Origin of the sequence: Burkholderia sp. ABCPW 111 (genome assembly GCF_000773065.1) — a bacterium.
GTDB classification, from domain to species: Bacteria; Pseudomonadota; Gammaproteobacteria; order Burkholderiales; family Burkholderiaceae; genus Burkholderia; species Burkholderia savannae.
On sequence record NZ_JPWT01000099.1, the window covers coordinates 56,775 to 114,445 of the forward strand.

The 57,671-nt window shown below is 66.8% G+C and carries 46 protein-coding genes (2 of these 46 cut by a window edge); 22 read left to right on the plus strand and 24 right to left on the minus strand.

Annotated features, from left to right (window positions below; translation table 11 throughout):
- Positions 1-221, minus strand: the 5' portion of a protein-coding gene (locus X946_RS22845) for a MurR/RpiR family transcriptional regulator (RefSeq protein WP_038752470.1). It extends 640 nt beyond the left edge of the window; only the first 221 of its 861 coding nucleotides appear in the window; the start codon lies at positions 219-221; its stop codon lies off the left edge, out of view.
- Between the two features lie 183 nt (positions 222-404).
- On the opposite strand from X946_RS22845, the gene X946_RS35520 reads away from it, so the two are divergent.
- From X946_RS35520 to X946_RS22855, 3 genes are all read left to right on the plus strand, one after another.
- Positions 405-680 (plus strand): hypothetical protein, encoded by a 276-nt coding sequence (locus X946_RS35520; protein WP_152611777.1) that lies wholly within the window; start codon positions 405-407, stop codon positions 678-680.
- A 460-nt stretch (positions 681-1,140) separates the two neighbouring features.
- Entirely contained in the window at positions 1,141-1,803 is a 663-nt protein-coding gene (locus tag X946_RS22850; protein ID WP_038752473.1) for a response regulator, read from the plus strand.
- Positions 1,800-3,182, plus strand: a complete 1,383-nt coding sequence (locus tag X946_RS22855) for a sensor histidine kinase (RefSeq protein ID WP_038752476.1) — start codon at positions 1,800-1,802, stop codon at positions 3,180-3,182. The genes X946_RS22850 and X946_RS22855 overlap by 4 nt, the downstream gene beginning before the upstream one ends.
- Positions 3,183-3,717: 535 nt before the next feature.
- Here the strand turns inward: X946_RS22855 and X946_RS35260 are convergent.
- The 5 genes from X946_RS35260 to X946_RS22870 form a co-directional block, all read right to left on the minus strand.
- Positions 3,718-4,068: a hypothetical protein gene (locus X946_RS35260; RefSeq protein WP_161788690.1), complete on the minus strand. Its 351-nt coding sequence runs from the start codon at positions 4,066-4,068 to the stop codon at positions 3,718-3,720.
- 483 nt (positions 4,069-4,551) lie between these two features.
- Entirely contained in the window at positions 4,552-4,839 is a 288-nt protein-coding gene (locus X946_RS34370) for a hypothetical protein (RefSeq protein ID WP_226377314.1), read from the minus strand.
- A 112-nt stretch (positions 4,840-4,951) separates the two neighbouring features.
- The gene (locus tag X946_RS22860; RefSeq protein WP_038752479.1) at positions 4,952-5,662 is read right to left on the minus strand and encodes a DUF899 family protein; all 711 of its coding nucleotides are present in this window, start codon (positions 5,660-5,662) and stop codon (positions 4,952-4,954) included.
- A 25-nt stretch (positions 5,663-5,687) separates the two neighbouring features.
- Positions 5,688-6,347 (minus strand): glutathione S-transferase family protein, encoded by a 660-nt coding sequence (locus X946_RS22865; RefSeq protein WP_038752481.1) that lies wholly within the window; start codon positions 6,345-6,347, stop codon positions 5,688-5,690.
- A gap of 158 nt (positions 6,348-6,505) precedes the next feature.
- On the minus strand, positions 6,506-6,982 hold the full coding sequence (locus X946_RS22870) for a VOC family protein (protein ID WP_038752483.1): 477 nt from the start codon (positions 6,980-6,982) through the stop codon (positions 6,506-6,508).
- A gap of 99 nt (positions 6,983-7,081) precedes the next feature.
- Between X946_RS22870 and X946_RS34375 the strand changes: the two genes are divergently transcribed.
- A complete protein-coding gene (locus X946_RS34375; protein ID WP_145986913.1) occupies positions 7,082-7,345 on the plus strand; it encodes a hypothetical protein in 264 nt (87 codons plus the stop codon).
- Positions 7,346-7,401: 56 nt separating this feature from the next.
- Here X946_RS34375 and X946_RS22875 read toward each other — a convergent pair whose 3' ends face one another.
- From X946_RS22875 to X946_RS22885, 3 genes are all read right to left on the minus strand, one after another.
- Entirely contained in the window at positions 7,402-7,665 is a 264-nt protein-coding gene (locus X946_RS22875) for a hypothetical protein (RefSeq protein ID WP_038752486.1), read from the minus strand.
- A 96-nt stretch (positions 7,666-7,761) separates the two neighbouring features.
- A complete protein-coding gene (locus tag X946_RS22880; RefSeq protein WP_038752489.1) occupies positions 7,762-10,035 on the minus strand; it encodes an amylo-alpha-1,6-glucosidase in 2,274 nt (757 codons plus the stop codon).
- 600 nt (positions 10,036-10,635) lie between these two features.
- Positions 10,636-12,225, minus strand: coding sequence for a glycoside hydrolase family 10 protein (locus X946_RS22885; protein WP_442854595.1), 1,590 nt, complete (start codon positions 12,223-12,225; stop codon positions 10,636-10,638).
- 267 nt (positions 12,226-12,492) lie between these two features.
- Between X946_RS22885 and X946_RS34380 the strand changes: the two genes are divergently transcribed.
- Positions 12,493-12,786 (plus strand): hypothetical protein, encoded by a 294-nt coding sequence (locus X946_RS34380; RefSeq protein WP_152611780.1) that lies wholly within the window; start codon positions 12,493-12,495, stop codon positions 12,784-12,786.
- A gap of 707 nt (positions 12,787-13,493) precedes the next feature.
- Here the strand turns inward: X946_RS34380 and X946_RS22890 are convergent.
- Entirely contained in the window at positions 13,494-18,017 is a 4,524-nt protein-coding gene (locus tag X946_RS22890; RefSeq protein ID WP_038752492.1) for an autotransporter domain-containing protein, read from the minus strand.
- 292 nt (positions 18,018-18,309) lie between these two features.
- Between X946_RS22890 and X946_RS34385 the strand changes: the two genes are divergently transcribed.
- The 5 genes from X946_RS34385 (at position 18,310) to X946_RS22915 (ending at position 22,103) form a co-directional block, all read left to right on the plus strand.
- A complete protein-coding gene (locus tag X946_RS34385; protein WP_152611781.1) occupies positions 18,310-18,633 on the plus strand; it encodes a hypothetical protein in 324 nt (107 codons plus the stop codon).
- A 148-nt stretch (positions 18,634-18,781) separates the two neighbouring features.
- Positions 18,782-19,348: a hypothetical protein gene (locus tag X946_RS22900; RefSeq protein WP_038752698.1), complete on the plus strand. Its 567-nt coding sequence runs from the start codon at positions 18,782-18,784 to the stop codon at positions 19,346-19,348.
- Positions 19,345-19,791: a hypothetical protein gene (locus X946_RS22905; RefSeq protein WP_038752497.1), complete on the plus strand. Its 447-nt coding sequence runs from the start codon at positions 19,345-19,347 to the stop codon at positions 19,789-19,791. Before X946_RS22900 ends, X946_RS22905 begins: the two co-directional genes overlap by 4 nt.
- Before the next feature lie 304 nt (positions 19,792-20,095).
- Complete coding sequence (locus X946_RS22910; RefSeq protein ID WP_081989967.1) at positions 20,096-21,436, plus strand: cytochrome C; 1,341 nt, start codon at positions 20,096-20,098, stop codon at positions 21,434-21,436.
- A 49-nt stretch (positions 21,437-21,485) separates the two neighbouring features.
- Positions 21,486-22,103, plus strand: coding sequence for a c-type cytochrome (locus X946_RS22915; protein WP_038752500.1), 618 nt, complete (start codon positions 21,486-21,488; stop codon positions 22,101-22,103).
- A gap of 42 nt (positions 22,104-22,145) precedes the next feature.
- Here the strand turns inward: X946_RS22915 and X946_RS22920 are convergent, their stop codons facing one another.
- Entirely contained in the window at positions 22,146-23,210 is a 1,065-nt protein-coding gene (locus X946_RS22920) for a rod shape-determining protein (protein ID WP_038752503.1), read from the minus strand.
- A gap of 295 nt (positions 23,211-23,505) precedes the next feature.
- On the opposite strand from X946_RS22920, the gene X946_RS22925 reads away from it, so the two are divergent.
- Positions 23,506-26,193, plus strand: coding sequence for a patatin-like phospholipase family protein (locus tag X946_RS22925; RefSeq protein ID WP_038752506.1), 2,688 nt, complete (start codon positions 23,506-23,508; stop codon positions 26,191-26,193).
- Positions 26,194-26,625: 432 nt separating this feature from the next.
- Here the strand turns inward: X946_RS22925 and X946_RS22930 are convergent, their stop codons facing one another.
- Complete coding sequence (locus X946_RS22930; RefSeq protein ID WP_038752508.1) at positions 26,626-27,741, minus strand: ATP-binding protein; 1,116 nt, start codon at positions 27,739-27,741, stop codon at positions 26,626-26,628.
- Here X946_RS22930 and X946_RS35265 point away from each other — a divergent pair.
- Positions 27,731-28,054: a hypothetical protein gene (locus X946_RS35265; RefSeq protein ID WP_038752511.1), complete on the plus strand. Its 324-nt coding sequence runs from the start codon at positions 27,731-27,733 to the stop codon at positions 28,052-28,054. The two genes, X946_RS22930 and X946_RS35265, sit on opposite strands and share 11 nt — an antisense overlap.
- Before the next feature lie 67 nt (positions 28,055-28,121).
- On the opposite strand, the gene X946_RS22940 is transcribed toward X946_RS35265, so the two are convergent.
- Positions 28,122-28,832: a response regulator gene (locus tag X946_RS22940; RefSeq protein WP_038752513.1), complete on the minus strand. Its 711-nt coding sequence runs from the start codon at positions 28,830-28,832 to the stop codon at positions 28,122-28,124.
- A 369-nt stretch (positions 28,833-29,201) separates the two neighbouring features.
- Between X946_RS22940 and X946_RS22945 the strand changes: the two genes are divergently transcribed.
- The gene (locus X946_RS22945; RefSeq protein WP_038752516.1) at positions 29,202-30,116 is read left to right on the plus strand and encodes a glutaminase; all 915 of its coding nucleotides are present in this window, start codon (positions 29,202-29,204) and stop codon (positions 30,114-30,116) included.
- 412 nt (positions 30,117-30,528) lie between these two features.
- The gene (locus X946_RS32145; RefSeq protein WP_081989970.1) at positions 30,529-32,949 is read left to right on the plus strand and encodes an SIR2 family protein; all 2,421 of its coding nucleotides are present in this window, start codon (positions 30,529-30,531) and stop codon (positions 32,947-32,949) included.
- Positions 32,950-33,795: 846 nt separating this feature from the next.
- Here the strand turns inward: X946_RS32145 and X946_RS22950 are convergent.
- The 5 genes from X946_RS22950 to sfnG all read right to left on the minus strand — a co-directional run bounded on the left by X946_RS22950 (position 33,796) and on the right by sfnG (position 38,920).
- Positions 33,796-35,601 carry a tetratricopeptide repeat protein gene (locus X946_RS22950; RefSeq protein WP_052145146.1) on the minus strand — a complete coding sequence of 602 codons (1,806 nt, stop codon included), beginning with the start codon at positions 35,599-35,601 and terminating at the stop codon, positions 33,796-33,798.
- 291 nt (positions 35,602-35,892) lie between these two features.
- Positions 35,893-36,180, minus strand: coding sequence for a hypothetical protein (locus tag X946_RS22955; protein ID WP_052145147.1), 288 nt, complete (start codon positions 36,178-36,180; stop codon positions 35,893-35,895).
- 154 nt (positions 36,181-36,334) lie between these two features.
- On the minus strand, positions 36,335-36,685 hold the full coding sequence (locus X946_RS22960; protein ID WP_152611782.1) for a hypothetical protein: 351 nt from the start codon (positions 36,683-36,685) through the stop codon (positions 36,335-36,337).
- Positions 36,686-36,739: 54 nt separating this feature from the next.
- The gene (locus tag X946_RS22965) at positions 36,740-37,462 is read right to left on the minus strand and encodes a ribonuclease T2 (RefSeq protein WP_038752524.1); all 723 of its coding nucleotides are present in this window, start codon (positions 37,460-37,462) and stop codon (positions 36,740-36,742) included.
- 363 nt (positions 37,463-37,825) lie between these two features.
- On the minus strand, positions 37,826-38,920 hold the full coding sequence (gene sfnG / locus X946_RS22970; protein WP_038752527.1) for a dimethylsulfone monooxygenase SfnG: 1,095 nt from the start codon (positions 38,918-38,920) through the stop codon (positions 37,826-37,828).
- Between the two features lie 370 nt (positions 38,921-39,290).
- Here sfnG and X946_RS22975 point away from each other — a divergent pair, with 370 nt between their 5' ends.
- The 6 genes from X946_RS22975 to X946_RS23000 all read left to right on the plus strand — a co-directional run bounded on the left by X946_RS22975 (position 39,291) and on the right by X946_RS23000 (position 47,437).
- Positions 39,291-40,499, plus strand: a complete 1,209-nt coding sequence (locus tag X946_RS22975) for an efflux RND transporter periplasmic adaptor subunit (RefSeq protein ID WP_038752531.1) — start codon at positions 39,291-39,293, stop codon at positions 40,497-40,499.
- A 2-nt stretch (positions 40,500-40,501) separates the two neighbouring features.
- Positions 40,502-42,463, plus strand: coding sequence for a macrolide ABC transporter ATP-binding protein/permease MacB (gene macB, locus X946_RS22980; RefSeq protein ID WP_038752534.1), 1,962 nt, complete (start codon positions 40,502-40,504; stop codon positions 42,461-42,463).
- 9 nt (positions 42,464-42,472) lie between these two features.
- On the plus strand, positions 42,473-43,864 hold the full coding sequence (locus X946_RS22985; protein WP_038752537.1) for an efflux transporter outer membrane subunit: 1,392 nt from the start codon (positions 42,473-42,475) through the stop codon (positions 43,862-43,864).
- Between the two features lie 112 nt (positions 43,865-43,976).
- Positions 43,977-44,591 (plus strand): TetR/AcrR family transcriptional regulator, encoded by a 615-nt coding sequence (locus X946_RS22990; protein ID WP_235364053.1) that lies wholly within the window; start codon positions 43,977-43,979, stop codon positions 44,589-44,591.
- A gap of 43 nt (positions 44,592-44,634) precedes the next feature.
- A complete protein-coding gene (locus X946_RS22995) occupies positions 44,635-45,663 on the plus strand; it encodes an oxygenase MpaB family protein (protein ID WP_081989971.1) in 1,029 nt (342 codons plus the stop codon).
- A gap of 100 nt (positions 45,664-45,763) precedes the next feature.
- Complete coding sequence (locus tag X946_RS23000) at positions 45,764-47,437, plus strand: long-chain fatty acid--CoA ligase (RefSeq protein WP_038752540.1); 1,674 nt, start codon at positions 45,764-45,766, stop codon at positions 47,435-47,437.
- A 121-nt stretch (positions 47,438-47,558) separates the two neighbouring features.
- Here the strand turns inward: X946_RS23000 and X946_RS23005 are convergent, their stop codons facing one another.
- The 6 genes from X946_RS23005 to X946_RS23030 form a co-directional block, all read right to left on the minus strand.
- Positions 47,559-48,701 (minus strand): enoyl-CoA hydratase/isomerase family protein, encoded by a 1,143-nt coding sequence (locus X946_RS23005; protein WP_038752542.1) that lies wholly within the window; start codon positions 48,699-48,701, stop codon positions 47,559-47,561.
- Positions 48,698-49,489, minus strand: coding sequence for an enoyl-CoA hydratase (locus tag X946_RS23010; protein ID WP_038752546.1), 792 nt, complete (start codon positions 49,487-49,489; stop codon positions 48,698-48,700). Before X946_RS23010 ends, X946_RS23005 begins: the two co-directional genes overlap by 4 nt.
- The gene (gene mmsB / locus X946_RS23015) at positions 49,489-50,385 is read right to left on the minus strand and encodes a 3-hydroxyisobutyrate dehydrogenase (RefSeq protein ID WP_038752548.1); all 897 of its coding nucleotides are present in this window, start codon (positions 50,383-50,385) and stop codon (positions 49,489-49,491) included. The genes X946_RS23010 and mmsB overlap by 1 nt, the downstream gene beginning before the upstream one ends.
- 13 nt (positions 50,386-50,398) lie before the next feature.
- On the minus strand, positions 50,399-51,928 hold the full coding sequence (locus X946_RS23020; RefSeq protein WP_038752551.1) for a CoA-acylating methylmalonate-semialdehyde dehydrogenase: 1,530 nt from the start codon (positions 51,926-51,928) through the stop codon (positions 50,399-50,401).
- Positions 51,929-52,006: 78 nt separating this feature from the next.
- Entirely contained in the window at positions 52,007-53,710 is a 1,704-nt protein-coding gene (locus X946_RS23025; RefSeq protein ID WP_038752554.1) for an AMP-binding protein, read from the minus strand.
- Between the two features lie 109 nt (positions 53,711-53,819).
- Entirely contained in the window at positions 53,820-54,953 is a 1,134-nt protein-coding gene (locus X946_RS23030) for an acyl-CoA dehydrogenase family protein (RefSeq protein ID WP_038752556.1), read from the minus strand.
- A 162-nt stretch (positions 54,954-55,115) separates the two neighbouring features.
- On the opposite strand from X946_RS23030, the gene X946_RS23035 reads away from it, so the two are divergent.
- Positions 55,116-56,180 carry an AraC family transcriptional regulator gene (locus X946_RS23035; RefSeq protein WP_038752558.1) on the plus strand — a complete coding sequence of 355 codons (1,065 nt, stop codon included), beginning with the start codon at positions 55,116-55,118 and terminating at the stop codon, positions 56,178-56,180.
- A gap of 77 nt (positions 56,181-56,257) precedes the next feature.
- Positions 56,258-57,671, plus strand: partial view of an NfeD family protein gene (locus tag X946_RS23040; RefSeq protein ID WP_038752561.1) — the 5' portion only. The gene runs 77 nt beyond the window's last position; only the first 1,414 of its 1,491 coding nucleotides appear in the window; the start codon lies at positions 56,258-56,260; the stop codon falls past the right edge of the window.

The following is a 57,671-nucleotide window of genomic DNA, read 5'->3' on the forward strand; positions in this document are numbered from 1 at the left end:
AGATCGCGCAGCTCGTTCCAGCCCGGAAAGCCGAATTGCTGCGCGAGCCGCACGAGCGACGCCGGCTGCACGTTCGCGCGCTGCGCGACCTTGCGCATCGACGACACGGCCACCTCGTCGGGATGATCGAGCAGGAACGCCGCGCCCACCTGGAATTGCGGGCTCAGCTCGGAAAATTGCGCCCGGATCAGGGACGCGAGTTCATCGAAATCGGCGGGCATCGTGGTCGGGGGAAAAGTCGATCGGCCATGGTATCACCCGCATTGCGCGGTCGATGCCTGCGAATGCCGGGCGGCGCGAGATGGGGCCGGGGCCAAGTTCGCCGCGACCTGCCCGGCAGCGCGCCGTGATTCGGATTCGCGCGCGCATTGTCGGGCCGGCCCGCCATGCTTGCAGAAGATGCGATGGATGACGCGCTTTCCGATCTTTCCGATCTTTCCGATCTTTCCGATCTTTCCGATCTTTCCGATCTTTCCGATCCTTCCGATCCTTCCGATCCTTCCGATCCTTCCGATCCTTCCGATCGTCAGATTTTTCGATCTTCGGGCCTTTGGGCCTTTGGGCTTTGGGGCTTTGGGGCTTTGGGGCTTTGGGGCTTTGAGGCTTTGGGGCTTTGGGGCTTTGGGGCCTTCGGACCTTTGGGCCTTCGAGTCATCCGATCTTCTGATCTCCTTCAATAATTCCAATCTCAACGATCCTCGCCGCCCGCTTCGATCCGGCGAAGTTTCACCCGTCGATTCACTTGATCCCGCGATCGTTGCCCCACCTCGATTCACCGCTTCTTCGCCGTTTCGATGTCTCGCCGATCGTCCCATTCGAGGACTTCATTCGAGGACTTCATCAACGTCGTCATCACATTCCCTTGCGACTCCCTCGTTTCAGCGCGCCTTCAAGCCCCGATCCCCAAATCTTCGATCGACGCGCGCCGATCCATCGCTGCGCCGGCGATTCGCGCCGTCGCGCGCCAAATCGCCCATCTACGACCATCTAGGCTCACCCGCGCCCGCCGTCGCCCGCCCCATCGCGTCGCGCTCCGCATTTCCCGACGCTTTAAGCCGCCGCTAAGCATCGAGCGCTTATCATTCCCGCAAGCGGCATGCACGCGCACGCGCGCGCCGCGCTCTGACGGAATCTCGAAACATGCGCGTATTGCTCGTCGAAGACGATCCGCTCATCGGCAGCGGGCTCGAACAAGGACTGAAACAGGAAGGCTTCGCGGTCGACTGGGTGCAGAACGGCGACGCGGCGTCGCTCGCGCTGCGCACGACGCCGTACGGGCTGCTGCTGCTCGACCTCGGCCTGCCGGACAAGGACGGCCTCGCGGTGCTCGCCGCGCTGCGGCGCCGCGACGACGCGCTGCCCGTGATCGTGATCACCGCGCGCGACGCGCTGCCCGACCGGATCGCCGGGCTCGACTGCGGCGCCGACGACTATCTCGTCAAGCCGTTCGCGCTCGAAGAGTTGCTCGCGCGCATCCGCGCGGTGAACCGCCGCCAGACGGGGCGCGCGCAGACGGTGCTCGCGGCGGGCGCGCTGCGGCTCGATCCGGCGCGCCATCAGGTGTGGCGCGGCGACGAGGAAGTCGCGCTGTCGCCGAAGGAATTCGTGCTGCTGCACGAGCTGATGCGCGAGCCGGGCGCGGTGATCTCGCGCGAGCAGTTCGAGGAGCGGCTGTACAGCTGGGGCGAGGAAATCGAGAGCAACGCGGTGCAGGTCCACATCCACAACCTGCGCAAGAAGCTCGGCCACGACACGATCCTCACGGTGCGCGGCGTCGGCTACCGGATCGGAGACGGCGCATGACGGGCGCGCCGCGCGGCTTCGCGCGCCGGCTCACCGCATCGCTGCGCGGCCGGCTGCTGATGTGGCTGCTGCCCGCCGCGTGCGTCGTCGGCGTGCTCGCGAGCACGGGCACCTACTGGGGCGCGCTGCGCGAGCTCGACGATCTGCTCGACGATCAGATGCGCAGCATGTCGAAGCAGATTCAGGTCGACGACAGCGGCAAGCTGTCGATCGAGGGGCGCGACAAGCTCGGCAAGCGCCACCCGGCCGATTACGATTCCGACGACGTGCTGCTGCAAGTATGGCGCGGCGGCCAGCTCCAATTCACGACCGATCCGGCAACGCAGCTGCCGCCGCCCGCTGCGGCCGGCTTCGTGGCGCTCGACGCGGGCGGCCAGCGCTGGCACACGTACGTGCGCGAGAGCGCGGGCACCACGATCCGCGTCGCGCAGCCGCGCCAGGCGCGCTGGGAGGCGATCGCGGGCATCGCCGTGCATCTGCTCTGGCCGGTGCTGTCGCTGCTGCCGCTGCTCGCGGTCGGGCTGTGGCTCGGCATCGGTTACGGGCTGCGGCCGCTCGGCGCGATTGCCGCGGGCCTGAAGCGCCGTCATGCGAATCACCTCGACCAGCTCGACATCACGACCGTGCCGACCGAAGCGCAGCCGCTCGCGTCCGAGATCAACGATCTGCTCGCCCGGCTCGACCGCTCGTTCACGCTGCAGCGGAACTTCATCGCGGACGCCGCGCATGAATTGCGCACGCCGATCATGGGCCTGTCGATCCAGACGCAGCTGCTGCAACGCACGGCGAGCGCCGACGAGCGCGCGCGCATCCTCGCGCAGATCCAGGCCGCCACGACGCGCCTGTCGCATCTCGCCGAGCAGTTGCTCACGCTCGCGCGCCTCGAGCCCGATGCGCAATCGGCGACGTTCGCCGACGTCGATCTCGCCGCGCTGTGCCGCTCGGTCGTCGCCGAGCGCTCGCGCGTCGCGAGCGCGCAGCATGTCGATCTCGGCGCGGTCGGCACGGCGCCCGTGCGCGTGCAAGGCAACGCCGACACGCTGCGCGTGCTGCTCAACAATCTCGTCGACAACGCGATCCGCTATGCGGGCGCGGGCGCGCGCGTCGACGTCGAAGCGCGCGCCGACGCCGGCGGCGCGCCCGCGCTCGAAGTGCGCGACAACGGCCCCGGCATTCCGGTGGCCGATCGTCCGCGCGTGTGGGAGCGCTTCTATCGCGGCGGCGGCGCGCAGCTCGTGTCGGCGTCGGGCAGCGGGCTCGGGCTGTCGATCGTCAAGCGCATCGCCGAGCAGCATCGCGCGGAGGTGTCGCTCGCGAGCGGCGCCGACGGGCGCGGGTTGACGGTGACGGTACGCTTCGGCGCGAAGCCGCGGGCGTGAGCGGCGCGGCACGCGGGCGCGGCGGCCGGCTCGGTTGCGCGTCGACGCCCGGCGGAGGTGGCGTGTTCTTTGCGGTCGGCACGTGCGCTGCTTGGTGGGGCGGCGGATCGGTTTGTCGGTTTGTCGGCAGATCGGCAAACCAGTGAGTGGGTAAACCACTGAATCGGCGAATCACCCAATTCATCACGCGAACCGCACGATCATCGCGCGCCGAACGCCACGTCCTTGTCCACATTTTTTGTTGGCAAGCTTGTGGACATCCTGAGCATCCGGCGATCAAGTCATTGATGCGGCAGCGTTTTCCCAAAGGTGTCACGAATGCGGCACGCTGCGCCTACGCGCGCACGTACGCGGCATGCGGCGTTGCCTGTGCGCGGAGCTGCTCACGTCGGCTTCGCGACATATGAACATCCGTTCACCGAAATCGCCCATAAGAAATGCGCCGTCGTTTTCCACAATTTTTGTTGGCAAGCTTGTGGAGATCCTGGGTGCGCCGCGATCAACTCGTTGATCCATTGGACTTTTGTCGAGCAGCTCAGGCAAGCGGCGGCACGTACGGAATCGCGCTGTCGCCAACGGCCTTTGACGTCTTCGCGCGTGCAACTCGCGCACTGCCTCGCGCCGTCCGGCCATTCGACATGCTCGATGGCCGAGCCGCTTTTCCACAATTTTTGTGGTCAAGCGTGTGGATATCCTGAGCATCCGCCGCCCAAGCAATTGATCCCGCGACATTTTCACGAACAGGGCGACAAAGAAGCAGCGCACGCAAGTTCATCGCATGCGAGCCGCCGGTCGAACCCCCGTTCGCCCATGCCGGCTTGAGCAGCCGGGCCGCCGCATCTCCGGCAGCGCTTCCGCGCGCCTTTTCCACAATTTTTGTGGTCAAGCTTGTGGACATCCTGAGCATCCGATTCTCAAGCCATTGATCCAGCGACACTTTTCTCCGCATGTCAATGAAGCGGCACATGGCGTCGGCATACCCCTTTTCGCGCAGATCGGCGCGGCGTCGCGGCCGGGGTTCGACAATCGCGCCATCGCGTCGGCGAACGCGATCGCATCGCGGCCTTTTCCACATTTTTTGTTGGCAAGCTTGTGAATAGGCTGGGCATCCGACAGTCAACTCATTGATCCGCCGACGTTTTCTCGTACGCACCAAACAAGCGGCACGAGCGCGCCATGTTCGCGCCCGTGCGGACCATCAACATCCGGCATTTCAACGCGCGATATCGAGCGATGCGCTCGGCATTCGGCGAATCTTCGATGCGCGATCTGAAGTCGGGCCTTGTCCACAATTTTTGTTGGCAAGCTTGTGGACATCCTGAGCATCGGGCGCACAACACATTGATCCGACGACACTTTCGCCGAGCAGTCAGAACTGCGGCACGGCGACGGAAATCGGTTCGCCGCATGCGCATGCATGCGCGTCGCGCCGCGCCGACTCGTCACGGCGCAAGCGCCCGCGCGACAAAACAATCCACAATGCATTCTCGACATTAGGGTTTTCCACAGATTTTGTGCGCAAGCTTGTGGATATCTCGGCGAACTCAGCGCCAAACAATTGATATATCGACATTTTTCCGGAATCGTCGTACCGTCGGCACAAACCGTCGCGAAGCGTCGGCGACGCAGCCCGGGAAATGGCAACGAAAGCGCTCACGCGCGCCGGCTCGCGCGAACTTGCGAGCGACCGCTCGCGCACGCGGCGGCCGTCGCGCGCCTTCGCGTCGGCCGCCGCCCTGACCTCGCGCCCGCGATGACGCGCGCGTCGCTCACACCGGATAATCGAGCTTCGGATACCAGTCGACGCCGCGCCCTTCCGGCGTCATGTCGAGGATCGTCCATAGCGGCATCGGATCGGGCGCGCCGCGCGGGTCCTGCCCCGGGTCCACGCTCCAGCCGCCCAGCTCGCCGCTCCAGAAATGGCGGATCGCGCCGTCGCGACGCGTGAACACGTTGATCGCCGGATCTTCGCCGCCGTCTGCGCCGATCGCGTGATAGTCCTGGCTGTACCGGCCGTCGAGATCGCAATACAGCTTGAGATCGCGCCAGCCGCGCTCGCGCTTGAACGCGACGAGCCGCTCGATCGGCGAGCGCGCGACGACCGCGAGCGCGACGCGCTGCTCGACATCGCGCGCCTCGCCGTTCCATGCGCCGAGGAGCGACGTGCACATCGGGCACGGCCGCTGTCGCTGCGGCCCGAACATGTAGCTGTAGACGACGAGCGTCGCCTTGTCGCCGAACAGGCCGGCGAAGCCGCACGGCCCGCGCTCACCTTCGAAGCGATAATCGCCCGTCACCTCGCCGCCCGGCGGCAGCGTGCGCCGCAGCGCGGCGACGCGCTCGACGTGCCGGCGCAACTCGATCTCCTCGACGAGCAGCGCGTCGCGCGCGCGACGGTATGCGTCGCTCTCGTTCGGCCAGCGCGTCGTGTTGCGCTTCACGAGCTCGGCGGCGGGCGTCAGCGTGGAACTCACTGTCATGTCAGTCTCCTGTCGATCGAACGATTCAATCCCGGTCGGGCGCGCCGAGCGGGAACAGGTGCCGATACGGACGCGCCTCGTCGAGCGCGCGCGCGAACGACGGCCGCGCGAGCAGCCGCTTGCGATACGCGATCACGCGCTGCAGCGACGCATCGATCGGATGCGTCCAGTCCGCGTAGAACAGCGACGGCGCGGCCGAACAGTCGGCAAGACTGAACGCGCCGCCCGCCGCCCAGTCGCGGCCCTCGAGCGCGCGTTCGAGCCACGCATACGACGTGCCGAGCATCCGGCGCGCATCGGCGACGCCGCGCGGATCGCGCTCGGCCTGCGGCCGCAGCGCGTCGAACACGATCTTCTGCAGCGGCGTCGACACGTAGCAGTCGAAGAAGCGGTCCATCATGCGCACGTCGAGCGCCGCGCCGGCGTCGGCGGGCAGCAGCCGCGCGTTCGCCGGGCGCCGCAGGCCCAGGTACTCGACGATGATCGTCGACTCGACGACCGTGCGCTCGCCGTCGACGATCATCGGCATGTGCTTGAGCGGCCACCGCGCGGCGAATTCGGCGTTCGCGTCCGGCGTGTCGCCCGCGAGCAGCCGCCACTCGAACGGCAAGTCGTACTCGTACAGCGCGACCAGCACCTTCTGGCAATACAACGAGAACGGATGCCCATAGAACTTCAAGCTCATTGCGTTCCTCCTCGGTCGAGTGGGCGCGCGACGCGCGCACGCCGCCCGTCGAAAAAAACGCGCGGCAGGGCGCACGCCGCCCGCGCCGCGTCATGCGTTCGCCCGGCCGGCGCACGCGCGTCGCGCGCCTCACGAACCTCACGCGCCGGCCACCGCGCTCACCGCGCGGGCGGCACGCATTGCTCCATCCCCTCGCGGATCTGCTCGGGAGTCAAGTCGCGCTTGTGCGTCGCGACCGACCAGCGATGGCCGAACGGGTCCTCGATCTGGCCGTAGCGGTCGCCCCAGAACATGTCGGCCGCGGGCATCGTCAGCTTCGCGCCCGCCTCCACCGCGCGCGCGATCACCGCGTCGACGTCCGGCACGTACAGATGAATGAACACGGGCGAGCCTTTCAGCGCTTTCGGCCCGAGCGCGCCGCAGCTCCCCATCTCGTCGACGAGCATCAGCGTCGAATCGCCGATCCTGACGGCTGCATGCATCAGCCGGCCGGCCTCGCGCGACGGCAGCCGCGTGATTTCGACGGCGTCGAACGCCTTCTTGTAGAACTCGATCGCGGCGGCGGCGCCGTCGCAGATCAGATGAGGGGTGAGCGAATGCATCCCCTCGGGGATCGGTTTGACTGCATCAGGCATGATCGCGGCTCCTTGGCTTCGAATGGTTTCATCGATCGAGCGCGCCGCTTGCGCGGAGGCGCTCTATCGCCACGACGAACGAAGCGGGCGGAATTCGACATGCGCCGCAAAAATTTTTCCCGTAAGGTGAACGGCCGGCCGCAGCCGGCGCGCGCCGGCGTCGACGCGGCATCGCACACGATGCCGGAAAGCGCGTCGATCAATCGCATCCGGCCGGTCGGCCGGGCCGCGCATGCTGCGCACGCAGCGGATAACGCGGAAGCAAACGGGCAGCCGCTTCGCGCGGCCCGCCGCCGCGGGTTATCAACAATTTCTGTCGACAAATATGTGGATATCCTGCGCACGCGCGCGCCAAGCCCTTGAAAGCACGGCGCTTTCCGCGCCGCGGCAATAAGCGGGCACCGGCCGCGCGCGTCGCGTCAGCGCTTCTCGAGGTTCGCCTTCAGCTCGCTCGCCTTGTCGCGCAGCGCCTCGTAGCCGGAGCGCGCATGCTCCGGCAGGTCGGGATCGCCGACGAGCGCGCCGAGCGTCTCGATCAGGCTGAACAGGATGCCTTTCGCCGCGCCGGCCGCGATGCTCTGCGACTGGATCGACTCGTGCAGGTGATCGACGGCCGCCTCGAACTGCTCGAGCTTCGGCTGATCGTCTTGCCGGCGCGCTTCGTCCGGCTTCTCGTTCGTCATGATGATGCCTCCCGTCTATCGGCTCGTTGCGAATCGTGGATCGATGCCGTCATTGTATGGCGAGCGCCGCGCGCCCGACGCGAGCGAGCGCAATCTTCACAGCACCGTGACGACGCGCACGCCGCTCGGCTCCGCCGCCGCGACCACCTGCCCTTCGACGCGCCGGAACGTGAGCGACACGCCGTCGTCGCCGACGCGCAAATCGTCGACGCGCAGCCAGTCGACGCCTTCCGGCAGATCCGGCCGCTCGATGCGCACTTCGCGCCGCGCCGCGTCGACCGAGATGCCGAGGCACGCCTGCAGCATCATGAACGGCGCGCCCGCCGCCCACGCCTGCGGCAGGCACGCGACCGGATACGCGGTCGGCGGCTCGCCGGGCCGGCGCGGAAAACCGCAGAAAAGCTCGGGCAGCCGCATGTCGAAGCTCACTGCGGCCTCGAACAGCGCGCGCAGCAGATCGAGCACCGAGCGCTTGTCGCCGTAGCGCGCGAGGCCGCGCGCGACGAACGCGTTGTCGTGCGGCCAGATCGAGCCGTTGTGGTACGCCATCGGGTTGAAGCGCGGCTGCCCCGCCGCGAGCGTGCGCACGCCCCAGCCGGTTCTGAAGAGCGTCGAGCCGAGCACGCGCGCGACCGATTCGCCGCGGCTCTGCTCGGGCAGGCCGAACGCGAGCAGATGCGCGGCGTTCGACGCGAGCACGCGGCACAGCTCGCCGTGGCCGTCGACCGCGATCCCGTAGAAGCCCGCCTCCGGCATCCAGAACAGCGTCTCGACCTGCTCGCGCAGCGCCTTCGCGCGTTGCGCGTAGCGCACGGTGTCGGCCGCATGGCCGCGCCGGCGCGAGAACGCCGACATCGCGTCGAACGCCGCGCACGCGTACGCCTGCACTTCGACGAGCGCGATCGGCCCGGCCGGAAAACGGCCGTCCGCATGGAACACCGAATCCTGGCTGTCCTTCCAGCCCTGGTTCGCGAGGCCGCGCGCGGACGTGCGCTGATAGTCAAGCAAGCCGCGCGGGTTGCGGTCGCAGACGCTCATCACCCATTGCGCGGCGCGCTCGAGCGCCGGCCACAGCTCGTCGATCAGCGATTCGTCGTCGGTGTGCTCGAGATACGCGCCCGCGAGCACGACGAACAGCGGCGTGGTGTCGACGCCGCCGTAGTAGAGCGCGAACGGCACTTCGCCCGTGGCCGCCATCTCGCTCTTGCGGAACTCGTGCATGATCTTGCCCGGCTCCGCGTCGCGGAACGCCGCCGTCTCGCGCGCCTGATGCTCGGCGAGAAACCGCAGCACGCCGCGCGCGAGCGACGGCTGCAGCCACAGCATCTGCAGCGACGTGATCACCGCGTCGCGGCCGAACGGCGTCGAGAACCACGGGATGCCCGCATACGGATACGGGCCGGATTCGAGCGATGTCGTCAGCAAGCCGAGGTCAGCGAGCGAGCGGTCGAGCCACGCGTTGAAGAGCGGATTGCTCGTGTGCACGCGCGCCATCGTGCGGCGCCGCTCGCGCATCGCGCGGTGCACGGCGGCAAGCGCCTTGCGCAGCGCGCCGCGCCCCGCCGCGATGCACGGCTGCTGCGCGAACGCGTCGCCGCTCGCGTGCGCGGCGCCGACGCGCGCCTCGACCGTCAGATACAGCGACACGCACGCCTGCGCGGCGATCGTCAGCGTGTAGTCGGCGCGATCGACCGAGAGCGTGTCGGGCGTCGGATCGAAGCCGATCCGCACGCTGCGCTCGACCGCGTCGAGCCCGTCGTAGCGCAGCCTGACCGCGCCCGCCTCGACGCACGGCGGCGCGATCGCGCCGCGCCGATCGCGCCGCGTTCCGCGCACTTCGAACATGTCCTTGAAGTCCGCGCCGAACGACACCGACAGCGGCACCTCGGCGTCGCTCGTGCCGTAGTTCGTCAGCGTGAGCGCCTCGTACAGCACGTTGTCGGCGAGCACGCGCATCCGCTCGATGTGGATCACGCCCTCGGGCGTCTCGCGGCCGCCGAGCGGCGGCAGCGGACGGTTCGTCAGGTGCGCGGTGAACGACGCGTTGTCCGCGCTCGTCGCGCCCGACAGCAGCGACGGCGCGCGGCCGCCGAACGTGAGCCGCCATTGCGACAGCATGCGCATGTCGTCGACGAACAGGCCGTCGTCGCTGCCGCCGATGTCGCCGAGCGCGTCGCTCACGACGAACGCGTCGCCCGCCTTCAGCACGAACTGGCTGCCGCGCACGGCCTTCTGCGTGTCCGGCTCGGGCGCGATGAACGCGGGGGCGGACGGCGCCGGCCGCGCGGGTGCCGGTGCGGCGGGCGCGGACGAGGATGCGGACGCGGCCTGCGGCGCGCGCGGGGAAGAGGAATCGGCTTGCCTCGGCATCGGAACTCCTGGGGGGGGACGCGGCACGCCGGGTGCGCCGCGTTTTCCGCACAGGATAGGACAGAACGCGCCGGACGCGCAGCGTTGTCAGGGTCGGTTCACCCGCATGACGACTCACATGCGCCATCGAAGGGCCAGGCTCGAGGTTCGCGACGAAGCGGCGGCTCGACGCATTCGCGGCGCGCGCGCCCCGGCGACCGGGGCTTGCGTCGGCCGATCCCGCGAAAATTCGATTCACACGGCATGACAAGCGCGCGCAGCCCGAGCGAATGCTGCGCAATCAGACTGTCGAAAAGCGCCTCGTTTTGACGACCGGAGCGCTGCCGAAAAGAGCCTCGCATGCAACTGGCTGCCGGGTTGCGGTTGAATTGCCCCAGTCGCCCCTCAGGCGAGCGGGGCAGCCGGCGTGTTGCCGCGCACGGTCGCGCCTGAGCGACTCATTGCCGCGCTCCCGGCAAAGCACGTTCCCTGATTTTGAAATTCATCCGCGGTGCTGGCCGCCGGATTTCGCACGAATCGGACGACTACCCGACTTGTCGGCCCACGAATGATCCGTATGCCAGCAACTTGACGGCGCCCTGACGAGCGCTGCCGTCAGCGTCAAAGCGCGGGGATCGGTTTCGTGGCGACTGGCGCGCTCTCGTTCCAGACACGGTCCAGCGCCGTGACCGAGTACATGTATTCGTGATCGACGCTTGCCTTCGCGTCGAGATAATCGGTTCCTCTGACGGTTGCGACCAGATGCCGTGCGTCGATGTCCCGGCACGCATCGCACCGAGGCCGTTCGTGGCGATAGATCGCATACGACACCGTGTCGGCCGAGCCGGCTTGCCATCTCAACCGCACGCCGTCCGGAGTCCGCTCAACGCGCAGGCCATTCACCGCGAGCGGCGGCGTCGCTTTGAGCCACGGCATGGTCGGCACGAGCGCGGGACGCGAATACCACTTGCGAACGAGTTGCGACATCGAGCCGAGGCGATCCGCGCGGACGTCTTTCGCGGAGAAATAGATATCGCCTTTCACTTCGGGAAGCTTGCAATTGAACGCAAGATGATTGTCGAGCTCGCCGGGATCGGACCATCCGGGAGATTGCTCCGATATGCCGACCTTGTAAGCCGCCTGGCCGATATAGAGATGCGCGCGGGACATCCGGGCCTGCTCCACCCACCACGGCACGACCTTGTCGTAGTCCGCGACCGGAAAGCCTTGCGCCCAATAGACTTGCGGCGCGATGTAATCGACCCAGTTCTCGCGGAGCCAGCGGCGCGTATCGGCGTATAGATCGTCGTACGTTTGCGCGCCGGCCGATGTTTGCGAGCCCTGCGGATCGGTGAGCGCGTTGCGCCACACCGCGAACGGCGAGATGCCGAACTTGACCCACGGTTTCGCCGCCTTGATGCGTTGCGCGAGCGTTTCGACGAACACGTCCACATTATGACGGCGCCAGTCGGCAAGCGTCGCGAACCCTCCGCCGTATTGTCCGTATGTCGCGGCATCGTCGAACGTCTGACCCGCGATCGGATACGGATAAAAGAAGTCGTCGAGATGGACACCGTCAACGTCGTAGCGGTCGACCGCGTCCATGATGGCGCTGACGATGTGCTCGCGGGCGGCGGGCATACCGGGATCGAAATAGAATTGCCCACCGTAACGCACGAGCCAGTCAGGATGCAGACGCGCCGGATGCATCGGCGCAAGCGCGTCGAGACGGGTGTTTCTCGTCGCCCGATAAGGATTGAACCATGCGTGCAGTTCGAGATTGCGCCGATGCGCCTCGGCGACCGCGAACGCGAGCGGGTCGTAGCCGGGATCTACGCCCTGCGTGCCGGTGAGGAATTCAGACCACGGCGCGAAAGGTGACGGCCAGAACGCGTCCGATACCGGCCGCACCTGCAGGATCACCGCGTTGAAATTCAGCCGGACAGCGTCGTCGAGCCACTTTCGCAGTTCGTCTTGCTGTTCGACGAACGTGAGCCCCTCCCGGGAAGGCCAGTCAATGTTCGCCACCGACGCGATCCAGAACGCGCGAAATTGCCGCTTCGGCGTCACGTCGTCCGACGCACACGCGACGTTCGGTGCCGCCTCGGAGGTCATGTCCGCCCTCCCCCCTGTGCATGCGCCCGCGAGAAACGTCAGTGCGGCGGCAAGGACGACGCGCCACACGTGCGTCGGCGTCATTTCGTTGTTCATCAGACGGCTCCTTCGATTCGTTCGTGAAGACTCCCACGCCCGTGCGCGGCGGAAGAGATTCAGGGGGCACAAGTCGTGACTGGTCAGTGACCCGATTGCCCGCACGATAGTGCACAACCCCAGTGATCGTCGGCCGCGAGATCAGTGATCGATACTTCTCACCAAGATCCGGTTCCTCCGACATTTTCAAGCCGGAATCCGCAGGCGCGCCCCCGGCCGCCAGTCAGAAAAGGGCGATCACATGCTGTCCGGCTCGCTCGACACCGCATGCCTCGCGACAAATCCTTGCATCAACGCAACGGAAATGGTCGCGCCCCGGATGAAAAAGATAATCTTTCGCGCTCCTGCTACTCGTTGCAAACCAAGATACCCCTCGGGTTCCGTTTCAAACCCAAATTGCCGAGCCGGGAAGACATGGCTCTTGTCTCCCGGATCGCTTTGCACATTGAAGGAGAAATCAATGCGTGGTTGTTACCCTTGCTGAGCGCAAAGCTTCCGGAGGGGGAAGTGATGGCCCACGGCGAGAATAATGAAAATACAGCATCGAAAACAAACACATGAAGCATAATAGCGGAAACGGTTTTAAAATCCAGTTAAATCATCACAGCCTATAAAAATCAAATTACCCGCCAATTGCAAAACTCGGATTCGCAATCTGAAAATCGAATCCATGCAGCCTTATTCGCTTGCTCGCCCCATGAAACTTCTAGGCTGAATCGACATTCACTGCAGCCATGGCATGACGGAAGCCAACTGAATGGTTGCCAGGAAGTTGACCGGCTTGCGGACGTAGCGTGCCGCAACGCGCCTCCATTGCCTGACGCGCGCAAATCAGCGGGCAAAGCCGCGCTCGATGCGATTGCGTAGCCGGTAGCGGGCTTTGTCGTATGCCCGCGGTCGCCGGCAACTTCGCGGCGGATTCACCGCTTTACTGCACCGCTTTACTGCCCCGGCGTTCGATCAGTTCGGCCCGCTCGCGGCTGTCGTATCCGTTGTCGGCCGATATGCGCCGAGGCTTGAATGTGGAGCGGCGTGGGTCTAACCGTCCCGTTCGCCTGTCTGGACTGGGCAAAAACGAAAGCGGCGCATCGGCACCTGTCCAATGAGCGTGAGAGCGGGCGGGATATTCCGGGTGGACGTTTTCCGGCAAGCGCCGCCCGCGCATTTCGTCGAACGCCCCATCGCCGGGATATCGTCGAAACGCGAACGGCCGGGCAGCGCGGCGCGCTGCCGTTCGCCCTTCCCGCGCGGCGCGCGTCACGCGCGCATCAGAACCGCCATAGCGCGTTGCCGAGCACCGCGTTGTCGCGCACGCCGCTGCCGTACTGCCCGCTGTACGACACGCCGAGCGTCAGGTTCTTCGTGACGCTCGCGTCGATGCCGAGCTCGAGCACCGCGCTGTCGCGCGCGATCGGCACGCCCGCGACCTGGAACGACGAGCCGCCGGCCGCGAACGCGAGCGTCGACGTCGGCCGCGCGCTGCCGAACGCGTGCCGCCAGCCGGCCATCGCGCGCGCGCTCAGCGTGCCCTTCGCGAGCACGCCGAGCTCCGTCGCCGCGCGCACGCCGAGCGTCGAGAACGCGACGTTGCTCGTGTCCGCGTCGCCCTTCAGCGCGGCCGCGCCGCCGCTCTCCTGATAGCCGTCGGTATGCAGGCTCACGTACGCGAGCCCCGCGAACGGCTCGAGCGCGAAGCGTCCCACCGGAATCGCATAGCCCACCTCGCCGAACACTTGGCCCGAATTCGCGTCGTAGCCGGCCGAATCGTGATCGCGGAAGGCGGCGAACGCGGGCGAGCGGTCCGTGTCGATCCGGTACCACGTGTACACCGCGCCGCCGCGCACGCCCCACGCGCCGTACTGTGCGCCGCCGTAGAGCGCGACGTAGTAGCTGTTCAGCGAGGCCGACGAATTCAGGTCGTTGTCGAGCGAGCTGTGCGTGAGGCCCGCCGCGGCGCCCGCGCGCCAGCGGTCGTTCAGTGCGACGTCCGCGCCGGCGATGAAGCCCGTCATGCTGCGGTTGAGCGTCGACGCATTGCCGTCGCTCGCGAGCCGGCTGCGGCCGCCGAACGCCTGCCCCCAGACCACCGGCCGATACGGCGTGCCGCCGACGCAGCTTTCGCGCGAGCCGAGCCGCCGCTCGGGCGGCGTCGCGTCCTGGCGCGGCGCGCCGCCGCCCGCGTCGTCGCACAGCGCGGCCCCGCCCGACGACAGCGCCGCGAGCGGCCCCGAGCCCGGCGCGAGCCCCTGGCGCACACGGTCCGTCACCGCGTCGCGCACGTAGCGGCTGTCGGTCAACAACATGCTCTTCATGCTCGCCTGCAGTTCGCCGTCGAGCTGCGAAAACGCGCTGCGCGCGGTCGGCGCATCGGTGACGAGCACGGTGTCGAACAGCGGATTGCCCGCGCCGAGCGTGCCGAGCGCGCCCGCGGCGGCCGTCTGGTTCTGCGTCGCCGCAACCGACGTGAACGGCGTCGCGTTCGGCGCGAGCCGCAGGAACACGTGGTTCGCGTCGTAGGCGAGCGTCGGCGTGACGAACGCGTACGTCGCGTTCACGCCGGCGAACTGGCCTTGCACGCCCGCGCCAGCGCTCAGGATCGTGTAGGTCGTGTTCGCCTGATAGTTCGCCTGGCTCGCGAGCACCTGCACGGTGCCGCCGTTCAGCGTCGCCGAGCCCGTCGCCGCGAGGCTGCCGCTTTGCTGCGGATTCGCGGCGACCTGCAGCGTCGAGCCCGCCTGGAACGTCACGTTGCCCGCCACGTTGAGCACCTGCCCCGGCTGCGGCAGCGACGCGGTGCCGCCGCTCGCGACGACGAGCCCGCCGAGCGTGCCCGTGCCCGTCACCGTCGCGCCGTTGCGCACACTCACCGTCGAATTCGCGAGCGAGCCGTCGACGGCGAGCGTGCCCGCCGCGACCGTCGTCGGCCCGGCGAGCGTGCTCGCGCCCGTCAGCGTCAGCACGCCGCTGCCCGCCTGCGTGAGCGAGCCCGACCCGGAAATCGCGCCACCGTACGTGACGTTGGCCGCTTCGTCGAAGACGAGCGCGCCGTTGTCGGCGACGTTGCCCGCGAGGCTGCCCGTCGTTCCGCCGTTGCCGATCTGCAGCGTGCCGCCGCTCGCGATCGTCGTGCCGCCCGTGAACGTGTTCGCGCCCGTCAGCGTGAGCGGCGCGCCGCCCGACACCGCGAGCGAGCCGCCGCCCGTCAGCGCGCCGCCGAAGCTGCCGCCGCCCGTCACGGCGAGGCTGCCGGCGCCGGTGTCGATCGTGCCGCCCGCCGCGCCGTTCAGCGTCGGCAGCGTCACGTTCGAGCCGCCGAGCGACACGCTGCCGCCGTTCACCGTGAGGCCGCCCGTGCCGAGCGCGCCGCCGTTGCCGACGACGACCGTGCCCGCGTCGACCGTCGTGCCGCCCGCGTACGTGTTCGCGCCGACGAGCGTGAGCGTCGACGAGCCGTTCATCACGAGGCCGCCCGCCCCCGACACGGGGCCCGACAGCATCAGGCTCCGCGTGCCGCCGATCGTCGCGGTCGAGTTGAGCGCGACCGCGTTCGACAGGTTCACGGCGGCCGTCGCGGCGATCGTCGTCGGCGCGGCGACCGTCACCGCCCCCGTGCCGAGCGCGCCGCTGCCGCCAAGCGCGACCGTGCCGCCCGCGAGCGTCGTGCCGCCCGAATACGTGTTGCTGCCGGTCAGCGCCTGCGTGCCGGTGCCGGCGAGCGTCAGGCCGCCGGTGCCGCCGATCGTCCCGCCGAACGTCGCGTTGCCGCTGCCCGCGAGCGTCAGCGAGTTGCCGCCGAGCGTGACCGTGGTGCCCGCCGCGCCCGACAGGCCGCCGATCGTCTGGCTCCCGCTTGCGCCGCTGAGGTCGAAGCCCGCGCCCGCGTTCGCGAGATTCACCGCGCCGCTCGGCGACAGGCTGCCGCCCGCGCCGAGCGCGAGCGTGCCGGCGTTGACCGTCGTGCCGCCCGTGTACGTGTTCGCGCCCGTCAGCGTCTGCGTGCCCGCGCCGTTCTTCACGATTCCGCCCGTGCCCGTGATGCTGCCGCCGAACGTCTGGTTCGTCGCGGTGCCGAACGCAAGCGTGTTGCCGTCGAGCGCGATCGTGCCGCCCGCGCCCGACAACGCGCCGATCGTCTGATTCGCACCCGATCCGCTGATGTCGAACGTCGCGCCCGCGCCGCCGAGCGTCACCGCGCCCGCCGCCGCGAGGCTGCCGCCCGCGCCCAAGGCGAGCGTGCCCGCGTTGATCGTCGTGCCGCCCGTGTACGTGTTCGCGCCCGTCAGCGTCTGCGTGCCCGTGCCGGCGAGCGTCAGGCCGCCGGTGCCGCCGATCGTCCCGCCGAACGTCGTGCCGCCGCTGCCCGCGAGCGTCAGCCCGTTGCCGCCGAGCGCGACCGTCGTCCCGGCGACACCGGACAGGCCGCCGATCGTCTGGCTGCCCGTCGCGCCGCTAATGTCGAAGCCCGCACCCGCGCCGGCAAGATTCACCGCGCCCGTCGCCGCGAGGCTGCCGCCCGCGCCCAAGGCAAGCGTGCCCGCATTGATCGTCGTGCCGCCCGTGTACGTGTTCGCGCCCGTGAGCGTCAGCGTGCCGCCGCCGTTCTTCGTCAACGCGCCGCCGCCCGAGATCGCGCCCGACAGCGTGAGCCCCGTCGCGCCCTGCACCGTCAGGCCGCCCGCGCCGAGCGTCACGTTGTTGCTCACGTCGAGCCCCGCGGCGCCCGCCTGCAGCGCGCCGCCGTTGCCGGTGATCGTGCCCGTGCCGAGCGACGCGTTGTTGCCGATGATCGCGACGCCGCCCGACAGCGTCGCGTCCTGCGCGCTCGACGCGCCGTTGATCGTCCACGCGCCGCTCGTCACGTCGAGATGATTGAAGTTGATGTAGTTGTTGACGGCGATCGTGCCGCTCGCGGGGCCGCCCGCGGCCTGCTGCAACAAGAGCGTGTTGTTGCCGCCCGCGCCGCCGTCGACGATGCCCGTCGCCGCGAAGCCGAGCGTGAGCGAGCCGACGCCGATGTTCAGCGCCACCCCGGTGCCGCCCGCCGCGCTGACCGTCGAGCCCGTCATCGCGGTGAACGTGTTCGTGCTGTTCGAGCCCATCGACACGCTGCCGTCGATCGTCCCCGAGTTGACGAACGTGTTGCCCTGCCCGGCGGCGCCGTTCGGCTGGAACGCGACGCGGCCGGTGATCGTGCCGCTGTTGTTGAAATTGACCTGGCCGCCGCCGTACGCGGCGACCACGGGCGAATCCGGGCCGAGCAGCGTCGCGCCGACGAGCGGCGTCGAGCCGATCGTCCCGGTGTTCGTGATGTTCGACACGCCGCCCGTGCCGTTCTGGACCGCGAGCGCCATGCCGGTCAGCCCGCTGATCGACACGCCTGTCGTGCCGTTCATCGTGCCGTTGTTCGTGACGTTGGTCGTGCTCGGCGACGCGTTGCCGACGACGGTGCCGCTCGACAGGACGCCGAGCCCCGAGCCGAGCACGGTCGGATCGATCGTGCCGTTGTTGGTCAGCGAAACGCCGCTGCCCGTGAGCGACAGCGCGGTGCCGCCGATGCCGAGCAGCACGCCCAGGCTCGCGCCGCTGTCGACCGTCACGTTGAGATTGTTGCCGCTGTTCGAATAGCTCGGCGCGAGCAGATTGGCCGCCCCCGAGCAGGTGACGGTGGTGCCCGCCGGGGTGCAGGCCGCGTGCGCCTGAACGATGCCGGCGCCGACGAGCGCGACGAACACGCCCATCGACGGCACGAGCTTGGCAAGCTCGCTGTTTTTTCTTGAACGCGTGCAGTTCATGTTGCCCCCTTCCTTGCCATCGAAAATAGACGTCGAAGGAAACTGCCTGGCGCGGCGGGAATTGCGTCGACGATTCGGCGAATCGTCGGGACAAAACAGTCTTCCGGCCGCGCGGCGACGGCCGTCTGTTTCGAAGGAAACGCAGGAATCGGAAAAACCGCGAAAGCGCGAACGCCGATCTGATCGACTAAGCGAACGGCATGACGCCCCCCCTTTATGGCGGCGACATCTCGAGTTGGTCTAGTTAATGCGGATGACGACTTGTCGGAAGGCTATATCAAAGCACGCCGATATGCAAAAAATCGGAACGGTCGGCGCCGATGTCTTTGCCTCGGCTTCAATGCGGCTTTCCCGCCGCATCCGCGATGCGCTTCGCAATGGACTTCAAAGAACGAGAATCGTTTCGGCCGAGATCTCGCGATTGCCGCAAGCGAAACGTATGCAACAGGTAAATGCCGCGCGTGGTCGACGCGCCGAGCGCAACGCCTTCGCGAACGCGCGATGCGCTTCGGTCCCGAACGGCAACATGCATTCGCCCCACCTTTATCTTTTCCGCCGATTCATCCTATCATTTCATTCGACCATTTTTTTTCAGATGACTCCGCCTGACAAATAGCCGACTCGCAATCTTTGAATCGTTTTCGAATTCATTTCGCATCTCGAATAAATACTCGCCACGTCATTTCGATTGATCTGTCTCAACGCAGCAAGCCCGCCATCCAACACGATGAAAGGCGAAACCCGCCACATGAACGGAGGCCATGATGGAAATTTCATTGAGAGACCTGCTGACGGTGCTGCACGGAATGGGATTCGGCGCGTTGTTCATGCTTGCGTTTTCCGGTGCGATCGCCGAGCTCTATCGCACGTCGTCGCCGGGCGCGCCCGCCGTGCCCGCGCCGCGTGAACATCGGCTGTTGATGATCTATCTGTCCGCGATGGTGATCCTCGCGTGGGCAACCGTGTTCTCCGGCGCATACATCGTCTATCCGTGGTATCGCGCGGTGCCGCCCGCCGGCCTGACCGATCTCGCGAACTACCCGCAGCGCCTGTTGATGTCGAGCCGCGACACGTCGGGCTGGCACAGCCTCGGGATGGAATGGAAGGAGCACGTCGCGTGGCTCGCGCCGATCGCGATGACGATGGTCGCCTACGTGTTCGGCAAGTACGGCGCGGCGCTCGGCAAGCAACGCCAGATTCGCAACGCGGTGCTGGCGTTCACCGTCGTCGCGTTCGTCGCGACGGGCGTCGCGGGTGCGTTCGGCGCATTCCTGAACAAGTACGCGCCGGTCCGCGGCGGCGCCGCCATCCACCTCATGACGGGAGAATGAAAATGCATGCCTCTCATCCGCACACCGCCGCGCAACATGCCGCCGATACGGCGCATAATCAGTCATCCGTAGCAAGCGAGCCGACAAACGCTTCGCCGCGAACAAGCGCGCCCGCCGCCGCCGAAGTGCTGCCGAACGGCCCGGCCGCCGCCGCCATTCTCGCGGCCGGCATCGGCTGCTTCGCCGTCGGGCTCTTTGCGCTCGCCGGCGACGCGTTCCGCTCAGTTGCGCATTTCTTCACGTTCTACACGCCCACCGGGCCGCTTTCGGGCGTGACGACGAGTGCGATCGTCGTCTGGCTGCTGTCATGGGCGGCGCTGTCGCGCCGATGGAACGCGGCGTCGGTCGCGCTCGGCCGCGTCACGACCGTCGCCTTCGTGCTGCTCGCGCTCGGCATCCTGCTGACATTCCCGCCCTTCATGGATCTGCTGCAAGGCAAGTAGCCGCTCGCGCGCCGAACGGAGCATCGCGTTCCGTTCGGCACGCGCGACGCCCCCTCTTCGTTGCTGATCCAAGTCAATTTTCGCAATTGTGGCGATCATAGACTCGAATCATCGACATCGGTCGCGACGAAAGATGGATCGTTAGCGGTGCGACACGTTTGATGAAGTCAGAACGATATTGAAATAAACGAGAAGGACCGCAGCGGATATCAGTGGAAACACCGGCTTCAATGCGTTGGAAAAAGGCGGTTTCTCAACGGAAACCGGATACACGAGCCCTGACGACAAACAAGAAGGGGGCGGTATGTTCAATCGCATCCGTCGCGGCCTTACCGCCATGCTTGCATGCGTGTTCGGGGTGCTGTGCCTGTCGAATGACGCCGCCGCGGTTCCGGCGTTCGCGAGACAAACGGGGCTCGCCTGCGTCGCGTGCCACGTGAGCTTCCCGGAACTCACGCCGTTCGGGCGCTTCTTCAAGCTGACGGGCTACACGCTGTCGAACCGGTTCACGATTCCGCTCGCGGGCATGGTGCAGCTGTCGCAAACCAATACCCGCTCGATCGACAACCGCAACTACGACTTCGTGCGCAATCAGGACGTCGTGCTGCAGCAGGCGAGCCTGTTCTACGGCGGGCGCATCGCCGGCCCGGTCGGCGCGTTCGCGCAATGGACGTACGACGGCATCGCGCACCACAGCGGCATCGACAACACCGACATCCGCGCGGCCGGGCACTTCACGCGCGACGACGTCGACTTCATCTACGGCGTCACGGTCAACAACAATCCGACCGTCTCCGACGTCTGGAACAGCACGCCGGCATTCGGCTATCCGTACGCGTCGAGCAGCGTGTCGCTCACGCCGACGGCGAGCACGCTGATCGACGGCGGCCTCGCGCAGCAGGTCGCGGGCTTCGCCGCGTACGCATTCTGGCAGCGCAGCATCTACGCGGAAGTCGGCCTCTATCGGACTGCCGACCAGATGTTCTCGGTGTTCCGCACGGGGCAGGACATCAGCACGCCGGGCGGCGTGACGCGGCTGCGGGGCGGTAACCCGTACTGGCGCGTCGCGTACAACCGCGAATGGGGCCCGCACTCGCTGATGCTCGGCACGTTCGGCCTGATTGCCGACGTGTATCCGGACAACACGCTGCCCGCGACGCCGACCGACCGCTTCACCGACATCGCGCTCGATGCGCAGTATCAATACCTGACGCTGTCGCACGCGTTCACGACGCAGTTCACGTTCATCCACGAGAAGCAGAACTGGAGCGCGAGCTTCCCGAGCGGCGGAATCGGCGCGGGGCCGACGCCCGCCAACCCGACCGACCGTCTCAACACGTTCAAGGCGAAGGCTTCGTACTACTACCAGCGCAAGTACGGCGCGACGCTCGCGTACTTCTCGACAACGGGCACGACCGATCCCGGGCTGTACTCGCCGACGCCCGTGACGGGCAGCGCGAACGGCAGCCCGGACTCGCGAGGCGTCATCGCGGAGCTCGACTATCTGCCGTTCCCGCAAGTGAAGCTGTCGTTGCAGTACACATGGTTCCTCAAGTTCAACGGAGCGCGCTTCAACTACGACGGCAACGGCCGAAACGCGAGCGACAACAACACGCTGTACCTGCTCGCGTGGTTCGTGTTCTGACGCCGCCCGAACCTTGCTTCGCCAACCCGCCTGCTCCGCGAGAACGATCATGAAAAAGCTGCTTGCATCACCGATGTGGATCGCCGCGCTCGCCGCCGCGCTCGGCGGCTGGCCCGCCGTCCGCGCGCACGCGCAGGACGGCGCGCGGCTCGCCGCGCAGCTCTGCGCCGCTTGCCATGGCGCGCATGGCCGCAGCGAATCGCCGATGTTCCCGCGGCTCAATGCGCAAACGAACGAGTATCTGAGCGCGCAGCTCAAGGGCTTTCGCGAGCACGCGCGTGGCGAGACCGACGCGCGCGCGTACATGTGGGCCATCGCGTCGCAGCTCGACGACGCGACGATCGCGTCGATCGCCGACTACTACTCGCATCAGGAGCCGACGCACGGCGAGCCCGGCGATCCGGCGCTCGTCGCGAAGGGGCAGGACATCTTCGAGCACGGCGTGCCCGAAAAGGGCACGCCGGCGTGCGCGTCGTGCCACGGACAGAACGGGCAAGGCGTCGGAACGTTCCCCCGGCTCGCGGGACAGCACGAGGCCTACCTGCTGCGGCAAATCGAGGTCTTCAAGAACGGCACGCGCGCGAATGCGCCCGTGATGAGCGCGGTCGCGCATACGCTCGACACCGATCAGGCGAAGGCCGTCGCGGCGTGGTTGCAGTCGCGTTAGCGAAACGCGGCCCGAGGACGGGCACGCGGCGACACGCGCGCGTCAGCGGCTGAAGCCGATGTCGCCCGCGTCGTCGTCGCCGGCCTCGAACCCGCCGCGCCCCATCGCCTCGCCGGCGCCGCGCACCGCGCAGGTCAGCGGTTCGTCGGCCACGCGCGCGGCGAGCCCCGTCTCGTCGTGGAGCCGCTTGCCGAGATTCGCGAGCAGCGCGCCGCCGCCCGTCAGCACGATCCCGCGATCCGCGATGTCCGTGATGAGCTCCGGCGGCGCGTTCTCGAGCGCGCTCTTCACCGCGCTCACCACCTGGTTCAGCGGCGCGGCGAGCGCATCGGCGATGTCGTGGTTGCTGAGCTGGATCGTGCGCGGCAGGCCGTCGGCGACGCTGCGCCCAACCGCATGGATCGATTCGCGCGGCACCCGGTAGCTCGCGGTGCCGATCGCCTTCTTCACGTGCTCGGCGGTGTGCTCGCCGAGCAGCACGCCGTACAGGTTGCGGACGTGATTGACGATCGCCGCGTCGAACTGGTCGCCGCCCACGCGAATCGCCTCGCGATAGACGATCCCGCCAAGCGCGATCACCGCGACCTCGGTCGTGCCGCCGCCGATGTCGACGACCATCGAGCCGACCGCCTCCGTCACCGGCAGCCCCGCGCCGAGCGCGGCCGCGAGCGGCTCGCTGATCAGGCTGACCCGCGACGCGCCCGCCGCGAGCGCCGCTTCGCGGATCGCGCGCTGCTCGACCGCGGTCGCGTTCGACGGCACGCAGATCGTGAACTCGACGCGCCGCCCGAACAGCGAGCGCGCATGCGACATATCGACGAACTGCCGCATCATCTGCTCGGCCGCGTGATAGTTCGCAACGACGCCGTGCCTGAGCGGCCGGACGGCTTCGAGATGCTCGGGCGAGCGCCCGAGGAGCGCCTTCGCCTGCTCGCCGACCGCCTCGACGCGCGCCTTGTCGGCCGGGCCGCCCCGCTTGCGGAAGCAGACGACCGACGGCTGATTCAGCACGACGCCGCGATCGCGGACGTAGATCTGCGTGCTCGCGGTGCCCGGATCGACCGCGACGTTGTGCGCAAAAAACCTTCCGAGAAAGGGTGCCGCCATCGTGAAGCCTCTATCGAATCTGGTGGAAGGATTGCGCGGATGCGTCGCCGGCCGCCCCCCGGGCCGGTTGCCGGCGACGAGCACAATCCACTCAGTCGCTTAGCGGCAGGATGCCTGAATACTTTAGGAGATTTCATGAAATTTCTATAGAGCGTCAGGTCGCTTTGCACCGTGGGCCGGGGCGGATCGCGCCCGACGCGTGGCCGCGGGCGGGCAAAAGCGGTACTCTCTCGCTTTTGCCGATTCCGGATCGGTCCTCCCGACTGTTCAGCCCGACCACGCCATAGCAACGATAATGACGGTGTTCGCCTCTTCCGCCCGTCCGGGCGCTCGCGCCGCCGGCCTCGTGGCCGTCCTTCTGTTCGTCTGCGTCGCGGCGGGCCGGCCCGCGGCCGCCCATGCGGCCGACGCCGCGCCCATGGCGGGCGCCGTCGCGGCGCCGACTGCCGCGACGACACGCGCAACGGCCTCGCCGGGCGGCGCGCCGTCGGCCGGGACGTCGCCCGCCCCGGCATCGGCCGCATCGGCCGCGCCCGCCGACGCGGCGCCCGCCTGGTTCTGGGCCGCCCGGCAGCAGGCCGCAGCCGCGGTCTCGAATGCCGCCTCGAATCCCGTATCAAGTCCCGCGTCGAATCCCGCGTCGAATCCCGCGTCGAATCCCGCCTCGAATCCCGCGCCGAACATCGCCGCGAACGCCGCGCCGAACGCCACCGCAGCGCCCACCGCTGCGGCGCCCGATCGGGCCGCCGCGCAAACGCCCGCGCAGGTCGCGACATCGCCGGCCGCCGCGGGCGAGCCCGTCTGCACGCCGGACGGCGGCAAGCCCGGCCGGCCGGCGATCGGCCTCGTGCTGTCGGGCGGCGGCGCGCGCGGCTACGCGCATCTCGGCGTGCTGAAGGTGCTCGAGGCGCACCGGATTCCCGTCGACTGCATCGCGGCGACGAGCATGGGCGCCGTCGTCGGCGGCCTGTACGCGACCGGAATGACCGCGCAGGAAATGGAGCGGCGGCTGTCGCAGGTGAACCTCGCCGACATCGCGTTCGACGTGACCGACCGTGCGGACCTGCCGCAAAAGAAGCGCGAGGACGAGCGCCTGTACATCGACAGCCTGACGATCGGCTTCGATTCGAAAGGCTTCAAGGCGCCCGTCGGGCTCGTGCAGGGCAACCGGCTGCAGGCGCTCCTCGCGAACTGGACGGCCGCCGTGCCGACCAACCAGCCGTTCGACCGGCTGCCGATTCCGTACCGCGCGATCGCGACCGACCTGCAAACCGGCCAGAAGGTCGTGCTCGACCACGGCTCGCTGCCGCTCGCGATCCGCGCGAGCATGGCGCTGCCGGGGCTCTTCTCGCCCGCCGAGATCGACGGACGCGCGCTCGTGGACGGCGGGCTCGTCAGCAACCTGCCCGTCGACGCCGCGCGCCGGATGGGCGCGGACGTCGTGATCGCCGTCGACATCGGCTCGCCGCTGCGCCCGCTGAACGCGCTCGCGTCGCCCGCCGACGTGATGCAGCAGATGATCGGCATCCTGATCCGGCAGAACGTCGCCGAGCAGCGCAAGCAGCTGCGGCCGGACGACATCCTGCTTGCGCCGGACCTCGGCAAGCAGACCTTCACCGATTTCCAGACCGCGAACCAGTCGATCGCCGCGGGCGAGGCCGCCGCCGTCGCCGCGCTGCCGCGTCTCGAGCGCTACGCGCTGTCGCCCGAGCAATACGACGCATACCGCGCCTCGCACCGGCGGCCGCCGCCGCAGCCGATCCGCATCACGTCGATCGAGATCCGGACCAACGGCTCGTCGGTGCCGACGCAGATCGTGCGCAACGCGCTGCGCGTGAAACCGGGCGACCTCTACGATCCGCAGGCGGTGAGCGCCGACCTGCTGTCGCTCACGACGAGCGGCAATTTCGAGAACGTCACGCAGCAGATCGTCAACGAAAGCGACGAGCACCGGCTCGTGATCGACGCGCAGGAGAAGTACTGGGGGCCGAACTTCCTGCTGTTCGGGCTCGGGATGTCGAGCAGTTCGACGGACGAAGGCGGCTTCCGGCTGCATCTCGGCTACCGGCGGCCGTGGCTCACGCCGTCCGGCCTCGAATTCCGCGTGGATACGACGCTGGGCAGCGATCTGCAGTCGGCGCACGTCGAGCTGCGGCAACCGCTGTCGAACAAGATCGGCTACTACGTCGCACCGTATGCGGATTACCAGCGGCGTTTCGCGAACCTCTACAACGGGGAAAGCGACATCAAGGTCACGCAATACCGTATCCAGACGGCACGAGTCGGCCTCGATTTCGGGCTGCCGCTCGCGCGGCTCGGAGATTTCCGCGTCGGGCTCGCGTATACGCACCTGTCGGCCGCGCCGACGTACAACCTCCTGCTCGGCGAGTGGGTCGACGGCGACGCGTGGCTCCCGTCCTGGTACGCGCGACAGATCAACGCGCGCGCCCGGCTCGTCATCGACCAGCTCGACGATCAGGTCTTTCCGCGCAAGGGTTATTTTGCGGAATTCCGCGCCGAACGATCCCTCGCGACGAGCGACGACAAGTTCACCGACGTCTACGGCAAGCTGATGGTCGCCGAGCGTTTCGGCCGGCATAGCGTGAGCGCGAGCATCGAAGCGGGCAAGAGCTTCGGCGGCGTGAACCTCAGCAATCCGCTCGGCTACACGCTCGGCGGCTTCCAGCATCTGTCGGCGTACGCGGCCGACCAGTTGAGCGGCGATGCGCTCGTCTACGGGCAGATCACGTACATGAACCAGCTCGCGACGTTCAACGCGTCGCCGATCAAGGCGCTCTACGTCGGCGCGAGCGCGGAAGCCGGGAACGTGTGGTCGCTCGACTCGACGCCCAGCGGTCCGCTCAAGCAGAGCTACACGCTCTTCACGAGCCTCACGACCGCGTTCGGGCCGGTGTACGTCGGTGTCGCGTTCGCGCCGGGCGGGCGGCGCAACCTTTACTTCCAGCTCGGCCGCACGTATTGAGCCGGGGGGCGTGAATCGGGAGCCGGCGACGCGACAAGATGCGGCGGGCACGATGCGAATCCGCACGGAACGAGCCGCCCCCCAAAAGCCATCTCCAAAAGACGCATGTGCATGCGGCAGGCCGGCTCGTCGACGAAAGCGCCGCGCGGCGCGGGGCCGCGCCGTGGCGACGTCGCACGATTTCCGGCACCTGGTGCCGCGCCGAACCGCCAGCGCGTTGCCGCCCGGCAGTGCGAATCAGGGATGCAAACCGGCGGAGGCGCATCAGGCGGCACGAACCAACCGTGCGAACCGGGGGGCGAGAATCGGAAGTGCCAATCTGAGGTACGAATCGGAGACACTAATCGGAGGCACTAATCGGAGGCGCCAACCGGAAGCGCGCATGCGCTGCCGCGCTCCGCTCGCCGCAAACGCGCGCGCCCGCGGCGCACGTCACACCGGCCAGCTCATCTCGAAGCGCGCGCCCCGCAGCAGCAACGGATCGACGACGGCGACGCGCCCGTTGTGCGCCTGCAGCACCTGCCGCGTGATCGCGAGGCCGAGGCCGTAGCCGGCCGTATGGCGATCGAGCCGCACGAACGCCTCGAAGATCCGCTCGCGCTCGTCGAGCGGCACGCCGGCCCCGTCGTCCTCGACGTAGATCTCGATATTGCCGTGGCGCATCCGCAGGCCCGCCGCGATCTGCCCGCGCGCGTGCTTGCTCGCGTTGCGCAGCAGGTTGCGCATCGCATACGACATCAGCCGCTTGTCCATCTTCACGCGCAAATCGGCGGGCAGCGCGACGCGCGCATCGATCGTCTTGCTCGGGTACAGCAGCGCGGCGTCGGCGACCTGCTTGTCGAACCACGCGACGAGCGCCGTCTGCTCGAGATTCGACTGCAGCGAGCTGTACTCGAGCCGCGCGTACGTGAGGCTCATGTCGATCAGCTCGTCGAGCTCGGTCACGTCCTGCTCGATGCTGTCGATCGCGTTCTGATATTCGGCCGCCGATCCCGGCTCGCGCAGGCTCTCGAGCGCGAAGCGCACGCGCGCGAGCGGCGTGCGCAGTTCGTGCGAGATGCCGTTCGTCAGGTCGCGCTGCGCGGCGATCAGCCGTTCCATGCGCATCGCGAGCGCGTTCAGCGTGCGCGCGAGCGGCCCGATGATCACACTGCGCGATTCGCGCGCGCGCGTGTTGAAGCGGCCGCCCGTGAAGTCGATCGCGCGCTCGCGCACCATCACGAGATCCGACCACACGGGCCGCATCCACCGATAGCCGGCGAGCGCCGGCACCGCGAGCACGAACGCGGCGAGCGGCAGCGCGCCGCCCGGCAGCGCGTCGAGCGCGCGCCACACCGCGCGCGCGCCGAGCGCCGAGCACAGCGCCGCGATCGTCCCGCCGACCGTCACCAGCACGAGGCCGACGAGATGCAGATAGGTCCGCAGATAAAGGCGCGACCAGCTCGGAATCCGGTCGGCGCGCGTGTCTGTCCACGAGCGGCGGAAATGGAGCCAGCGCCATTTGCAATAGCGGAACGGGGACAATCGGTGCGCTTGCGTGCTGTTCATCATCGAGTCGCGAATGTCGGAAATCGGTGCGGTGAATCGTCGAGCGGAAACCGGCTGCGCCAGCGGCGGCAGCGGCGGCGGCGAACTGCCCCGGCTAGCCGGCGGCGGGCGCGCGGCCGGCTCGTCGGCCGTGCGGGCGGGCGCGAACGCAGCGGCGTTGCATCGGACAAAGCCGTCGCGAAAATCGCGTCGCCCCGTGTCATGTCATGTCGCGTCGCGCAACGTCGCCGCGCATCGCCGCGCCACGCGGCGATGCGCGCAAGGTTCGAGATCGCCGGCGCGGCACACGCCGTTTCGAACCGTCGAACCGTAAGACGCGCGGTCCAGCGTGCGGCCCGCCCGTGCGCGAGCCGCAGGCGCCGCACAGCTCGACGCGCAACTTACTCCCACGCGTTCTTGCTGAACTGATAACCCTTGCTGCGGATGGTCTTGATCCGCTGCGGGCTGCTCGCGTCGTCGCGCAGCTTGCGGCGCAGCTTCGAGATCCGCCCGTCGATCGTCCGGTCGAGGCCGTCGAATTCGACGCCGCGCAGTTGCAGCATCAGATCGTCGCGGCTCACGACCTCGCCCGCATGGCAGACGAGCACCCACAGCAGGTCGAACTCCGCCGAAGTCAGCTCGGGCGTCGTGCCGTCGGGCAGGTTGACGGTCCGGTTCGTGCGGTCGATCGTGAACTTGCCGAACGCGTAGCGCTCCGGCTGCCCGCTCGCGCCGTCCGCCTGGCGCACCGGCGCGCGACGCAGCTGCGCCTTGATCCGGGCGAGCAGGATGCGCGGCTCGACCGGCTTGTGCACGTAGTCGTCCGCGCCGAATTCGAGGCCGAGCAGCTCGTCGAACGGCTCGTCGCGGGCCGTTACCATGATGATGACGCCGTCGTAATGCTCGCGCGCCTCGCGGCAGATCTCGAAGCCGTCCTTGCCGGGCAGGTTCACATCGAGGATCACGAGATCGGGGCGCCCCGTGAGAATCGCGCCGACGGCGTCGTCGCCGTTCAGCACGGTGTCGACGACGTATTCGTGCTTGCGCAGGTAGCCCGCGATCAGCGTGGACAGGCGATTGTCGTCCTCGACGAGGAGAATCCGGAAAGGCATGGGCAAATCAGTCGATATGGAAGCCAAAGGTTTTTTGAAACAATCACTTAGCGCGAACAGGCGAAACTGACGCACCTACTTTGTAAGATCCTGAAACATTTGGAATGATACTGCGACACGCGCCGGCCGACGAACCTCTTGTGTCGGCGGCCCCGAAACCCCGCGTTCGCCGCCCGCGCGGCGCGGCTTCGGAACGCCCGGCGTGACGGCCGTCGCGGATGCGGCGCGTCGCTCGGCGAGGCAATCGGCCGCGGCCGCGCGTTCTCCCCCGCGCAGGCATGCGCCGCGCCACCGGTGCTTGACGAATTGCCGCCGAGAAGGTTCCATACGGGCTCGCTTGATACCCGCGGCGCGCCGCGTACCGATTCGATGAATTACCCAGCGATCCTAGAACGCATCCACGCCGAACTCGCGCCCTGGATCGGCGCAGGCCGCGTCGCCGATTACATCCCCGAACTCGCGAAAGTGCCCGCCGAGCGCTTCGGCATGGCCGTCGTCACGCTCGACGGCACAGTCCACACGGTCGGCGACGCGCGCGAGCGCTTCTCGATCCAGAGCATCTCGAAGCTGTTCGCGTGCACGCTCGCGTTCCAGCTGCTCGGCGACGAACTGTGGCAGCGCGTCGGACGCGAACCGTCCGGCACCGCGTTCAACTCGCTCGTGCAGCTCGAAAGCGAACGCGGCAAGCCGCGCAATCCGTTCATCAACGCGGGCGCGCTCGTCGTCACCGACGTGCTGAGCCGCCGCTTCGTGCGCGCCGAGACAGCGCTCGTCGAATTCATCCGGCGCCTGACCGGCATCGCCGACATCGACTACGATTCGCGCGTCGCGCTGTCCGAGCTGCAGCACGCGGAGCGCAACCGCGCGATGGCGCATTTCATGGCGAGCTTCGGCAACATGCGGATGCCGCCGGAGACGGTCGTCGACGCGTATTGCCGCCAATGCGCGATTTCGATGAATTGCGTCGAGCTCGCGCAGGCCGCGCTCTTTCTCGCGAACGGCGGCGTCGCGCCCGCGACGGGCGCGCGGATTCTCGATCCGAGCTCGGCGAAGCGGCTGTCGGCGCTGATGTTGACCTGCGGCACCTACGACGCCGCGGGCGACTTCGTCTACCGCGTCGGGCTGCCGGCGAAGAGCGGCGTCGGCGGCGGAATCGTCGCGGTGCTGCCAGGCGAAATGGCGGTGTGCGTGTGGTCGCCGGGGCTCGATACGAACGGCAACTCGCTTGCGGGCACGCTCGCGCTGGAATGGTTGACGACCTATTCGGGGCGCTCGATCTTTTGAAGCGTCGAAGTCAAGCGTGCCTCATGTGGCGCGACGGCGGCAGATTCATATCGGCGCGCGCCAGAGCGCTCAATGGGAAATTCGGCCATCGGCAGCAATCGACCCACAAGGGACGTTTAGACTTCTCCATAGCGGCCCCCACCAACACCGTTCATTTTTGCCCGCGTCAATGACCTAACCTGCATCAAATTGCTGGGCAATCGCGGGCAGGATTGCACGCGCGCGCCCCCAAGCCCCTTGCGTGCTCTGTACCGGCTTCGTCATACAGGGGACGCGATCCACGTCTCATCGTCCGCGATGCGGAAGGAACGCGATCGCTTGTTCGTCTCTTGGAATTCCCCGACAATCTAAGACGAATATCAAAGCCACGGCAATCTGCCGTTTCGCGCAACCGCGTATTCTGGGGACACGAATGGATCTGAACGAGGCAATCCGCCACGCAATAGATGGCAATGCGATCCTGTTTATGGGCTCAGGGTTTTCCTACAAAGCAAAGAATTTAGAGAACAAGAGTCCGATGACAGGTCGCGCCTTCGCCCGTCACCTGTACAAATTGTGCGGGGTCGATACCGACGATGACAATCTTGCTCTCGCCTCCCAATGCTATTTGGGAGACAAAGGGCATGGCGGAGCCTTGGGCCTAGTTGATCTGTGCCGGAATGTCTTTTCGATCCGCGAAGCTGCCCCGCATCACGAGGCGGTCCTTAGCCTACCATGGCACAGAATTTACACTACAAACTACGATGACCTCGCTGAAAAAAGCGCAGCCAACCTTGGAAAACAACTGGTTCCGGTAACACTAAGCGACGCTCCCGAAAGTTTTTTATCGGGATCACGCGTTTGTTTGCACATCAATGGCCTAATCACTCGCCTGACTCAAAACGATTTAACCGGTGGATTCAAGCTGACGGCCGCAAGTTATCTTGTTGACGAATTCAACGCCTCTCCGTGGAGCACGGTATTTCGCCAAGACCTTCAGCTTGCGCGGGCGGTGATATTCATTGGATATTCAATGTATGACCTAGACATTCAACGCATCGTTCATGTTGAAGACACCAAAAGCAAAGCGATTTTCATAACGAGTCCCGATAAAAATATTGGCCCCGACAAGCTTTTTCTACCGATGTTCGGTGACGTTTACCCCGTTGGCATAGAAGAATTTGCAAAGCAAATTGAGCTAGAGCAGAAGACGCACACGCCATCAAAGCAATTGCATTCATTTCTCGCGCTCGAGAAAATTGATTTCAAACTCACAAAAGATGTCGCATCGAATTCTGACATTGAAAAGTTATTCCTTTACGGCGAGGTAAATCTCTCACTGGTTAATATCACCAGCACCAAGGACGAACAGAAACGCGCATATCTGATTGAAAGAACTCATTGTCAAAAAATCCTCGATGCTCTAGGCCAAGGTGACGACGCAGTGGTGATTTCAGACCTGGGCAACGGCAAGACTATTCTGCTAGAGCAATTGGCACTGAGGCTTGGAACACTTGGATGGAATGTGTTTCGCGTGAAATCAGATTCGAAAGAAGCACTTAAGGAAGCTCAACATGCAATATCCCTTCCCGGTCATACGGTCTTTGTAATTGACAACTATATCCCATTACTCAAATTTATCGATTTTGTTTCCATTCGCAGAACCGGGAAGCCGATAAGATTTTTGCTCGGTGCGCGCTCGCACGTCCATGATGCATACTTGGACCGCCTCGAACTTGCGCTGCATGTTCGCCACGTCGCAGAGTTTGAGATCAACCAGCTCGATAAGCGCGAATTAGCCGAGATCGTAGGTTTGGTTGATAGTTACGGATTGTGGGCTGAGTTTTCCGCGAAATCCGATTCTGAAAAATATCAACTTGTTACCAAGGACTGCAATTCGCAATTACATCAAATTCTGCTAAAACTGTATCGCTCGCCAAATATCGCCAAAAAGATTTCCGATCTTTTTTCGGCAATTCAACCATCCGTTCAGAGAGTTGCCATTGCTGCATTTATCATACGCGGAAGTGGAATTACCTTAGATCGTCGCTCGCTGGATGATTTATTGAAGAACTCGCCGTTCATAAGACTGTCGAATACAGATCGAGAAAGCGTAAAATTCTTGTGGAGCGAAACTGCAGGACAGATTCGGCTTCGGTCGTCTGTTCTGGCAGAGTTTTACTTGACCAGCCTCGGTGACGCTGGCGAGGTTGTCGATGTGCTCACCGAAATGTATCTTCAGGCGCTTGAGCGTACCGACGTTCGATCGGAATATCAATATTTTTTGAGAAGCGTCATGAGTTTTAGTGCGCTTCAAAAACTTCTTCCTGAAACCGGGCTGCGAGCGGCCACAATCAGATTTTACGAAGCGATTCAAAACACCAAAGTTGCGAAAAAAAACCCTCATTACTGGCTTCAATATGCCATTGCGCGGCTTTCGTTCGACGACGACTTGGATGATATCGAACCGTATTTTAAAGCAGCCTACGCATACGCCAAGGGTTCAAACTACGATCCCTATCAGATCGACAACCATTACGCGCGCTTTCTTTTAAAAAAAGCGACTCGCGAACAGAATGCCGCCGTGGCATTCGAATACTATCTGCAAGCGAAATCCATCATCCAAAAGCAGATTCTTCGCGAAACAAAGCATTACCCGTATCGAGTAGCTGCAGGTGTGGTTGATTATTTAGGGCAACATCGGCTGAATATGGACGATAAGCAACAGAAAGACGTGGTCGGGTTTTGCGAAGAAGTGTTAAAGCGTATAGATAAATTGCCGCGCGATATTCAATCACACGTACACGTGATTGCGTGCAAGAGAGCAATGCAAGCTGCAATCGAAACCTCTTGACCCTGCGTGCATCGAAGTTCACCCCCTCCCGTCAGCGAGCGCCAGACACAAAGGGGGTGCAACCGCTCCACAGCAGGCTCGGAAGCATACATTGTTGACGATCTGCACAATGATGTTGAATGACCGTTTATGGCCGAACTCGGTCGTCGAAGGCAGCACGGCACTCGCCCGTCCGGTCGGTACCGATGGAATCACATGCGAGTTTATATATTCGTAGCGCAGGGACGCTCGCGCTGGAATGGTTGACGACCTATTCAGGGCGGTCGATCTTCTGAAACACCGAAGTCAAGCGCGACTCATTCTTTGCAATGGCGACAGATCAATATCGGCACGCACCAGCACACTGAACGGGGAATTCGTCCTTTCGCGGCGATCGACCCAAAGGAGCCGGTCAAACAGCATTTTCAATCGGCGGCTGTAGGGCAAGCAAATATGAGCCGTTCGATCCCTAGGCGCGCGCGAACCCCCAAGGCCTGATCCGGGCAGCTCAAGCAGCATCCTATTCACGGCGACGGGCGATCGAGGGATGGAGGAAAACGGAGCGTTCCGTGGAGTTTCCCACTTGCGCACAGGCATCTCGCTCATAGCGGGCATAGCCCTTCCGAGGACACGCCCGAAGCTCGTTCCTTGCACGAGCATGGAAAAAATGACGATCACGTAGGTCGCGGTGCCGTCAGATAAAAAACCGGGGAAAATGACTTCGACGAAAGGGGGGAGTATCTGTCCGACGCTGACACCAGCCATTCCCCCCAACGCGACAGCGTTAGGGGGAGACGCTGATTCAGCGACTGCAGCCGGAGTAACGCGCAACCACTTGCCCTGGCGCCCATCACAGAGCGTCGTCTTTCAGATCTGGTCGAGCCCGACGCGAGATAGCAGTTCAGAGAATCTGGGATCGAAGCGAGCGCTGTCGAAGGTAGGTTCTGTCCTGAGCTCAATGAAGTCAGGACTGTGCTCATCGTAGGCTTTTTCCAGCCAGCCGAAGGTCTGCTCTTTGTCCCCGAGCGATCCAAACACTTTCGCCATGTTGTAGGGGTGGACGTAGTGCTTCTCGGATTCCGTCTCCAGCGCATCCATGATCTGCTGCATGTCCGCGCGCATGCCGGCGGCAGCGTAGGTCTGGGCCAGCCCCATCAGCGTCTCAGTGCTCCTGCCGGAAAGCGTGACAGCCTTCTGCATTTCCTCGATTGCTTCATGGAACAACTTCTGTTGCTGGTAAACCAACCCCAGCCTGAAGTGAAGCAGAAAGTGGTTTGGATCGATTTCCAGGGCTTTACGGAGTTCTTCCCGTGCCGGGTCGTATTGCCGAGCAAGGTACAAGATGATGGCAACCGATGAATTCAGCACGGAATTCAAGGGGTCCATCTGTTGGGACTGCCTGACCCTGGCAATGGCTTCTTCGGCTCTGCCGGCCATCATGAGGTATTCCGCGTACCAGTAGTAGGCGATCGCGTGTCCTGGATTCAGTTCAATGGCGCGCAGGAAATCCTGTTCCAGATCGACCCAATCCCAATCGTGCAAACGTACATGGGCCAGTGACGCATAAGCCTCACCCAAATCGGGTTCAATCTGCAGCGCTTTCCTGGCTGCCATTTTTGCTTGATGAAACGTTTCGCGCGCAGGGCTCACGCCGCGACACGCAAGCATCGTGTAAGCATCGGCCACTCCGTCGTAGGCGGCCGCAAAGTTCGGCTGGTGTTCAATAGCGAGCTGAAAATACTCAATGCTCTTTCGCATTCCTTCTTCGGTGCGCTTGGACCAGAAGTGACGCCCCTTGAGATACGCTTCGTGCGCCTGCGCATCAATGACAGGAGCACGGTCTAAACGCCCTTGCTCGTGCGGCGTGAGCTTGATCTCGATTTCGCGGGCAATTGCCTTGGCCACCTCGATCTGGAGTGCCAGGATGTCACGTCGGTTCCCCTCGTAGGTCTCGGCCCAAAGGTGCGTTTCGTCGCTTACCCGGATGAGCTGCGCCGCAACCCGTACCCGATCTCCGGCACGCCGGACGCTTCCCTCAAGCACGTGGGAAACCCCGAGGTCTTGGCCGATCTGATGAATGGTCTTGGTCGTGGATTTGTAGCGCATCGCCGAAGTCCGGGCGATGACACCCAGGCGCTCCGGGCTGAGCCGGGCAAGTTGGGTGATCATGTCTTCAGTTAAGCCCTCACTGAAGTAATCATATTTGTCGCCGCCACCAAGACTTTCGAACGGAAGCACGACCAGTATCACTCGCCCCTCCGATAGCCATGGATGATTTGGGAGCGGTAATGCTTCCGGTTCACTCGGTTCGCTTTCCACCAGCGCCCCGTCGTTAGGTTGCAAGCGCCCCGCTCCATCCTCCGTGAGCGGCGGCCTTCCTGGGATGGCAGTGACCGGACGGTGCCGGTTCCGATACAGCGCATCAGCCACAATGATTGCGATGCCAACAAAGACAATCACCGGCCGGGCATCGAGCGCCAAGCGCGACAAATGCTCCACCCTCTCCGGCGCCGCAATATTGCGGACGAGTCGAGCGATGAATTCCTGCGGCGCGAAGCCGGTAAGCGCCAAGAGAACGCCCCCAATGAACCATTCGCTAACCCGCTCTCGCAACATCGCCCACAGGCGCCTCCTTATTCGCTGCGGGGTTCGTCCGTCTTTTTCGTCTTCCATGGCGTCCCCGCATAGAGTCGTGTCGACCAGGCGTTACGGTCCCTGACGCGGCACAGGAAGTGGGAGGTGGGCTAAGGCGTACACGCCGTCGCAATCTTCGCACGGCATTGTCTATGCCTACACAAACAGCGCTCATTGTTCCTGTGGCGCGAGGTAGCGCAGCGCTGCGATCCGCGAATAGCCTTCAAGTGACTCGAACGATTCGTGCGCGCAGGAGGATCAAGAAGATTGCAATTCGTACCACGCCAACATAGCTACATGAATAACTATCTGCTTTTCTCAAACGAAAATCTACACACCACCGCGCAGACCACCCAGCCCGTGGAAATCAACAGATCCATGCCGTAGCGCTCGCGGATACCGGCGAGCCACGGCCCCGAATTGAAGGAAGGCCTCGGCATCGGCACGCGTCTTCCACCGATAGACGCCGCCTGCCCAGCCGTCCTCGGCATAAATGAACTGCTTGCAGGTGAGCCCCGGTACCGTCCGAAAGCCCGGCGCGATCTTGCGGAAATGCTCTTCGCAGGCCTTGATGTCGATGCTCGGCGGCAGACGATATTGGACGATTGCAGTGATCATGGCGCGTTCAGACTATCTGAACCGGAAACTCGTGGATCGTGTTGTTGCCGTATCTCAATCGGTTCCACTCGACGCATTCGGCGCTGAGTCCGGCCGGCAAGGTCCGTGGCGCGGGCGCGCAGAGCAACAACGCCCGGTTCACGGACTCGCGTGATCAGTTCCCACCATTGCCAACTGCGACGCTTGCGCTCGCCGACGAGATGCGTTTCCTGCCAGCTTTTCTGTCGCCCACGCTTGCCTCCACGCGGGCAATCGGCCCGGCGCCGGACCAGGCGACCCCACGGATGGCCAGTTCGCCGCACTGAACCTCCTGGCCGGGCGCCGGTTCGGTGATCAAAGCCCACACCTGCCGGAGCGTGACAGGCTCACGGACCGCCACGCCGCGCAAGAACGCAACGAAGAAACGACCTTCGAGCGGCATCGCGCCGACACCATCGACACCGATGCCGCCGCCCGGCTGTCCCGCCGCATCAGGACGATCCGCCGAACAAGCGCGCCCGTCCATGGATCGCGCAGCCCGTCCGAGCCGTTTCGCGCGGATCGAGCGAACGCCGCTCGCCTACTTCGCGATGTAGATCCCGGTCGTCGGGCACGTGCCCTGCGTGCCCGCATCCGTCACGAGCGACGCCGCGCTCGGGAACTGCGACGTCGCATCCGTCTTCACCGAAATCCACGCTTCGGTGAAGTAGCTGACATAGTTGACCTTCACGCATTTGAGCGACACCGCGCCGCGCGTGTTGCTGCCGAACGCGCCTTCGAACGCGTTCAGCAACTGCGTGCGCGTCACGGTGTTGCCCGCGTTCGATTGCAGGAACGTGTTGAACGACGTGGTCGACAGACGGCTCACCATCCCCGTCGCATTGTTCCAGTACGCATCGGCCGACGGCGCCTGCGCGCAAGTGCCGTGCTTGTACCACTCGTGCTTGTCGAGGCACGACGCAACGCCCGGCATGTACGTCGACAGCGTGGCGAGCGTCGACGAGCTGACCGGGTACGGGTCCATGCTGCACCACTGATGGCCGTTGTCGAGGTCGACCTCGTTTTGCGGCACACCGCAGAAGAACGGCTGGTTGCCGTCGTAATTGTTCGGCCACAGGCCGTGCAGCGACAGGTTCGTCGACGCGTACGAACCCGACAGCGCATTGCATTCGGTCGCGCTGTGCGTCGCGCAGAAGCCAGGCTCCCAGGACGATGCGAGCAACAGATAGTCGTATGCGTTGGCGGTGTTGCAAGCCGACGCGACGGCAAGCGCGCACGCGGTGCGCGCGAAGGTACGAAACATACCGGCCCCCCTCAGTATGGACGCGGCGGCCGCGCGAGCGACGCCGCGATGTTGGTGAACTGTCGGGTGCCTATTGTGCTTTCGTCAATATTGCAGCGGTGTGACTTTGCGAGGGCGCGACGACACAAGCCGCGCGATGGAGACGACGGTCGGCGCAAGGCGAGCGAGGTTCGCGGCTGAGCCTGTGATCGCACGCGTCGGCGAGGATGTTCGGCGTGAAGGTTTCAAACGAGAACGCCAAACGGCGCGCCGTAAAGCGACACCTGCGCGCGCCGGCGGCTTCATCGTCGTCGAAAAAATACGTCGCATGCCGAATAATCACGCGGCCCCGCCGTCCCTCGTTCGACGGGACCGCCTTTCGCGTCAGGCCGGCTGCGCGTCGCGCTGCCGCTCCAGTTCACGCACGAGCGGCAGCACGCGCTTGCCGAAATACTCGACTTCCTCGAGATAGTGGAGGAATCCGCCCAGCACGAGATCGACGCCGATCGCCTTCAGCGCGACGATCCGCTCGGCGATCTGCTCTGGCGTGCCGATCAGGTTCGTCTTGAAACCGTCGTTGTACTGAACGAGATCGGCGAACTTCGAATCGGCCCACATCCCCTGCCCTTCGGGCGCGGCCTTGCCCGCCTGCTTGACCGCGTGGCCGAACGCATTGACGGCGTCGACGTCCGCGTGGAGCACGATCTCGTCGAGCACGTCGCGCGCCTCGCGTTCGGTGTCGCGCGCGATGATGAACGCGTTGACGCCGAACTTCACCTGCCGCCCCTGCGCGGCCGCTGCCGCGCGGATCTCGTCGATCTGCGCGCGGTGGCCGTCGAGCGTGTTGCCGTTCATGAAGTACCAGTCGGACACGGCGGCCGCCATCCGGCGCGCGGCCGGCGAATTGCCGCCCTGGAAGACTTCCGGATGCGGATGCTGCAGCGGCTTCGGCTTGAGCGTGTAGTCGTTGAATCGATAGAAGTCGCCCTTGAACGTGAAGTTGTCCTGCGTCCAGACGCCCTTCACCGCGCGAATGAATTCCTCGGAGCGGCGATAGCGCTCGTCGTGCTCGAGCCACGGCTCGCCGATCGCGGTGAATTCGCCCTTGAACCAGCCGCTCACGACGTTGATCGCGACGCGCCCCTGATTCAATTGATCGATCGTCGCGAGCTGCTTCGCGACGACGGCCGGATGCCACGGCCCCGGCAGGATCGCGGCGATCACCTTGAGGCGCTCGGTCGCGGCCAGCAGCGCGTGGCTGAACGCGACGGATTCGTGCTGATATTCGGCGCCGTAGCCGGCCGTGAAGCGGATCTGCGACAGCGCGTAGTCGAAGCCGCTCTTCTCGGCGAGCTGCGCGAGACGGCGGTTGTAGTCGATATCCCAGCTCGTGCGCTGCTCGATCTTGCTGACGACCAGGCCGCCGCTGACGTTGGGCACCCAGTAGGCGAACTTGAGGGGGTCCGGCTCGTGACTCATCGGATCGTTCCTTGAAGCATGAAGGGGACGGCGGGAAATCGGCGGCGCGCGGCCGGCCGGTCGGCGATGGCCCTCGGGCGCGCCGCCCGCGCGCGGCGTTCTGTCTCGGCGCATCGTAGGGCGGCCCGGTATTTCGGCCAACCAATGAATCCAGCTATCGATGCCCGCTGCGGCGAGATATGTAAATGACGCATTTCGGCGGCCAAAACGGCGCCGTTGCGCCGCTTCGGCCCGCGCCGTGTCACGAACTGTCGAAATATTGAGGAAATTTGTCGCCGCATTGAACCCGGCGCGCGTTTCCGTATTCCAATGTCCGGTTTGCATTTTCATTACAATTGCTCGCCTGCCACGCCTTACCGTTCTGCCTCCCATGAAAAAAAACCAACGCCGCTGGATCGCCGCGGCGGCCGGCGCCGTCGTGCTTGCCTCGCTCGCCGTGCTCTATCAGCGCTTCGTTGCGAAGGACAAAGCGCCGCGCTATCTGACCGCGAAGGTCGCCCGCGCCGATCTCGAGAACGCCGTGCTGGCCACGGGCACGCTGCACGCGTTCAAGCAGGTCGACGTCGGCGCGCAGGTGTCCGGCCAGCTGAAATCGCTGAAGGTGAAGCTCGGCGACAAGGTGACGAAGGATCAATGGCTCGCCGAGATCGACCCGGTGATCTCGCAGAACGAGTTGCGCCAGGCCGAGGCAAACGTCGACAACCTGGTCGCGCAGAAGCGCTCGAGCGCCGCGCAGTTCAAGCAGGCCGAGCTCGCGTTCAAGCGGCAGCAACAGATGCTGCCCGACGACGCGACGTCGCGCCAGGATTACGAGGCGGCCGCCGCGACGCTCGACGTGCAGCGCGCGAGCCTCGTCGCGCTCGACGCGCAGATCCGCGCGGCGCGAATCAAGATCGAGACCGCGCGCGCGAACCTCGGCTATACGCGCATCGTCGCGCCGATGGGCGGCGAGGTAGTCGCGATCGTCACGCAGCAGGGCCAGACGGTGATCGCGCAGCAGCAGGCGCCCGTGATCCTGAAGCTCGCCGAGCTCGACACGATGACGGTCAAGGCGCAGGTGTCGGAGGCGGACGTGATCCGCATCCATCCCGATCAGGCCGCGTACTTCACGATCCTGGGCGAACCCGACAAGCGTTACTACGGCAAGCTGCGCGCGATCGAGCCCGCGCCGCAGAACTTCCTCGACACGCAAGGCGGCATCGGCGGCATGAGCGGCGGCGGCTCGTCGAAAGCGAACACCGCGGTGTTCTACAACGCGCTCTTCGAAGTGCCGAATCCCGGCCGCCGGCTGCGCATCTCGATGACCGCGCAAGTGAACATCCTGCTCGGCACCGCGCGCCGCGCGCTCAACATCCCCGTCGCCGCGCTCGGCGCGAAGGACAAGGACGGCACGTATCCGGTGCGCGTCGTCGGCGCCGACGACAAGGTCGCGACGCGCAAGATCCGCACCGGCATCAACAACAGCGTGAAGGTCGAGGTGCTCTCGGGCCTCGCGGAAGGCGAGCGCGTGATCATCGGCGATGCGAACGAGCCCGCGGCCGCGGGCGCGGGCGCGGCCGCGTCCGACGCGGGGAGCTGACGATGGCCGAGCCGCTGCTCCAGCTCACACAGGTCACGCGGCGCTTTCCCGCGGGCGACAAGGACGTCGTCGTGCTCGACGACGTGAATCTGTCGATCGACGCGGGCGAGATCGTCGCGATCATCGGCGCGTCCGGCTCGGGCAAGTCGACGCTGATGAACATCCTCGGCTGCCTCGATCACCCGAGCTCGGGCAGCTACCGGGTCGGCGGCCGCGAGACGAGCGAGCTCGAAAGCGACGAGCTCGCGCGCCTGCGCCGCGAACACTTCGGCTTCATCTTCCAGCGCTATCACCTGCTGCCGCATCTGTCGGCGGCCGCGAACGTCGAGATGCCGGCCGTCTACGCGGGCAGCGCGCACGCGCAGCGCCGCGAGCGCGCGCTGAAGCTGCTCGCGCGGCTCGGCCTGTCGGATCGCGCCGACCATCGGCCGAGCCAGCTGTCGGGCGGCCAGCAGCAGCGCGTCAGCATCGCGCGCGCGCTGATGAACGGCGGCGAAGTGATCCTCGCCGACGAACCGACGGGCGCGCTCGATTCGAAGAGCGGCCGCGAGGTGATCCGGGTCCTGCGCGAGCTGAACGCGCTGGGGCACACCGTCATCATCGTCACGCACGACGAGCACGTCGCCGCACACGCGCGCCGCATCATCGAGATCAGCGACGGCCGGATCGTCGGCGACCGGCTCAACCCGCGCGCGGACGATGCCGACGGCGCGCGCAACGCGAGCGGCGACGCCGCGCCGCACCGCGCGCGCCGGCTGTCGGCGGGCGTCGGCCGCTTCGCCGAAGCGTTCCGGATGGCGTGGATCGCGCTCGTGTCGCATCGGCTGCGCACGCTGCTCACGATGCTCGGGATCATCATCGGCATTACGTCGGTCGTGTCGATCGTCGCGATCGGCGAAGGCGCGAAGCGCTACATGCTCGACGAGATCGGCAGCATCGGCACGAACACGATCAACGTCTATCCGGGCCGCGACTGGGGCGACAGCCGCGCGGACACGATCCAGACGCTCGTGCCCGCCGACGCCTCCGCGCTCGCCGAACAGATCTACGTCGACAGCGCGACGCCCGAAACGTCGCGCAGCCTGCTGCTGCGCTATCGGAACGTCGACGTCAACGCGCTCGTGAGCGGCGTGGGCGAGCGCTTCTTCCAGGTGCGCGGGATGAAGATGGCGCAAGGCATCGCGTTCGGCCCCGACGAAGTGCGCCGCCAGGCGCAGGTCGCGGTGATCGACGAGAACACGCGCCGCAAGCTGTTCGGCGCGAATCCGAACCCGCTCGGCGAAGTGATCCTGATCGACAACCTGCCGTGCGTCGTGATCGGCGTGACCGCGGAAAAGAAGAGCGCGTTCGGCGACATGAAGAACCTCAACGCCTGGGTGCCGTACACGACCGCATCCGGGCGTCTGTTCGGCCAGCGCCATCTCGACAGCATCACGGTGCGCGTGCGCGACGGCCAACCGAGCGACGCCGCCGAGAAGAGCCTGACGAAGCTGATGCTGCAGCGGCACGGCCGCAAGGATTTCTTCACGTACAACATGGACAGCGTCGTCAAGACGGTCGAGAAGACCGGGCAGTCGCTCACGTTGCTGCTGTCGCTGATCGCGGTGATCTCGCTCGTCGTCGGCGGAATCGGCGTGATGAACATCATGCTCGTGTCGGTGACCGAGCGCACGCGCGAAATCGGCATCCGGATGGCGGTCGGCGCGCGGCAGGCGGACATCATGCAGCAGTTCCTCGTCGAAGCCGTGACCGTCTGCCTGATGGGCGGCGCAATCGGCATCGTGCTGTCGTTCGGCATGAGCTTCGTGTTTTCTCTGTTCGTCGATCAATGGAAGATGGTGTTCTCGGCCGGCTCGATCGCGTCCGCGTTCCTGTGCTCGACGCTGATCGGCGTCGTGTTCGGCTTCATGCCCGCGCGCAACGCGTCGCGGCTCGATCCGATCGATGCGCTCGCGCGCGATTGAGGTGAAGCGATGACGATTCTCACGCCCCGCCGCTTCGCCCGTCGCGCCGTCGCGCTCGCCTGCGCGGGCGCGCTGCTGTCCGGCTGCGCGACGTCGTCGCGCCACGCGCCGCCGCCCGCGGTCGAGCTGCCCGCGCACTGGGCGTCGCCCGTCGCCGCGCAGGCGAGCGCCGCGCCCGACGACTGGTGGCGCCGCTTCGGCGACCCGACGCTCGATCGCCTGATCGACGGCGCGCTGCGCACCAACAACGATCTGGCGGCCGCGGCGATCCGCGTCTATCGCGCGCAATTGCAGGCGGGGCTCGCGGACACGAACCTGACGCCGAACGTCACGCTCGGCGCGAACGGCAGCGTATCGCGCACGCTCGACACGCATCGGATGAGCCGCGCGAGCGGCGTCACCGCGACGCTCGGCTACGAGCTCGACCTGTGGGGCAAGCTCGCCGCGCAGCGCGACGCCGCACGCTGGGAGCTCGAAGCGACGCAGGCCGATCGCGACGCGGCGCGGCTGTCGCTGATCGGCACAACGGCGGCGCTGTACTGGCAGATCGCCTATCTGAATCAGCAGATCGCGTTCGGCGACGCGAACATCGCCTACGCGGCGCGCACGTTGAGGCTCGTGCAATCGCGTCACGACGCGGGCGCGACGTCCGGCCTCGACGTCGCGCAGGCCGAGCGCAACCTGTCCGCGCTGCGCGCCGACCAGACGCAGCTGATCCAGCAGCGCACCGAGAATCGCAACGCGCTCGCGATCCTGTTCGACCGCCCGCCGCAACGGCAAGCGGCCGAGCGCGACGCGTTGCCGGACGCGCCGCTGCCGGAAATCGCCGCAGGCATGCCCGCCGAGCTGCTCGGCCGCCGCCCCGATCTGCGCGCGGCCGAGTTCCGGCTGCGCGAGTCGCTCGCGAACGTCGACGTGACGCGCACGAGCTTCTATCCGACCTTCACGCTGACGGGCAGCGTCGGCACCGCGAGCACGAGCCTCGAGCGCGTGCTGCAGAACCCGGTCGCGACGCTCGGCCTCGGGCTCGCGCTGCCGTTCATCCAGTGGAACACGATGCAGTTGCAGATCAAGGTGTCGAAAACGCAGTACGAGGAAGCGGTCGTCAATTTCCGCCAGAACCTGTATCGCGCGCTCGGCGAGGTCGAGAACGCGCTGTCCGCGCGCGTGCAGCTCGACGCCGAGGCCGACGAACGCACGCTCGCGCTCGCACAGGCGCGGCGTGCGGAAACGCTTGCGAGGGCGCGCTTCGTCGCCGGCGCGACAGGCGTGCAGCCGTGGCTCGACGAACAGCAGCGGCTGCGCGATGCGCAAAGCGCGCTGGCGCGCGCCCAATTGGGCCGCCTCAACAATCGGATGAGCCTCTACAAGGCGCTGGGCGGCGCGGACCGGTCGTCCTGAGCGCAGCCCCAATCCGCGCGCGCCTCGCCGTTTCGAGTCCGCGCTCGAACGAATTCGCTTGCCGAAATCCTACGCCGCTGCATATATTTCCTACGCATGTGAAGGAACAGCGATGCAAGAACGTACTCGTGCCGCCCATTTGGGCCCCGAGCGCAGACGGCCGCAGGTGCTGGACGCCGCGCTGCGCATTGCCGTCACGCGCGGATTGGCGGGCGTGTCGATGGAAGCGATCGCGCAGGCGCTCGGCGTCACGCGGCCGGTCGTCTACGCGTGCTTCGCATCGCGCGAAGAATTGATCGACGCGCTGCTCGAACGCGAAGAGCGCCGCCTGTTCGACGGCGTGATTTCCGCGTTGCCGCACGAGCCGCCGTTCGGCGATCCGAAGCAATGGATGACGGCCGGATTCCAGGCGCTGCTGGAGGTCGTCGCCGAACACGCCGATTCGTGGCGGCTCGTGCTCGCCGCGGATCACGATCGCGACGCGGTCGAACGCTACGGCAATGCGCGACGCCGCGTCGCGCAGCAGGTCGGCGCGCTGATGGGGCCGATGATGAAGAAGGCGGGCGTCAAGCAGATCGACAAGAAGCTGCCCGTGCTCGTCGAAATCTTCATGTCGCTCGGCGACGGCGCGGTGCGCGCGATGCTCGACGACGAACAGCAGTGGACGCCGGACGAACTCGGCGCATACGTGGGCCGGATCGTGCTCGGCGGATTCATGAAAGCCTGACGGCCGGATTCTTCCGATGGCGGCGCATACAGGAGACATTGCGATGGATTTAGTCAGGAATATTGATCGTCAGGATCGGAAACGACAGGAAGACTACGGTTTCTTCGGCCCCGATTCCCCGACCTGGCGCGTGTGGACCTGCCCCACCGCGCTCACCATCGGCTTTCAGCGCTCCGTCGTCGTCGAGGAGCTCGATCCGTTCCTGCTCGCGGCCGTCAACTCCCGGCGCGGCATCTACACGAACCCGAAGCTGCGCTACGACCGGACGATCCGGTATTTCGCGACGGTGGCGGTCGGCGACGCGCGCAGCGCGCTCGACGCGTCCGAGATACTCGTGAAAGTGCACGCGAAAGCGGTCGGCATCGAGCCCGTCAGCGGCAAGCGCTTCGACGCGAACGATCCGGATTCGCAGCTGTGGATTCTGCTCACCGGCTGGCATTCGGTGCTGATCGCGTATGAGCGCTTCGGCCCCGGCAAGCTGTCCGAGGCCGACGAAGCGCGCTATTGGGAAGAATGCGCGATCGCGGCCGAGCTGCAGACATGCCCGTCGTCCGCCGTGCCGCGCACGCGGCAAGGCATCCGCCAGTATTTCGCCGAGATGCGCCCGCGGCTCGCCGCATCGGAACTCACGCAATCGACGATGCGGTATCTGCTCGACGGCTCGCGGATCACGATCGACGCCAACACGTCGCGCGCCGCGCGCCCGTTCCTGAAGCTCGCGGCATGGGTCATGCGCGCCGCGACGCTGTCGACGATGCCCGCGTACATGCGCGAGCTCGCCGGCATTCGCCAGCCGCATTGGGTCGGCGCCGCCATCGCGCCGCTCGTGCGCGCCGCGATGAAGTTACTCGCGACGCAGCGTGCTTCGCTCGCGCTCGTCGACGCGATCACGCCGTCGACCCGCCCGGTCATCGAGCCCGTGATTCGAGGCGTGGCGCCCGAGCGCGGCGAAACGCTGACGCCCGCCGAGGCGCGCGAACGCTACGGCCGGATCAGCGCGGCGGACATGTATCGGCGAATCCTGCAAGGCGGCGCGGGCGAAGGCGCCGCGGAACCCGCGGCGGCGCGTTGACGCGCCGCGACGCAGGCTCGCGCCACGCATCGCCGATGCAGCCGAGCGATGCCGCGAGCCACTCGCGGCACGCCGAATACACCAACGAGGAGACACGAGAATGAACAGGATCTGGCTCGCGGCCTATCCGCCCGGCGTGCCGGCCGACATCGACACGTCGCGCTATGCGTCGCTCGTCGCGCTGATGGAGGCGAGCTTTCGCGACTATCGCGCGCGCGACGCGTTCGTCTGCATGGGCAAATCGATCACGTACGGCGAGCTCGACGCGCTGTCGCGCAAGCTCGGCGCGTGGCTTCAGTCGCGCGGCCTGTCGCGCGGCGCGCGGGTCGCGATCATGCTGCCGAACGTGCTGCAGTACCCGGTGGCGATCGCCGCGATCCTGCGCGCGGGCTATGTGGTCGTCAACGTGAACCCGCTCTACACGCCGCGCGAACTCGAGCACCAACTGAAGGACAGCGGCGCCGAGGCGATCGTGATCCTCGAGAACTTCGCGACGACGCTGCAGGCGGTGATCGCGAAGACGTCGGTCAAGCACGTCGTCGTCGCCGCGATGGGCGATCTGCTCGGCGTGAAGGGCGTCCTCGTCAATTATGTCGTGCGCCGCGTGAAGAAGATGGTGCCGGCATGGAGCTTGCCGTCGTACACGCGCTTCAATGCGGCGCTCGCGCAGGGCGCGCAGCATGCGCTGCGGCGCATCCCGATCGAGCCGAACGACATCGCATTCCTGCAATACACGGGCGGCACGACGGGCGTATCGAAGGGCGCGACGCTGCTGCATCGGAACATCGTCGCCAACGTGCTGCAGTCCGAAGCATGGCGCGCGCCGCTCGTCGAAGGCCGGCCGAAGGACGTGCAGTTCGTGACCGCGATCGCGCTGCCGTTCTATCACGTGTTCGCGCTGACGGTGTGCGGCTTCATGACGATCCACGCGGGCGGGCTCGGCGTGCTGATCCCGAATCCGCGCGACATCGGCGGAATGATCGCCGCGCTCGAAGGCTATCCGATCTCCGCGTTCCCGGCCGTCAACACGCTCTACAACGCGGTGCTGCATCATGCGGACTTCCCGAAGCTCGACTTCTCGAAGCTCATTGTCGCGAACGGCGGCGGGATGGCGATCCAGGACAGCGTCGCGAAGCGCTGGCACGAGCGCACGCGCGTGCCGATCGTCGAAGGCTACGGCCTGTCGGAGACGTCGCCGAGCGCGACCTGCAATCCGGTGACGATCGCCGCGCACACCGGCACCGTCGGCGTGCCGCTGCCGTCGACCGAGATCGCGATCCGCGACGATGCCGGCCGCGACGTGCCGCTCGGCCAGCCGGGCGAAATCTGCATCCGCGGGCCGCAGGTGATGGCGGGCTACTGGAATCGGCCGGACGAAACCGCGAAGGTCATGACGCCGGACGGCTTCTTCAAGTCCGGCGACGTCGGCGTGATGGACGAACGCGGCTACGTGAAGATCGTCGACCGCAAGAAGGACATGATTCTCGTATCGGGCTTCAACGTCTATCCGAACGAGATCGAGGACGTGGTCGCGTCCCATCCGGGCGTGTACGAAGTCGCGGCGATCGGCGTGCCCGACGAGCATTCGGGCGAGGCGGTGAAGCTGTTCGTCGTGAAGAAGGACCCGGCGCTCACCACCCAGGACGTGCTCGCGTACTGCAAGGAACGCCTCACGAACTACAAGCGGCCGAAGCACATCGAGTTCCGCGCCGATCTGCCGAAGAGCAACGTCGGCAAGATCCTGCGGCGCGAGCTGCGCGACGCGGCTCGCTGAGCGCCGCATCGCGCGACGGCGCATCGATGCGCCGTCGCCCCCTTGCGACGTCGCGCCGGACCGCGCGGCCCGGCGCACCCGGCGGCGCGCCGGCCGCCACGTCATTTCACGTCATGTCATGTCACGCCGCGCCGAGATCGGCGAGCGGATGCGTGTCGCGCTTCCACGGCGACGCGAGAAAATGCTGGACACGCTCGCGCTGCACCTCGACGAGCGACGCGGGCGCCCAGCCCGGCCTGCGATCCTTGTCGACGAGATGCGCGCGCACGCCTTCGCAGAAATCGCCCTCCTCGATCGCGTGCGCGACGATCCCGAGCTCCATCCGGAACGATTCGGCGAGCGTCATCTGCCGGCCGCGCAACAGCGCCTCGCGCGTGACTTCGAGCATCGTCGGCGAATGGCTCGTCAATGCGTCGAGCGTCGTCTGCAGCCATTGCCGGTGCTCGCGCGACAGCTCGTCGCGCATCAGATCCTGCCGCAGCGTCGCGACGATCCGCTCGACGCCCGAGCGCTTGTCGAAATGCCGGACGATCCACGGCATCTGGCTGTCGAGCGCCGCGTGCGGCACGACGTTGCACGGCGGCTCGAACACCGCGCGCAACGCGCGCAACGCGTCGCCCGACCAGTCCGCGCGCTCGAGCCGCGTCTCGAACGTGTCGAGCCACGACGACGGCACCGACAGATCGGCGAGCTTCGCGACGAGCGCGTCCGCGCCCGACAGCGTCGCGCCCGTCAGGCCGACGAAGAGCGACAGCTCGACAGGCAACTGCGCGAGAAAGTGCGTCGCGCCGACGTCGGGCACGAAGCCGATTCGCGTCTCCGGCATCGCGATCTTGCTGCGCTCGGTCGACACGCGCAGCGCGGCGCCCTGCGCGAGCCCCATTCCGCCACCCATCGTGATGCCGTCCATCAGCGCGACGACGGGCTTCGGGAACGTGTGAATCGCGTAATCGAGCCGGTATTCGTCGACGAAGAACGGCAGCCAGCCGCGGCCGCCCGCCTTCGCCATCCGGTAGAGCGCGCGCACGTCGCCGCCCGCGCAAAAGCCCTTGTCGCCCGCGCCGCGCAGCACGACGGCGACGATCGAGCGATCGTCGCGGCAGCGTTCGAGCAACGCGGCGAGCTCGCGCACCATGTCGTGCGACAGCGCGTTGAGCGCGGCCGGCCGGTTCAGCGTGATCAGCGCGACGCGGTTTACGACGCGCATCTGCACGTCGCGCGCCGCCGTGTCGTGGCGAGCGTCGTGCATCACCGGCGTGCTCATTGCGGGTGCCCTCCGTCGGTGCGCCATTGCGGCTCGCGCTTGCCGAGGAACGCGGCGACGCCTTCGCGCGGTTCGTCGCCGTCGAACAGCTCGACGAAGCGCTCGCGCTCCACCGCGAGCGCCGCGCCGCGCGGCACGCCTTGCCGCGCGAGGCCGATCAGCTCCTTCGCGACGCCGACCGCGCGCGGGCCGAGCGCGACCGTGCGGCGCGCGAGCTCGAGCGCCGCGTCGGGCGCGCGGCCCGTGTCGACGACTTCCTCGACGAGGCCGATGCGCAGCGCGGTTTGCGCATCGACGCGCACGCCCGCGAGAATCATCCGCTTCGCCCAGCCTTCGCCGACGAGCCAGGGCAGCGTCTGCGTGCCGAGCCCGCACGGCGTGAGGCCCACCGACGGCTCGGGCAGCGCCATCTGCGCGTGCCGCTCGGCGATGCGCATGTCGCACGCGAGCGCGCATTCGAGGCCGCCGCCCATCGCATAGCCGTTGATCGCGGCGATCGTCGGAAAGCGCGCGTCGTGCAACGCCTCGAACGCCGCGCCGAAGCGCGCGGCCATCGTGCGCGCCATCGCGTGATCGCCTTGCGCGAACGAGTTCAGATCCGCGCCCGCGCTGAAGAACTTCGGGCCGTCGCCCGTGACGACGAGCGCGCGCACGCGGGAATCGGCCTCGAGCCGCTCGATCGTGCGCTGCAGTTGAAGGAGCCCGTCCGCGCTGAACGTATTCGCGGACGGGCGCTTGAGCGTGACGAGCGCGATCGCGCCGTCGTCGGCGTAGTCGAGCTCGATCATCAGGCGTCCTTCTTGACCGGTTGATACAGGCGGATCACCGCGGAGAAATCGAGCTTGCCGTCGCCGCGGCTGCTCATCGTCTGATACAGCTGCTGCGCGAGCGCGCCGAGATACACCGGCTGCCGGACCTGCTTGGCCGCGTCGTTCGCGAGGCCGAGATCCTTCAGCATCAGATCGGTGCCGAAGCCGCCCGTGTAGCCGCGCGACGACGGCGCGGTCTCGATCACGCCCGGATACGGGTTGTACGTGTCCGAGCTCCAGCAGCGGCCCGTCGACGTGTTGATGATGCCCGCGAGCACCTTCGGATCGATGCCGAGCGACGCGCCGAGCGCCATCGCCTCGGACACGCCCGCCATCGTGATCCCGAGCACGAGGTTGTTGCAGACCTTCGCGACCTGCCCCATCCCGGCCGCGCCGCAGTGGACGATGTTCTTGCCCATCGCCGCGAGCACGGGCTTCACGCGCTCGTAGTCGGCGTCGCTGCCGCCGACCATGAACGTCAGCGTGCCCGCCGCCGCGCCGCCCGTGCCGCCCGACACGGGCGCGTCGACGAACGCGCCGCCGTTCTCGCGCACGAGCTCGCCGAACGCCTGCGCGCTCGCCGGATCGATCGTGCTCGAATCGATCACCATCGCGCCCGCGGCAAGTCCCGCCAGCACGCCGTTCTCCTGCGTGAGCACGGCGCGCACGTGCGCGGCCGCGGGCAACATCGTGACGACGAACTCGGCGCCCGCCGCCGCTTCGCGCGGCGAGCCGGCGACCTGCGCGCCGCCGTCCTTCACGAGGCGCAGCGCGTCCTCGCTGAGATCGAACGCGCGCACCTCATGGCCCGCCTTCAGCAGATTGAGCGCCATCGGCGCGCCCATGTGGCCCAAGCCGATAAAACCGATCTTCATCGCGCCTCCCCGATCAGTGCAAGCGAATCGTCGTGTTGACGGCGCCCGCCGTCGCGTCGTCGTCGAACCAGCGCGCGGTGACGGTCTTCGTCTGCGTGTAGAACTGCACGACCTGCTTGCCGTACGGCCCGAGATCGCCGAGCTTCGAGCCGCGCGAGCCCGTGAAGCTGAAGAACGGCACCGGCACCGGAATCGGAATGTTGATGCCGACCTGGCCGATGTCGATGTCGCTCTGGAACTTGCGCGCCGCCGCGCCGCTTTGCGTGAAGAGGCCCACGCCGTTGCCGAACGGATTCGCGTTGACGAGCGCGATCGCCTCGTCGAGCGTGTCGACCGACATCACGCACAGCACCGGGCCGAAGATCTCGTGCGTGTAGATCGACATCTCCGGCGTCACGTCGGCGAAGACCGTCGGGCCGATGAAGTTGCCGTGCGGATAGCCGTCGACGCTCACTTCTCGGCCGTCGAGCGCGAGCGTCGCGCCTTCCTTCTCGCCGGTTTCGATGAGGCCGAGAATCCGCTGCTTCGCCGCGCGCGATACGACGGGGCCGACGTCGGTGCCGGCTTCCGCGCCCGCGTTGACCTTCAGCGTCTTCGCCTTCGCGACGATGTCGGGCAGCCAGTCGCGCGCCGCGCCGACGAGCACCGCGACCGACGTCGCCATGCAGCGCTGGCCCGCCGCGCCGAACGCCGCGCCGACGAGCGCGTTGACCGTCTGCTCGCGGTTCGCGTCGGGCAGGATCACCGCGTGGTTCTTCGCGCCCATCATCGACTGCACGCGCTTGCCGTGCTCGCTGCCGAGCCGGTACACGTGCGTGCCGACGGCCGTCGAGCCGACGAACGAGATCGCCTTCACGAGCGGATGGGTGCACAGCGCGTCGACGACTTCCTTGCCGCCGTGCACGACGTTGAGCACGCCCTTCGGCACGCCCGCCTCGATCGCGAGCTCGACGAGCTGCATCGTCGACAGCGGGTCCTGCTCGGAAGGCTTCAGCACGAACGTATTGCCGCAGACGATCGCCATCGGGAACATCCACAGCGGAATCATCGCCGGGAAGTTGAACGGCGTGATGCCGACGCACACGCCGAGCGGCTGGCGCAGCGAGTAGGTGTCCACGCCGCCCGCGACGTTCTCGGCGAATTCGCCCAATTGCAGCGAGCCGACCGAGCATGCGTGCTCGACGACCTCGAGGCCGCGAAACACGTCGCCTTCGGCGTCGGGCAGCGTCTTGCCCTGCTCGGCCGTCAACGTCTTCGCGATCTGCGGCAGGTTCGCGCGCACGAGCTCCTGGAACTTCAGCATGATCCGCATCCGCGCGGAAAGCGGCGTGTTCTTCCACTTCGCGAACGCGGCCTGCGCTGCCTCGACGGCCGCGTCGACTTCGGCGGCCGTCGCGAACGGCACGCGCGCAAGCAGCTCCTGCGTCGCCGGATTGACGATGTCGCGCCACTCGGTCGCGTGGGATTCGACGAATTCGCCGGCGATCAACAGCTTCACAGTCGGCACGTGATGTCCCTTCTGGGACGACGGAGTTGCGTTCATCGTGAGATTCTCCTGGCTATGGCCGGCGGCGCGTCGCGCGCGCCGCCGGCCGGTTGATGCGAAGCGGCATGACGGGCGTCACTTGCCCTCGGCCGCGAAATCCTCTTCCCAATACTCGCCGGGCATCCGGCTCGACGCGTCGCCGCCGCGCTCCAGCTCGAGGCGGCGCAATTCGACGCGTCGGATCTTGCCGGAGATCGTCTTCGGCAGCTCGGCGAACTGCAACCTCCGAATCCGCTTGTACGGCGCGAGCCGCTCGCGCGAGAAGCGGAAGATGTCGCGCGCGAGCGCCTCGCTCGGCTCGTAGCCCGCGCGCAGCGTGATGAACGTCTTCGGCACCGACAGCCTCACCGGGTCCGGGCTCGGCACGACGGCCGCCTCGGCGATCGCCTCGTGCTCGATCAGCACGCTTTCGAGCTCGAACGGGCTCAGCCGGTAATCGGACGACTTGAACACGTCGTCCGCGCGGCCGACGTAGACGAAGTAGCCGTCGTCGCGGCGCAGCGCGACGTCGGACGTGCGGTAGTGGCCGTCGCGCATCGCGTGCGCGGTCGCCTCCGGATTGTTCGCGTAGCCCTTCATCAGGCCGACCGGACGCTCGACGCCCGGGCCCACCGGCAGCGCGACCTCGCCTTCGCTCGCGGGGGCGCCGTCCGGATCGAGCAGCGCGATCGCGTAGCCCGGCATCGGCCGGCCCATCGCGCCCGGCACGACCGGCTGCCCCGGCGAGTTGCCGATGAGGCAGGTGGTTTCGGTCTGCCCGTAGCCGTCGCGAATCGTCACGCCCCACGCCTTCTTCACGCGCTCGATGATCTCCGGATTGAGCGGCTCGCCCGCGCCGACGATCTCGCGCAGCTTCACCGCGAACGTCGCGAGCGGCTGCTGGACGAGCATCCGCCAGACGGTCGGCGGCGCGCACATCGTCGTCACCTGATATTTGACGAGCGCATCGAGCACGACCTTCGGCTCGAAGCGCGCATAGTTGAACGCGAACACGCACGCCTGCGCGTTCCACGGCGCGTAGAAGCAGCTCCACGCGTGCTTCGCCCAGCCGGGCGAGCTGATGTTCCAGTGGACGTCGCCCGGCTGCAGGCCGACCCAGTACATCGTCGACAGGCTGCCGACCGGATACGTGCGGTGCGTGTGCTCGACGAGCTTCGGCTTCGACGTCGTGCCCGACGTGAAATACAGCAGCATCGGATCGCTCGCGTGCGTGCGCCCGTCGGGCGTGAAGTCCGCGGGGGCCGCGTAGCCGTCGGCGAGCGGAAGCCACCCCGCGCGCGGCGCGCCCGCGACGATCTTCGTCACGTCAAGCCCCGGCTGCTCGAACTTCGCGGCTTCGTTCTCGTCGACGATCGCATAGCGCGCGCCGCCGATCTGCACGCGCTCGCGCACGTCGTCGGCGGACAGCTGCGTCGTCGCGGGCAGCACCACCGCGCCGAGCTTCATCGCCGCGAGCATCGTGTCCCACAGCTCGACGCGGTTCGGCAGCATCAGCAGAATGCGCTCGCCGCGCGCAACGCCGATGCCGCGCAGCCAGTTCGCGATCCGCGCGGAGCGCTCCGACATCTGCGCGAACGTGTACTGCGCGCCGTCGCCCGTCGCGGCGTCGACGATCCACAGCGCCGGGCGGTCGTTGCCGCGCGCGATCGCGTCGAAGTAGTCGAGCGCCCAGTTGAATTCGTCGAGCGCCGGCCACTTGAAATCGCGATATGCGCTCTCGTAGTCGGTGCGGTGGCGCAGCAGGAAATCGCGTGCGTCGAGAAACGCCTGTGCCGTCATCGTGTCGTCTCCTGTCGATCGGAGTCGGCGCTTTGGCGCTTACTCCGATCCCATGCAAAGCCATCCATGTTGCGCGAGTGCCTCTTCGCGGTGATTCGCGCGGCGGCGCTCAGAGCTGCCGCGCGATCACCATTCTTTGCACTTCGCTGGTCCCCTCGTAGATCTGCGTGATCCGCGCATCGCGGTAATGGCGCTCGACCTCGTAGTCGACGAGGAAACCGTAGCCGCCGTGGATCTGGATCGCGTCCGAGCACACCGCCTCGGCCATCTCGGACGCGAAGAGCTTCGCCTGCGACGCTTCGGACAGGCACGGCAGGCCCGCCGTGCGCAGCCGCGCCGCGTGATGCGTGAGAAGGCGCGCGGCGTTGATCTGCGTCGCCATGTTCGCGAGCTTCTCGGCGATCGCCTGATGCTCGGCGATCGGCTTGCCGAACTGGACCCGCTCGCGCGCATAGCGGCGCGCGCGATCGAACGCGGCGCGCGCGATGCCGATCGCCTGCGCGGCGATGCCGATGCGCCCGCCCTCGAGATTCGACAGCGCGATCTTCAGCCCCTCGCCGCGCTTGCCGAGCAGATTCTCCTGCGGAATTGCGCAGTTCTCGAGCGTGATCGCGCAGGTGTCCGACGCGCGGATGCCCATCTTCTTCTCGGGCTTGCCGACGATGAAGCCCGGCGTGTCGGCCGGCACGACGAATGCGGACAGCCCGCGCTTGCCTTCGTCCGGATCGGTCATGGCAAAAACGATCGTGAGGCCCGCGCGCGCGCCGTTCGTGACGAACTGCTTGCTGCCGTTCAGTATCCACTTGCCGTCGCGCAGCTCCGCGCGCGTGCGCAGGTTGTGCGCCTCGGAACCCGCGTGCGGCTCGGTGAGGCTGAACGCGCCGATCGTCTTGCCGGTCGCGAGATCGCGCAGCCAGCGCTCTTTCTGCTCCTGCGTGCCGTAATTCAGCACCGGCCCGCAGCCAACCGAGTTGTGCACGCTCACGAGCGTCGCGCACGACGCGCAGCCGGCCGCGATCTCTTCGAGCGCGAGCGCATAGGCGACGTAGTCGGTGTACGATCCGCCCCAGTCGGCGGGCACGATCATGCCGAGAAAGCCGAGCTCGCCCATCTGCGCGACGACCTCGTCGGGCAGATGCGATTCGCGGTCCCACTGCGCGGCGTTCGGCGCGAGCGCCTCGGCGGAGAAGGCGCGCGCGGCGTCGAGGATCATCCGTTGATCTTCGGTGTAGAGATCGTCCATTGCTGTGTGTCTCCCGGGCGGCCAGCCGCGTCGTCGCGCGGCGCGCCTCGTTCGTTTTGTCTCGATAAGTCAAGTGTAGGCAACGCGCGGATTCTGTTCGATGCTCGCTTCGCTCAATTACACTGATCGTTTTTGCCATACCGCGCCACGGCACGCCCTGCGATGAAGCACGAAGAGAAGAAAGGCACCGTTTCGATCGCGCTCGTCGAGTCGAGCCTCGCGCTGTCGCGCCGGCGCGGCGTCGACGACGCGCCGCTCCTCGCGCAGGCGGGCATTGCCGCCGCGCTGCTCGCGCAGCCGAACGCGCGCGTGTCCGCGCGGCAATACGGCGCGCTGTGGAACGCGATCGCGCGCGCGCTCGACGACGAGTTCTTCGGCCAGGATTCGCATCCGATGCGCTGCGGCAGCTTCATCGCGATGAGCCAGGCGGCGCTCTCCGCGCACAACGGGCTGCGCGCGCTCGCGCGTGCGGTCAACTTCATGCACTGCGTGCTCGACGATCTGCACGCCGAGATCGACGCGAACGCCGAGCGCGTGCGGCTGCGTTTCGTGCATCGCAACAACGCGAACGCGCCGGCGATGTTCGCGTACGCAACCTATTTCATCATCGTCTACGGGCTCACGTGCTGGCTGATCGGGCGGCGCATTCCGCTGCTGCACGCGAGCTTTCGGTGCGGCGAGCCGCTCGCCGTCCACGAATATCAGCTGATGTTCTGCGACGACATGCGCTTCGATCAGTCCGATTCGTACGTCGATTTCGATCCGGCGTTCGCCGCGCTGCCCGTCGTGCAGACGGCGAAGACGCTGAAGCCGTTCCTGCGCGACGCGCCCGCGAGCTTCATCGTGAAGTATCGCAATCCGCACGCGTTCGGCGAGCGCGTGCGCGCGACGCTGCGCGGGCTGCCGCCCGCCGCGTGGCCGACCTCGCACGCGCTCGCCGCGCGGCTGCACGTCGCCGAGGCGACGCTGCGGCGCAAGCTGAAGCAGGAGGGCCTTTCGTATCAGTCGATCAAGGACGCGCTGCGCCGCGATCTCGCGTGCGAGGCGCTCGCCGATCCGGCCCGCACCGTCGCCGACGTCGCGGCGGCGGCGGGCTTCGCCGAGCCGAGCGCGTTCTACCGCGCGTTCCGCAAGTGGCGCGGAATGAGCCCCGCCGACTACCGCGACGCCGCACTCGCCGCGCGCGCCGCCGCTTCGCGCTTTCGCCGGAAACCGCCTACTCTTTAAACACCGGGCGCACGCCCTTCTCACGGCCCGGCTGCGGCGCCGCACCATGCGGCCGCGCGCCGCCGGCCGACACCGCGATGCAAACGCCCCACCCTTCGCCGCGCCCGCCGCCCAGGCACGGCAGGCTTCCCGCGCGGCTCGCGCGCGCGGCCGTGCTGGTCGGCCTGCTGCTCGCCTGCGCGGCCGCCGCCGCGACGCGCGAGCCCGTCGTCGTGATTCCGGTCACGGGCGCGATCGGGCCCGCGAGCGCCGACTTCATCGTCCGCGGCCTCGAGCGAGCCGCGCGCGAACACGCGCAGCTCGCGATCCTCCAGCTCGACACGCCGGGCGGCCTCGACACGTCGATGCGGCAGATCATCAAGGCGATCGTCGGCTCGGGCGTGCCCGTCGCCGCGTTCGTCGCGCCGGGCGGCGCGCGCGCGGCGAGCGCCGGCACCTACATCGTCTATGCGAGCCACATCGCGGCGATGGCGCCCGGCACGAATCTCGGCGCGGCGTCGCCCGTGCAGTTCGGCGTCGGCGGCCCGGCGCCGCCCGCCGCGCGGCGCGAGCCCGGCGCCGCATCCGGCGCGGCCGCGACCGACGCCGAGTCGACCGAATCCCGCAAGGCGCTGCACGACGCGGCCGCATACATCCGCAGTCTCGCGCAACTGCGAGGCCGCAACGTCGAATGGGCGGAGCGCGCGGTGCGCGAAGCGGTGAGCCTGCCCGCGAACGACGCGCTCGCGCAGCACGTCGTCGACCTGATCGCGAACGATCCGGCCGATCTCGCCGCGAAGCTCGACGGCCGCAAGATCGTCACCGCGACGGGCACGCACCGGCTCGACACCGCGCAGGCGCCGATCGAGACGATCGAGCCCGACTGGCGCAGCCGCCTGCTCGCGACGATCGCCGATCCGAGCGTCGCGCTCGTGCTCGTCACGCTGGGGATGTACGGAATCTTCTTCGAATTCGCGAATCCGGGCTTCGTGCTGCCGGGCGTCGCGGGCGCGATCAGCCTGCTCGTCGGCCTGTTCGCGCTGCAATTGCTGCCGATCAACTACGCGGGCCTCGCGCTCGTGATGCTCGGCATCGCGTTCCTGATCGCCGAGGCATTCCTGCCGACTTTCGGCACGCTCGGCGTCGGCGGCATCGTCGCGTTCGCGATCGGCGCGCTGATGCTGATCGACACCGACGTGCCCGGCTACGGCGTGCCGTGGCCCGTGATCGTCTCGCTGGCGGCCTCGGGCGCGATCCTCGTGTTCGGCGTGTCGGGCTTCGCGCTGCGCGCGCGGCGGCGGCCCGTCGTCACGGGCGCGGAGGCGATCGTCGGCAGCGTCGGCGAAGTGCTCGACGACGGGCTCGTCCCCGATCAGCCGCCCGAAATCGGCCCGAGCGCCGATCCGGCCGCACCGCTCGCGCCGTCCGCGGCCGGCTGGGCGCGCGTGCACGGCGAGCGCTGGCGCGTCGCGAGCGCGACGCCGATCGCAGCCGGCCGCCGCGTGCGCGTGA

Bases quoted from the DNA above. Each gene is read 5' to 3' on its own strand.
- X946_RS35520 (WP_152611777.1), top strand. From the start codon at position 405: ATGGATGACGCGCTTTCCGATCTTTCCGATCTTTCCGATCTTTCCGAT.
- X946_RS22850 (WP_038752473.1), top strand. From the start codon at position 1,141: ATGCGCGTATTGCTCGTCGAAGACGATCCGCTCATCGGCAGCGGGCTC.
- X946_RS22855 (WP_038752476.1), top strand. From the start codon at position 1,800: ATGACGGGCGCGCCGCGCGGCTTCGCGCGCCGGCTCACCGCATCGCTG.
- X946_RS22860 (WP_038752479.1), bottom strand. From the start codon at position 5,662: ATGACAGTGAGTTCCACGCTGACGCCCGCCGCCGAGCTCGTGAAGCGC.
- X946_RS22865 (WP_038752481.1), bottom strand. From the start codon at position 6,347: ATGAGCTTGAAGTTCTATGGGCATCCGTTCTCGTTGTATTGCCAGAAG.
- X946_RS22870 (WP_038752483.1), bottom strand. From the start codon at position 6,982: ATGCCTGATGCAGTCAAACCGATCCCCGAGGGGATGCATTCGCTCACC.
- X946_RS34375 (WP_145986913.1), top strand. From the start codon at position 7,082: ATGCGCCGCAAAAATTTTTCCCGTAAGGTGAACGGCCGGCCGCAGCCG.
- X946_RS22875 (WP_038752486.1), bottom strand. From the start codon at position 7,665: ATGACGAACGAGAAGCCGGACGAAGCGCGCCGGCAAGACGATCAGCCG.
- X946_RS22880 (WP_038752489.1), bottom strand. From the start codon at position 10,035: ATGCCGAGGCAAGCCGATTCCTCTTCCCCGCGCGCGCCGCAGGCCGCG.
- X946_RS22885 (WP_442854595.1), bottom strand. From the start codon at position 12,225: ATGAACAACGAAATGACGCCGACGCACGTGTGGCGCGTCGTCCTTGCC.
- X946_RS34380 (WP_152611780.1), top strand. From the start codon at position 12,493: ATGCCTCGCGACAAATCCTTGCATCAACGCAACGGAAATGGTCGCGCC.
- X946_RS22890 (WP_038752492.1), bottom strand. From the start codon at position 18,017: ATGAACTGCACGCGTTCAAGAAAAAACAGCGAGCTTGCCAAGCTCGTG.
- X946_RS34385 (WP_152611781.1), top strand. From the start codon at position 18,310: ATGCAAAAAATCGGAACGGTCGGCGCCGATGTCTTTGCCTCGGCTTCA.
- X946_RS22900 (WP_038752698.1), top strand. From the start codon at position 18,782: ATGGAAATTTCATTGAGAGACCTGCTGACGGTGCTGCACGGAATGGGA.
- X946_RS22905 (WP_038752497.1), top strand. From the start codon at position 19,345: ATGAAAATGCATGCCTCTCATCCGCACACCGCCGCGCAACATGCCGCC.
- X946_RS22910 (WP_081989967.1), top strand. From the start codon at position 20,096: ATGTTCAATCGCATCCGTCGCGGCCTTACCGCCATGCTTGCATGCGTG.
- X946_RS22915 (WP_038752500.1), top strand. From the start codon at position 21,486: ATGAAAAAGCTGCTTGCATCACCGATGTGGATCGCCGCGCTCGCCGCC.
- X946_RS22920 (WP_038752503.1), bottom strand. From the start codon at position 23,210: ATGGCGGCACCCTTTCTCGGAAGGTTTTTTGCGCACAACGTCGCGGTC.
- X946_RS22925 (WP_038752506.1), top strand. From the start codon at position 23,506: ATGACGGTGTTCGCCTCTTCCGCCCGTCCGGGCGCTCGCGCCGCCGGC.
- X946_RS22930 (WP_038752508.1), bottom strand. From the start codon at position 27,741: ATGAACAGCACGCAAGCGCACCGATTGTCCCCGTTCCGCTATTGCAAA.
- X946_RS22940 (WP_038752513.1), bottom strand. From the start codon at position 28,832: ATGCCTTTCCGGATTCTCCTCGTCGAGGACGACAATCGCCTGTCCACG.
- X946_RS22945 (WP_038752516.1), top strand. From the start codon at position 29,202: ATGAATTACCCAGCGATCCTAGAACGCATCCACGCCGAACTCGCGCCC.
- X946_RS32145 (WP_081989970.1), top strand. From the start codon at position 30,529: ATGGATCTGAACGAGGCAATCCGCCACGCAATAGATGGCAATGCGATC.
- X946_RS22950 (WP_052145146.1), bottom strand. From the start codon at position 35,601: ATGGAAGACGAAAAAGACGGACGAACCCCGCAGCGAATAAGGAGGCGC.
- X946_RS22955 (WP_052145147.1), bottom strand. From the start codon at position 36,180: ATGATCACTGCAATCGTCCAATATCGTCTGCCGCCGAGCATCGACATC.
- X946_RS22960 (WP_152611782.1), bottom strand. From the start codon at position 36,685: ATGGACGGGCGCGCTTGTTCGGCGGATCGTCCTGATGCGGCGGGACAG.
- X946_RS22965 (WP_038752524.1), bottom strand. From the start codon at position 37,462: ATGTTTCGTACCTTCGCGCGCACCGCGTGCGCGCTTGCCGTCGCGTCG.
- sfnG (WP_038752527.1), bottom strand. From the start codon at position 38,920: ATGAGTCACGAGCCGGACCCCCTCAAGTTCGCCTACTGGGTGCCCAAC.
- X946_RS22975 (WP_038752531.1), top strand. From the start codon at position 39,291: ATGAAAAAAAACCAACGCCGCTGGATCGCCGCGGCGGCCGGCGCCGTC.
- macB (WP_038752534.1), top strand. From the start codon at position 40,502: ATGGCCGAGCCGCTGCTCCAGCTCACACAGGTCACGCGGCGCTTTCCC.
- X946_RS22985 (WP_038752537.1), top strand. From the start codon at position 42,473: ATGACGATTCTCACGCCCCGCCGCTTCGCCCGTCGCGCCGTCGCGCTC.
- X946_RS22990 (WP_235364053.1), top strand. From the start codon at position 43,977: ATGCAAGAACGTACTCGTGCCGCCCATTTGGGCCCCGAGCGCAGACGG.
- X946_RS22995 (WP_081989971.1), top strand. From the start codon at position 44,635: ATGGATTTAGTCAGGAATATTGATCGTCAGGATCGGAAACGACAGGAA.
- X946_RS23000 (WP_038752540.1), top strand. From the start codon at position 45,764: ATGAACAGGATCTGGCTCGCGGCCTATCCGCCCGGCGTGCCGGCCGAC.
- X946_RS23005 (WP_038752542.1), bottom strand. From the start codon at position 48,701: ATGAGCACGCCGGTGATGCACGACGCTCGCCACGACACGGCGGCGCGC.
- X946_RS23010 (WP_038752546.1), bottom strand. From the start codon at position 49,489: ATGATCGAGCTCGACTACGCCGACGACGGCGCGATCGCGCTCGTCACG.
- mmsB (WP_038752548.1), bottom strand. From the start codon at position 50,385: ATGAAGATCGGTTTTATCGGCTTGGGCCACATGGGCGCGCCGATGGCG.
- X946_RS23020 (WP_038752551.1), bottom strand. From the start codon at position 51,928: ATGAACGCAACTCCGTCGTCCCAGAAGGGACATCACGTGCCGACTGTG.
- X946_RS23025 (WP_038752554.1), bottom strand. From the start codon at position 53,710: ATGACGGCACAGGCGTTTCTCGACGCACGCGATTTCCTGCTGCGCCAC.
- X946_RS23030 (WP_038752556.1), bottom strand. From the start codon at position 54,953: ATGGACGATCTCTACACCGAAGATCAACGGATGATCCTCGACGCCGCG.
- X946_RS23035 (WP_038752558.1), top strand. From the start codon at position 55,116: ATGAAGCACGAAGAGAAGAAAGGCACCGTTTCGATCGCGCTCGTCGAG.